Annotated in this window: 59 protein-coding genes, 1 tRNA gene and 2 pseudogenes (2 of these 62 only partly in view); 40 read left to right on the top strand and 22 right to left on the bottom strand. The window is 63.0% G+C overall.

What is annotated here, in order from left to right:
• From F8N82_RS13795 to F8N82_RS13785, 3 genes are all read right to left on the bottom strand, one after another.
• On the bottom strand, positions 1 to 870 hold the 5' portion of the coding sequence (locus F8N82_RS13795) for an OprD family porin (RefSeq protein WP_038995848.1). 384 nt of this gene lie to the left of the window's left edge; 870 of the gene's 1,254 nt are visible here — the first part of the coding sequence; the start codon lies at positions 868 to 870; its stop codon lies beyond the left edge, outside the window.
• Between the two features lie 132 nt (positions 871 to 1,002).
• Positions 1,003 to 1,533: a cytochrome b gene (locus F8N82_RS13790; RefSeq protein ID WP_038995847.1), complete on the bottom strand. Its 531-nt coding sequence runs from the start codon at positions 1,531 to 1,533 to the stop codon at positions 1,003 to 1,005.
• Positions 1,530 to 2,576: a catalase family peroxidase gene (locus F8N82_RS13785; protein WP_038995846.1), complete on the bottom strand. Its 1,047-nt coding sequence runs from the start codon at positions 2,574 to 2,576 to the stop codon at positions 1,530 to 1,532. Before F8N82_RS13785 ends, F8N82_RS13790 begins: the two co-directional genes overlap by 4 nt.
• Before the next feature lie 131 nt (positions 2,577 to 2,707).
• Between F8N82_RS13785 and F8N82_RS13780 the strand changes: the two genes are divergently transcribed.
• From F8N82_RS13780 to F8N82_RS13770, 3 genes are all read left to right on the top strand, one after another.
• A complete protein-coding gene (locus tag F8N82_RS13780) occupies positions 2,708 to 3,217 on the top strand; it encodes a sigma-70 family RNA polymerase sigma factor (protein ID WP_038995845.1) in 510 nt (169 codons plus the stop codon).
• Complete coding sequence (locus F8N82_RS13775; protein WP_038995844.1) at positions 3,214 to 3,963, top strand: anti-sigma factor family protein; 750 nt, start codon at positions 3,214 to 3,216, stop codon at positions 3,961 to 3,963. The genes F8N82_RS13780 and F8N82_RS13775 overlap by 4 nt, the downstream gene beginning before the upstream one ends.
• 99 nt (positions 3,964 to 4,062) lie before the next feature.
• Positions 4,063 to 4,374 (top strand): DUF2790 domain-containing protein, encoded by a 312-nt coding sequence (locus F8N82_RS13770; RefSeq protein WP_157771864.1) that lies wholly within the window; start codon positions 4,063 to 4,065, stop codon positions 4,372 to 4,374.
• Here F8N82_RS13770 and F8N82_RS13765 read toward each other — a convergent pair.
• A complete protein-coding gene (locus tag F8N82_RS13765; protein ID WP_038995842.1) occupies positions 4,319 to 5,233 on the bottom strand; it encodes a LysR substrate-binding domain-containing protein in 915 nt (304 codons plus the stop codon). The genes F8N82_RS13770 and F8N82_RS13765 overlap by 56 nt on opposite strands.
• A 114-nt stretch (positions 5,234 to 5,347) precedes the next feature.
• Between F8N82_RS13765 and F8N82_RS13760 the strand changes: the two genes are divergently transcribed.
• The 8 genes from F8N82_RS13760 (at position 5,348) to F8N82_RS13725 (ending at position 9,764) form a co-directional block, all read left to right on the top strand.
• The gene (locus tag F8N82_RS13760; protein WP_038995841.1) at positions 5,348 to 6,190 is read left to right on the top strand and encodes an SDR family NAD(P)-dependent oxidoreductase; all 843 of its coding nucleotides are present in this window, start codon (positions 5,348 to 5,350) and stop codon (positions 6,188 to 6,190) included.
• 73 nt (positions 6,191 to 6,263) lie between these two features.
• Entirely contained in the window at positions 6,264 to 6,773 is a 510-nt protein-coding gene (locus F8N82_RS13755) for a sigma-70 family RNA polymerase sigma factor (RefSeq protein ID WP_038995840.1), read from the top strand.
• Positions 6,770 to 7,717 (top strand): FecR domain-containing protein, encoded by a 948-nt coding sequence (locus F8N82_RS13750; protein ID WP_038995839.1) that lies wholly within the window; start codon positions 6,770 to 6,772, stop codon positions 7,715 to 7,717. The genes F8N82_RS13755 and F8N82_RS13750 overlap by 4 nt, the downstream gene beginning before the upstream one ends.
• 136 nt (positions 7,718 to 7,853) lie before the next feature.
• Positions 7,854 to 8,135: a hypothetical protein gene (locus F8N82_RS13745; protein ID WP_038995838.1), complete on the top strand. Its 282-nt coding sequence runs from the start codon at positions 7,854 to 7,856 to the stop codon at positions 8,133 to 8,135.
• Positions 8,122 to 8,394, top strand: a complete 273-nt coding sequence (locus F8N82_RS13740; protein ID WP_141231073.1) for a hypothetical protein — start codon at positions 8,122 to 8,124, stop codon at positions 8,392 to 8,394. Before F8N82_RS13745 ends, F8N82_RS13740 begins: the two co-directional genes overlap by 14 nt.
• A gap of 102 nt (positions 8,395 to 8,496) precedes the next feature.
• Positions 8,497 to 8,640, top strand: coding sequence for a DUF2790 domain-containing protein (locus tag F8N82_RS13735; RefSeq protein ID WP_224793790.1), 144 nt, complete (start codon positions 8,497 to 8,499; stop codon positions 8,638 to 8,640).
• Between the two features lie 24 nt (positions 8,641 to 8,664).
• Complete coding sequence (locus tag F8N82_RS13730) at positions 8,665 to 9,243, top strand: thioredoxin family protein (protein WP_080764763.1); 579 nt, start codon at positions 8,665 to 8,667, stop codon at positions 9,241 to 9,243.
• Between the two features lie 41 nt (positions 9,244 to 9,284).
• Positions 9,285 to 9,764: a hydrolase gene (locus F8N82_RS13725; protein ID WP_038995836.1), complete on the top strand. Its 480-nt coding sequence runs from the start codon at positions 9,285 to 9,287 to the stop codon at positions 9,762 to 9,764.
• Between the two features lie 45 nt (positions 9,765 to 9,809).
• On the opposite strand, the gene F8N82_RS13720 is transcribed toward F8N82_RS13725, so the two are convergent.
• The gene (locus F8N82_RS13720; protein WP_038995835.1) at positions 9,810 to 11,312 is read right to left on the bottom strand and encodes a PLP-dependent aminotransferase family protein; all 1,503 of its coding nucleotides are present in this window, start codon (positions 11,310 to 11,312) and stop codon (positions 9,810 to 9,812) included.
• 92 nt (positions 11,313 to 11,404) lie between these two features.
• Between F8N82_RS13720 and F8N82_RS13715 the strand changes: the two are divergent.
• A pseudogene (locus F8N82_RS13715) lies at positions 11,405 to 12,213 on the top strand (benzoate/H(+) symporter BenE family transporter).
• 8 nt (positions 12,214 to 12,221) lie between these two features.
• Here F8N82_RS13715 and F8N82_RS13710 read toward each other — a convergent pair.
• Positions 12,222 to 12,755, bottom strand: coding sequence for a hypothetical protein (locus F8N82_RS13710; protein ID WP_038995834.1), 534 nt, complete (start codon positions 12,753 to 12,755; stop codon positions 12,222 to 12,224).
• A gap of 100 nt (positions 12,756 to 12,855) precedes the next feature.
• Here F8N82_RS13710 and F8N82_RS13705 point away from each other — a divergent pair, with 100 nt between their 5' ends.
• Positions 12,856 to 13,326, top strand: a complete 471-nt coding sequence (locus tag F8N82_RS13705) for a hypothetical protein (RefSeq protein ID WP_038995832.1) — start codon at positions 12,856 to 12,858, stop codon at positions 13,324 to 13,326.
• Positions 13,327 to 13,376: 50 nt separating this feature from the next.
• Here F8N82_RS13705 and F8N82_RS13700 read toward each other — a convergent pair whose 3' ends face one another.
• Complete coding sequence (locus tag F8N82_RS13700) at positions 13,377 to 13,832, bottom strand: Lrp/AsnC family transcriptional regulator (protein WP_038995830.1); 456 nt, start codon at positions 13,830 to 13,832, stop codon at positions 13,377 to 13,379.
• A 98-nt stretch (positions 13,833 to 13,930) separates the two neighbouring features.
• Here F8N82_RS13700 and rarD point away from each other — a divergent pair, with 98 nt between their 5' ends.
• On the top strand, positions 13,931 to 14,860 hold the full coding sequence (gene rarD / locus F8N82_RS13695) for an EamA family transporter RarD (protein WP_038995829.1): 930 nt from the start codon (positions 13,931 to 13,933) through the stop codon (positions 14,858 to 14,860).
• Here the strand turns inward: rarD and F8N82_RS13690 are convergent.
• The gene (locus tag F8N82_RS13690) at positions 14,824 to 15,831 is read right to left on the bottom strand and encodes a GlxA family transcriptional regulator (RefSeq protein ID WP_038995828.1); all 1,008 of its coding nucleotides are present in this window, start codon (positions 15,829 to 15,831) and stop codon (positions 14,824 to 14,826) included. The genes rarD and F8N82_RS13690 overlap by 37 nt on opposite strands.
• Before the next feature lie 81 nt (positions 15,832 to 15,912).
• Positions 15,913 to 16,962: an MBL fold metallo-hydrolase gene (locus tag F8N82_RS13685; protein ID WP_038995827.1), complete on the bottom strand. Its 1,050-nt coding sequence runs from the start codon at positions 16,960 to 16,962 to the stop codon at positions 15,913 to 15,915.
• Between the two features lie 168 nt (positions 16,963 to 17,130).
• Here F8N82_RS13685 and F8N82_RS13680 point away from each other — a divergent pair, with 168 nt between their 5' ends.
• From F8N82_RS13680 to F8N82_RS13670, 3 genes are all read left to right on the top strand, one after another.
• Positions 17,131 to 17,343, top strand: a complete 213-nt coding sequence (locus F8N82_RS13680) for a PLD nuclease N-terminal domain-containing protein (protein WP_038995826.1) — start codon at positions 17,131 to 17,133, stop codon at positions 17,341 to 17,343.
• Between the two features lie 73 nt (positions 17,344 to 17,416).
• Positions 17,417 to 17,938, top strand: a complete 522-nt coding sequence (locus F8N82_RS13675) for a GNAT family N-acetyltransferase (RefSeq protein ID WP_038995825.1) — start codon at positions 17,417 to 17,419, stop codon at positions 17,936 to 17,938.
• Positions 17,935 to 18,483 (top strand): hypothetical protein, encoded by a 549-nt coding sequence (locus F8N82_RS13670; protein ID WP_038995824.1) that lies wholly within the window; start codon positions 17,935 to 17,937, stop codon positions 18,481 to 18,483. Before F8N82_RS13675 ends, F8N82_RS13670 begins: the two co-directional genes overlap by 4 nt.
• On the opposite strand, the gene F8N82_RS13665 is transcribed toward F8N82_RS13670, so the two are convergent.
• Positions 18,468 to 19,337: an alpha/beta hydrolase family protein gene (locus tag F8N82_RS13665; protein WP_080764762.1), complete on the bottom strand. Its 870-nt coding sequence runs from the start codon at positions 19,335 to 19,337 to the stop codon at positions 18,468 to 18,470. The genes F8N82_RS13670 and F8N82_RS13665 overlap by 16 nt on opposite strands.
• A 5-nt stretch (positions 19,338 to 19,342) precedes the next feature.
• Positions 19,343 to 20,140, bottom strand: a complete 798-nt coding sequence (locus tag F8N82_RS13660; RefSeq protein ID WP_038995823.1) for a crotonase/enoyl-CoA hydratase family protein — start codon at positions 20,138 to 20,140, stop codon at positions 19,343 to 19,345.
• A 147-nt stretch (positions 20,141 to 20,287) separates the two neighbouring features.
• Between F8N82_RS13660 and F8N82_RS13655 the strand changes: the two genes are divergently transcribed.
• From F8N82_RS13655 to gltS, 8 genes are all read left to right on the top strand, one after another.
• Positions 20,288 to 20,860, top strand: coding sequence for a TetR/AcrR family transcriptional regulator (locus tag F8N82_RS13655; protein ID WP_038995822.1), 573 nt, complete (start codon positions 20,288 to 20,290; stop codon positions 20,858 to 20,860).
• Between the two features lie 112 nt (positions 20,861 to 20,972).
• Positions 20,973 to 21,632 carry an HD domain-containing protein gene (locus F8N82_RS13650; protein WP_038999437.1) on the top strand — a complete coding sequence of 220 codons (660 nt, stop codon included), beginning with the start codon at positions 20,973 to 20,975 and terminating at the stop codon, positions 21,630 to 21,632.
• Between the two features lie 31 nt (positions 21,633 to 21,663).
• The gene (locus tag F8N82_RS13645; protein ID WP_224793791.1) at positions 21,664 to 22,122 is read left to right on the top strand and encodes a hypothetical protein; all 459 of its coding nucleotides are present in this window, start codon (positions 21,664 to 21,666) and stop codon (positions 22,120 to 22,122) included.
• 49 nt (positions 22,123 to 22,171) lie between these two features.
• Complete coding sequence (locus F8N82_RS13640) at positions 22,172 to 22,483, top strand: NIPSNAP family protein (protein ID WP_038995821.1); 312 nt, start codon at positions 22,172 to 22,174, stop codon at positions 22,481 to 22,483.
• Positions 22,483 to 23,391 (top strand): LysR family transcriptional regulator, encoded by a 909-nt coding sequence (locus F8N82_RS13635; protein WP_038995819.1) that lies wholly within the window; start codon positions 22,483 to 22,485, stop codon positions 23,389 to 23,391. The genes F8N82_RS13640 and F8N82_RS13635 overlap by 1 nt, the downstream gene beginning before the upstream one ends.
• 78 nt (positions 23,392 to 23,469) lie before the next feature.
• Positions 23,470 to 24,195, top strand: coding sequence for an IclR family transcriptional regulator (locus F8N82_RS13630; protein WP_038995818.1), 726 nt, complete (start codon positions 23,470 to 23,472; stop codon positions 24,193 to 24,195).
• Between the two features lie 18 nt (positions 24,196 to 24,213).
• Positions 24,214 to 25,152 carry a formimidoylglutamase gene (gene hutG, locus F8N82_RS13625; protein WP_038995817.1) on the top strand — a complete coding sequence of 313 codons (939 nt, stop codon included), beginning with the start codon at positions 24,214 to 24,216 and terminating at the stop codon, positions 25,150 to 25,152.
• Between the two features lie 43 nt (positions 25,153 to 25,195).
• Positions 25,196 to 26,404 carry a sodium/glutamate symporter gene (gene gltS / locus F8N82_RS13620; protein WP_038995816.1) on the top strand — a complete coding sequence of 403 codons (1,209 nt, stop codon included), beginning with the start codon at positions 25,196 to 25,198 and terminating at the stop codon, positions 26,402 to 26,404.
• Between the two features lie 33 nt (positions 26,405 to 26,437).
• Here gltS and F8N82_RS13615 read toward each other — a convergent pair whose 3' ends face one another.
• Together F8N82_RS13615 and F8N82_RS13610 are read right to left on the bottom strand one after the other, a co-directional pair.
• Positions 26,438 to 27,034: a LysE family translocator gene (locus tag F8N82_RS13615; RefSeq protein ID WP_038999435.1), complete on the bottom strand. Its 597-nt coding sequence runs from the start codon at positions 27,032 to 27,034 to the stop codon at positions 26,438 to 26,440.
• Between the two features lie 51 nt (positions 27,035 to 27,085).
• On the bottom strand, positions 27,086 to 27,922 hold the full coding sequence (locus tag F8N82_RS13610) for an AraC family transcriptional regulator (RefSeq protein ID WP_038995815.1): 837 nt from the start codon (positions 27,920 to 27,922) through the stop codon (positions 27,086 to 27,088).
• 315 nt (positions 27,923 to 28,237) lie between these two features.
• On the opposite strand from F8N82_RS13610, the gene nspC reads away from it, so the two are divergent.
• The 4 genes from nspC to F8N82_RS13590 all read left to right on the top strand — a co-directional run bounded on the left by nspC (position 28,238) and on the right by F8N82_RS13590 (position 31,685).
• Positions 28,238 to 29,335 carry a carboxynorspermidine decarboxylase gene (gene nspC / locus F8N82_RS13605; protein ID WP_038999434.1) on the top strand — a complete coding sequence of 366 codons (1,098 nt, stop codon included), beginning with the start codon at positions 28,238 to 28,240 and terminating at the stop codon, positions 29,333 to 29,335.
• 27 nt (positions 29,336 to 29,362) lie between these two features.
• Positions 29,363 to 30,598, top strand: a complete 1,236-nt coding sequence (locus F8N82_RS13600; RefSeq protein WP_038995814.1) for a saccharopine dehydrogenase family protein — start codon at positions 29,363 to 29,365, stop codon at positions 30,596 to 30,598.
• Between the two features lie 271 nt (positions 30,599 to 30,869).
• A tRNA-Gln gene (locus F8N82_RS13595) sits at positions 30,870 to 30,944 on the top strand.
• A gap of 108 nt (positions 30,945 to 31,052) precedes the next feature.
• On the top strand, positions 31,053 to 31,685 hold the full coding sequence (locus F8N82_RS13590) for a LysE family translocator (RefSeq protein ID WP_038995813.1): 633 nt from the start codon (positions 31,053 to 31,055) through the stop codon (positions 31,683 to 31,685).
• A 9-nt stretch (positions 31,686 to 31,694) separates the two neighbouring features.
• Here F8N82_RS13590 and F8N82_RS13585 read toward each other — a convergent pair whose 3' ends face one another.
• The 6 genes from F8N82_RS13585 to F8N82_RS13560 form a co-directional block, all read right to left on the bottom strand.
• Positions 31,695 to 32,126 (bottom strand): MAPEG family protein, encoded by a 432-nt coding sequence (locus tag F8N82_RS13585; RefSeq protein WP_038995811.1) that lies wholly within the window; start codon positions 32,124 to 32,126, stop codon positions 31,695 to 31,697.
• Between the two features lie 90 nt (positions 32,127 to 32,216).
• Positions 32,217 to 33,482, bottom strand: a complete 1,266-nt coding sequence (locus F8N82_RS13580) for a carbohydrate porin (protein WP_038995810.1) — start codon at positions 33,480 to 33,482, stop codon at positions 32,217 to 32,219.
• A 76-nt stretch (positions 33,483 to 33,558) separates the two neighbouring features.
• Entirely contained in the window at positions 33,559 to 35,976 is a 2,418-nt protein-coding gene (locus F8N82_RS13575; protein WP_150776941.1) for a glucose/quinate/shikimate family membrane-bound PQQ-dependent dehydrogenase, read from the bottom strand.
• 149 nt (positions 35,977 to 36,125) lie between these two features.
• On the bottom strand, positions 36,126 to 37,802 hold the full coding sequence (locus tag F8N82_RS13570; RefSeq protein ID WP_038995808.1) for an MFS transporter: 1,677 nt from the start codon (positions 37,800 to 37,802) through the stop codon (positions 36,126 to 36,128).
• A gap of 194 nt (positions 37,803 to 37,996) precedes the next feature.
• Complete coding sequence (locus tag F8N82_RS13565; RefSeq protein ID WP_038995807.1) at positions 37,997 to 38,284, bottom strand: barstar family protein; 288 nt, start codon at positions 38,282 to 38,284, stop codon at positions 37,997 to 37,999.
• On the bottom strand, positions 38,281 to 38,700 hold the full coding sequence (locus F8N82_RS13560) for a hypothetical protein (RefSeq protein WP_038995806.1): 420 nt from the start codon (positions 38,698 to 38,700) through the stop codon (positions 38,281 to 38,283). Before F8N82_RS13560 ends, F8N82_RS13565 begins: the two co-directional genes overlap by 4 nt.
• A gap of 322 nt (positions 38,701 to 39,022) precedes the next feature.
• On the opposite strand from F8N82_RS13560, the gene F8N82_RS13555 reads away from it, so the two are divergent.
• From F8N82_RS13555 to F8N82_RS13545, 3 genes are all read left to right on the top strand, one after another.
• Positions 39,023 to 39,838 carry a hypothetical protein gene (locus F8N82_RS13555; RefSeq protein WP_038995805.1) on the top strand — a complete coding sequence of 272 codons (816 nt, stop codon included), beginning with the start codon at positions 39,023 to 39,025 and terminating at the stop codon, positions 39,836 to 39,838.
• 363 nt (positions 39,839 to 40,201) lie between these two features.
• Positions 40,202 to 40,801, top strand: coding sequence for a DUF1842 domain-containing protein (locus F8N82_RS13550; protein ID WP_038995804.1), 600 nt, complete (start codon positions 40,202 to 40,204; stop codon positions 40,799 to 40,801).
• Between the two features lie 19 nt (positions 40,802 to 40,820).
• Positions 40,821 to 41,300 carry a DUF1842 domain-containing protein gene (locus tag F8N82_RS13545; protein WP_052251525.1) on the top strand — a complete coding sequence of 160 codons (480 nt, stop codon included), beginning with the start codon at positions 40,821 to 40,823 and terminating at the stop codon, positions 41,298 to 41,300.
• A 62-nt stretch (positions 41,301 to 41,362) separates the two neighbouring features.
• On the opposite strand, the pseudogene F8N82_RS13540 reads toward F8N82_RS13545, so the two are convergent.
• Positions 41,363 to 41,527: pseudogene (locus F8N82_RS13540) on the bottom strand (MFS transporter); the annotation flags it as partial.
• Between the two features lie 177 nt (positions 41,528 to 41,704).
• On the opposite strand from F8N82_RS13540, the gene F8N82_RS13535 reads away from it, so the two are divergent.
• The 5 genes from F8N82_RS13535 (at position 41,705) to F8N82_RS13515 (ending at position 49,058) form a co-directional block, all read left to right on the top strand.
• Complete coding sequence (locus F8N82_RS13535; RefSeq protein WP_038995803.1) at positions 41,705 to 43,909, top strand: OsmC domain/YcaO domain-containing protein; 2,205 nt, start codon at positions 41,705 to 41,707, stop codon at positions 43,907 to 43,909.
• A 164-nt stretch (positions 43,910 to 44,073) separates the two neighbouring features.
• Entirely contained in the window at positions 44,074 to 44,886 is an 813-nt protein-coding gene (locus F8N82_RS13530) for a class I SAM-dependent methyltransferase (protein WP_038995802.1), read from the top strand.
• Positions 44,887 to 45,045: 159 nt separating this feature from the next.
• Positions 45,046 to 45,549, top strand: coding sequence for a sigma-70 family RNA polymerase sigma factor (locus F8N82_RS13525; protein WP_038995801.1), 504 nt, complete (start codon positions 45,046 to 45,048; stop codon positions 45,547 to 45,549).
• Positions 45,546 to 46,514, top strand: coding sequence for a DUF4880 domain-containing protein (locus tag F8N82_RS13520; protein WP_038995800.1), 969 nt, complete (start codon positions 45,546 to 45,548; stop codon positions 46,512 to 46,514). Before F8N82_RS13525 ends, F8N82_RS13520 begins: the two co-directional genes overlap by 4 nt.
• Positions 46,515 to 46,622: 108 nt before the next feature.
• Positions 46,623 to 49,058 carry a TonB-dependent siderophore receptor gene (locus F8N82_RS13515; protein WP_052251524.1) on the top strand — a complete coding sequence of 812 codons (2,436 nt, stop codon included), beginning with the start codon at positions 46,623 to 46,625 and terminating at the stop codon, positions 49,056 to 49,058.
• Here F8N82_RS13515 and F8N82_RS13510 read toward each other — a convergent pair.
• Both F8N82_RS13510 and F8N82_RS13505 read right to left on the bottom strand, forming a co-directional pair.
• A complete protein-coding gene (locus F8N82_RS13510) occupies positions 49,046 to 49,573 on the bottom strand; it encodes a hypothetical protein (protein ID WP_224793792.1) in 528 nt (175 codons plus the stop codon). The genes F8N82_RS13515 and F8N82_RS13510 overlap by 13 nt on opposite strands.
• Positions 49,570 to 50,547: a YncE family protein gene (locus F8N82_RS13505; RefSeq protein ID WP_224793793.1), complete on the bottom strand. Its 978-nt coding sequence runs from the start codon at positions 50,545 to 50,547 to the stop codon at positions 49,570 to 49,572. Before F8N82_RS13505 ends, F8N82_RS13510 begins: the two co-directional genes overlap by 4 nt.
• Before the next feature lie 209 nt (positions 50,548 to 50,756).
• Between F8N82_RS13505 and F8N82_RS13500 the strand changes: the two genes are divergently transcribed.
• The 3 genes from F8N82_RS13500 to F8N82_RS13490 form a co-directional block, all read left to right on the top strand.
• Positions 50,757 to 51,101 (top strand): putative quinol monooxygenase, encoded by a 345-nt coding sequence (locus tag F8N82_RS13500; protein WP_052251523.1) that lies wholly within the window; start codon positions 50,757 to 50,759, stop codon positions 51,099 to 51,101.
• Between the two features lie 65 nt (positions 51,102 to 51,166).
• Positions 51,167 to 52,279 (top strand): response regulator, encoded by a 1,113-nt coding sequence (locus F8N82_RS13495; RefSeq protein ID WP_052251521.1) that lies wholly within the window; start codon positions 51,167 to 51,169, stop codon positions 52,277 to 52,279.
• A gap of 12 nt (positions 52,280 to 52,291) precedes the next feature.
• Positions 52,292 to 54,661, top strand: the 5' portion of a protein-coding gene (locus tag F8N82_RS13490; RefSeq protein ID WP_038999429.1) for a response regulator. It continues 2,025 nt past the right edge of the window; the window shows 2,370 of its 4,395 coding nt (coding positions 1-2,370); it begins with the start codon at positions 52,292 to 52,294; the stop codon falls past the right edge of the window.

The following is a 54,661-nucleotide window of genomic DNA, read 5'->3' as shown; positions in this document are numbered from 1 at the left end:
GAGGCCGAATTTGTGCGCGCCCACGCCCAGGGTCAGCATGCCGTTGAAGAAGCGGTTGTCGATCTTGCCGCCGTCGACCCGCGAGGCGGCGCGCAGGTCATGGCTGCCCTGTTCGCGGGTGTCGAAGTAACGCAGGTCGCTGCGCAGGTTGATGCCTTCGCCCAGGGGCAGGTCGTGGACCAGCCCGGTGTAGTGCTGGCGGTAGATGTCCTGCATCTGCGCGTAGTAATAGCTGACGGCCAGGCGCGGGTTGATCGCGTAAGTGCCGCCGGCCAGGTCCAGGTGATTGCTCTCGACCCCGGCGTAGCTCATCTCGTCGTTGCTCGAGGAGTCGCGCAGGTTCTGTTTTTCCAGGCGGCCGAGGTTCAGGGTCAGGCCGTCGATGTCCTGGGAGGTCAGCAGGCCGCCGCTGTAGGTCGAAGGCAGCAGGCGCACGTCGTTGATCGCCGCTACCGGCAGCATTGGTTGCAGGGTGCCGAGCTTGAGGGTGGTCTTGCTGACCCGCAGCTTGGCGGTCAGGCCCAGTTCGCTGTAGTCGTCCACCGGTTCCTGGCTGGCGCCGAAGGGCAGCAGGCCGGTGCCGCGCCGGTCGCGGCTGGAGTCAAGCTTGACGCCCAGCTCACCCAGGGCATCGAGGCCAAAGCCTACGGTGCCTTCGGTAAAGCCCGACTCCATTTTCAGGATAAAACCCTGGGCCCATTCCCGCGCCTGGCTCTGCGGCGCGCCGCTCTGGCGAAAGTCGCGACTGAAGTAGAAGTTGCGTGTCTCAAGGCTGGCCTTGCTGTCCTTGATGAACTCGGCCTGGGCGATGTAAGGGGCGAATGCGGCGCACAGGCCGGCACTCACCGTCAGCGAACGGGGCAGAAGCATTGGGGCTACCTTTCTTGTTGTTGTGTAGGGCGGGTGCCGGGTGTCTCTGCTTATATTGTTAACATATTATCTTTATTTTTGAATAGACCTCTTGAGACGGGAAATGGCCAATAACGAAAAATAATTAAGATATTAATTCTTTGGCAATGGCCCTGGCCACATACTGCGCAGCACCCCGTCACGGCGTACCAGCCCGTGCACCAGTGCCGCACCCAGGTGCACCAGCACGGTGGCAAACAGTACATAGGCCAGCCAGCCGTGGGCCTGGCGCAGCAGGGCATACAACTGCAGGTCGTGGGGCAGCAGCGCCGGCAGTTGCAGCGGCAGCGGATAGCCACCGGCGGACTGCATACCCCAGCCCAGCACCGGCATCGCCAGCATCAGCCCGTACAGCAACAGGTGCGAAGCTTTCGCCGCCCAGCGCTGCAGTGGCGGCAAGTCGTCGGGTAGCGGCGGGTGCGGCAGGCTCAGGCGCAGGCCAATACGCACGACCACCAGCAGCAACAGAGCCAGGCCAATGGCCTTGTGCAGGCTGATCAGCCAGGTATGGCGTGGCGACAGGTCGCTGACCATGCTCACGCCAACGAACAGCATGGCCAGGATCAGCACAGCCATCAGCCAGTGCAGCACGCGGACCAGGGGGTGGAAGGCAACAGGTTTCATGGGCGAGCTCCCAGCTGCGCGGCTTCACGGCTGCGGCGGTTGAAGGATTCCGAGTAGGCCGCCGAGCGGGCTGCGAGGATCGGGTCGGCGGATGGCTGGATGCCACTCGGCAGAATCAGCGGGTCAAAGTTCAGGTCGCGACAGGCGCCTTGTTCCGGGGCATCGACCTGGTCGATCACCAAGGTGCCGGCGTTCACCGTGGGCCGCTGGGCAGGCCAGGGCTGGCTGGGGTCATCGACGGCATCGCCGGCTTCGGCCAGGGTCAGTTGCAGGGTCCAGCGCAGCGGGCCCTGGCTCAGGCGCTGGCGCAGGTCGTGTTGCAGGTAGTCGTTGTCATCGACCTGCGCCGCCAGTGTGGCGAAAGGCGTTTGTGGCAGCAGGCTCCAGCGCACGTACCGGGCCTTGCCGCTGGCATCGATGAGGGCAAAGGCGTTGATGCTGTTGTAACTGGAGTTGGCGAAACTGTCCGAGGGTTTGTAGTCCTTGGCCCATTGGCGAAAGGCGGCGCTCTGCGGGTGGGCGGCGAAAAACGCCTGCAGCCGCGCCGGGTCCGGCTTGCCGGTGGCCGGGTCCGGAGTCATGGCCAGCACCTGTTGGTAGAAGGCTTCTGGCGTACCTACGGCCAGTACCGGCGGGGTGTTCATGCCGGTACGCCACAGTTGGCCATCGTCGCTGCTCAGTTGCAGGGCCAGGCTGCGGGTCGGCACGCTGGCATCCGGGCTGTGGGGGTTGGCGCCGCCGATGGCGAAGCGGCCGATCACCGGCACCCTGGCCTGGCTGAACACCCGCGCGGTGGACAGGTTGGCCGCTGCGCCGCTGCTCTGGAAGTAGCCACTGACGCACAGGCCCTTGGCATGATTCTTACGGTAGCCGGGGTAGTGGCCGGCCTGGGCTTCAAAAGTATCGATAAAGCGCTTAGGGGTCAGGCGCTCGGCGCCGATCCAGCCGCCGGCATAGGCAAAGCCAGCGGCCAGGGCCGCCAGCCCGAGGCCTATGGCAGCCAGGCGCAGGGCGCGGGGGCGACCGTGTAACGGAGTGCTCATGGCGGTGATCCGGGTCAGTGAATGAGCCGGTACGACGCGTGGCGCAGAAATTTATTCCAACGCCTGGGAATAATTCTTCGCCGCCAGCGTCTGCCTCGTACACTGATCGCCTACAGGCCAAGACTGCGGCAATGAACGAACTAGACGACGAGCAATTGCGCGAGATGCTTCAGCGCCTGCGCCGCTTCGCCCTGTGGCTGACCCGCGAGGCCAGCAGCGCCGACGACCTGGTCCAGGCCACGCTTGAGCGCGCATTGAGCCGCCGCGGGCAGCAGCGCGAAGAGGGCAGCTTGCGCGCCTGGCTGTTCTCGATCCTGTACCGGCAGTTTATCGATAGTAAACGCCGCGAACGCCGCCAGGCGCGCTGGCTGGCCTGGTTCGGCCGGGGCGAGGCGGCGGGCAGCAACACTGAAGACATCGTCGTTGCCCAGTCGGGCCTGGCGGCGTTTGCGCAACTGCCCACCGAGCAGCGCGCCTTGCTGTTGCTGGTCAGCGTTGAAGGCCTGAGCTACAAGGAGGCCGCCCTGGCCCTGGATGTGCCGATCGGCACGGTGATGTCACGCTTGTCGCGGGCCCGCGCGGCCATGCGCGAACTGGCCGAGGGCAATACGCCGCCCCCGGCGCTGCGGAGGTTGAAATGAGCTTGATTCCGTCGGATCACGAATTGCACGCCTACGTCGACGAGCGCCTGGACGGCGAGCGGCGCCGGGCGGTGGAGCTGTACCTGGCGGCCAACCCCGAGCAGGCTGCGCGGGTCGACGCCTGGCGCAACGATGCCCGCCAGTTGCGTGCGGCGCTGTCCGGCTTTGCCGGGCAGGCAGCCAACCCGCGCCTGGACCCGGCCAACGTGCGCCGTGAGCTGCGCCGTCGGCGCCAACGACGCTGGGCCAGTGCCGCGGTGCTGCTGGTCACCCTGGGCATCGGCGGCCTGGGCGGCTGGCAGGTGCGCGAGGCGAGCCTGCTGGCGAGCAATCCGCCGATGGCCGATGCCGTGCAGGCCCATCGGTTGTTTGCCGACGCCAAGGCCCTCGACCTCAGCGCCCAGGACCCGGCGCGTTTGCAGGCCTGGCTGGGCCAGCACTTTGCCCATGTCGGCAACCTGCCAGACCTTTCGGCCTACGGTTTCACCCCGGTGGGCGCGCGGCTGCTGAGCAACGAGCAGGGACCGGCAGCGCTGTTGCTGTTCGAGGACGCCCAGGGCCAGCGGATCAGCCTGTTCCTGCGCTCGCCGGGCGAGCACTATGCGCGCATGCCCAGCGGTGAGCGAACTGACGGCCAGCTGCAGGCCCGCTACTGGTCGCGAGGGGACTACAACTACGCCCTGGTCAGCGCCGCGTCCGACAGCCGGAGCGAGCAATTGCGTCAGGCCCTCGATATCACTTTGTAGCTGGAATGCTATTAGGGGCGTAAGCTCGAAACCGTTGTTCCTGTCGTCATTTCACTTCATTCGAGGTATCCGCCAATGAAGCGCATGCAAGGTTTGGTAATGGCAGCAGTGGTTCTGCTGGCCGGCCAAAGCGCGCAGGCTTCGGCACCAGAGGTAAAGGACGCGCGTCTGGTTGCCCATGAGCAGGCAGTGCAGGCCTATGCCGCAAGAACCGGCAAGACCGTCCCGACCATCCAGGACTTTACCTACGGCAAATCCGTGGATGTCGCCCGTCTGATCGAACAGACCCCCATGGCCCGCAGCTGCGAAGCGGCGCCGATGCTGATGACCTATGAAGATTCCAGCGGCCAGCTGGTTACCTTGCGTTATCGGCTCGAAGGCCAGTGTCCGCGCTTTCAGTCAACGCGATAAAGCGCCCTGGCAGCGGCGAGGGATCGTCGCTGCGCCACACCAGGTACAGGCCCAAGCGCGGGCTGGCTTCCCGCAAGCGGCAAAAGCGCACCCCCGGCTGGGCATTGGCCTGGGCGGCTGCGGCCGGCACCAGGGCGATACCGAAGCCGCAACCGACCAGGTTGATCAGCGTTTGCAGTTGCGCCGCCTGCTGGCTAATGCGCGGGTAAAAGCCAGCGCTTTGGCACAGGTCGAGCAGTTGCTGGTGATAGCCTGCGCCCAAGGCTTGTGGGGTGAAGACGAAATCTTCATCGGCAAAGTCCGCCAAGCTGACAGCCGTTTCGCTAGCGCGGCAATGGTCACTTGGCAGCGCCAGTAAAACCTCTTCTTCGAGCAACAAACGGCTGCTCAGGCGTTCGCTCATGAGTGGCAACTGCCGGACCACGGCGATATCCAACTGATCATCGAGCAACTGCTCGACCAACTGCGCCGACGACCCCTGCTGCAGGTCCAACTGCACTTTGGGCCAGTCGGCGCGAAACTGCTTGAGCGCGTTGAGCAGCAGCGGATAGCCCGCCAGCGCCAGGCTGCCGATACGCAGTTGGCCGGCGATGCCTTCAGCGACCTGGCGTGCCTGGACGATGCCTTGCTGCAAGGTTGCCAGGGTCGCCCGCGCCGTGTGCAGAAGCGTCGCCCCGGCGGGCGTTAGCGTCACACCGCGGGAATGACGGGTGAACAGGGCAAAGCCCAGGCGCTGCTCAAGCCTGGCGACGGCCTGGCTCAGCGGCGGTTGGGCCATGTGCAGGCGCTCGGCAGCGCGGTGAAAATGCAGCTCTTCGGCCACGGCGACGAACTGGCGCAGCAGGCGGGTTTCGATCACGGCGGGCATCCTTGATGCGCTTCGATATCGGCAGGATATCGGCGGCTCTGGCCAATAGTATTCAACTTTGCAGTGCCCACTGGCTAGGCTGAACGGCCCATCAGGAGACTGCTTGTGACCCCATTCAGAACTGTACTCATCACCGGTGGCGCCCGTGGCCTGGGCCTGGCCTATGCCCGCGCCCTGGCTCAAACCGGTGCGCAGGTGGTAATCAGCGACCTTGGCACCGACCGCGAGGGACGTGGCAGCGACGCTTCGATTGCCGAGGGCGCCGCCGAGCTGTTGCGCAATGAAGGCCATCAGGTAATCGGCCATAGCGCCGACCTTGGCGATGAACAGGCCTGCCAGCAGTTGCTTGCCAAGGCGCTCGACAGGTTCGGCGGCCTCGATGCGCTGATCCATAACGCCGGCTGGGTCGGTTACCAGAACATCGAAGACTGCAGCAGCGATTTCATTGAGCGCGCCCTGGCCATCAACGTGCACGCGCCGCTGTGGTTGAGCAAGCACGCCTGGTCGGCGCTCAAGGCGTCTGGCAGCGGGCGCATCGTGCTCACTACCTCGGACCGGGCCATGTACCTGCGTCACGCACAAACCGGCCTGGGTGCCTACGCCGCCGGCAAGATGGCGCAACTGGGGATCATGAACGCCCTGGCCGCCGAGGGCGCCGAGCACGGGATTGCCGTCAACGCGATTTCGCCGGTGGCGCGTACGCGCATGTGGGGCCAGCAGGGCGAGCCCGAAGACCTCAAGCCCGAGTGGGTTGTGCCCGGCGTGCTGTATCTGGCCTCGGCAGACTGCCAGGACAGCGGCTACATCCTGCGGGCCAGCAACGGTCAGTTCTGTGCCACGCGCTTCGAGGAGAATCCGCAGGTGGACTATCCGCGCGAGCTGCGCGGGGTGTCGGCCAGCACGGTGCGCGAGGTGCGCCAGCGTTGGCAGATGATAAAAGCCATGTAATAGCGCTTGGTTTGCGCCAGGGTATTAATTAGAATCAATCTCATTTGAGTCTAATCCATCCAGGTGCGTTGACATGAGCGAAGCGGCGGGCCCTACCGAGCAGACCCTGCATGGCCTCTACCGAGAGCATCGCAGTTGGCTGGAACGCTGGCTGTACCAGCGCCTGGGCAACCGCTGGGATGCCGCCGACCTCAGCCAGGATACTTTCCTGCGCGTGCTGGCCAGCCCCCAGGTGTTGAGCGAGTTACGCGAACCACGGGCCTATCTGCTGACCGTCGGCAAGCGCTTGCTGGTCAACTTCCACAAGCGCCGCAGCCTGGAGCGTGCCTACCTCGAGGCGCTGGCCAGCCTGCCCGAGGCCCTGGTGCCTTCGCCGGAGCAGCGCTGGTTGCTGCTGGAAACCTTGCAGGCCCTGGACGAACTGCTCGACGGTTTGCCGGCGGCGGTGCGTCGGGCGTTTCTCTGGTCGCAGCTCGAAGGCCTGAACTATGCACAGATCGCCGAGCGGTTGGCGGTCAGTGAACGTACGATCAAACGCTACATGGCCCAGGCTTATGAGCATTGCCTGCTGGTCGAACTATGAACCGCACCTTCAGCCGCGAAGCCCGGCAGTTGGCGCGCACCGCTGCGCACTGGCTGGCCTTGCTCGATTCCGGGCGGGCCAGCGCTGACGATCTGCAGCGTCTGCAGCACTGGCGCGCGGCCAATGCGCAGCACGAGCAGATCTGGCAGCGTGCCGAGGGCTTGCGCCAGCGTTTTCAGGACGTGCCGCCAACCCTGGCCATGGCCAGCCTCGACCGTCCCGAAGCCAACCGCCGAACCTTGCTCAAGCGGGGCCTGGCCTTGGCGCTGTTGTTGCCCGCTGGCTGGCTGCTTGGCCAGCAGGTGCCCCTGCAGGCCTTGCGTGCCGACCTGCGTACGGCGGTGGGGGAACGCCGTGGCGTGCGCCTGGCCGATGGCAGCCTGCTGCAATTGAACACGGCAACCGCCGTCAACCTTGACCTTGCTCACCAGAGCCTGACCCTGGTCGAAGGCGAAATCGCCCTGAGCGTCAGCCGTGCCCAGGCGCTGCACGTTGACCTTGGCATGGCCCGGGTGAGCGTCGGCCAGGCCCAGGTGTGCCTGCGGCGCGACGCCGAGCAGTGCCGCATCGCCGTGCTCCAGGGGGCAGTGCAAGTGCAACCGCGCCAGGGCCCGGCGCTGGCCTTGCAGGTCGGCGACCAGTTGACCATCGGTGCCGACGGCAGTGGCGCCATGGACCGTTTCGACCCCCGCCAGCCGGACTGGCGCGATGGCGTTCTGAGTGTCAACAACCAGCCGCTGGGGCAGTTTTTGCGTGAGCTGGCGCGTTATCGCCCGGGCTGGCTGCGCTGGCAGCCGGCGCTGGAATCGCTCAAGGTTACCGGTACGTTCCGCCTGGATGACACTGACCGGGTGCTGGCCCTGCTGGCGGCCAGCCTGCCCGTGGCGGTGCAGGCGCGCAGCCGCTACTGGGTAACCCTGGTGGCCCGGCCTGAAGCGGTGTAAGGCTTAGCCGTGAAGTTGCCCGGACGATGCTAGCAACTGAGCGACGAATGGCAGCTAGAACTGTCATTTTTGTCAGTAGTCCTATCGCGCCGAGATCGTGATGATGCCTACGTTGGGATGGCCAGGGGAGGCGCCAATGAATGAGGTTAATCGCGAACGTCTGAGCTTGTATCGGACCGGTGACCCTATTGCCTTGTATGGCTGCTTTCCGGCCGAGCTGGGGATCATGGAAACCCAGAGTGGCGAAGTCCGTAGTATCGACTGGAAGGCGGGCATAGTGAAGATTTACTGCGGCGCTGATGATGAGTGTCGAACCCTGGTGATTGCTGCCATTACGGCGGTGTCAGTACATCCCTCCGAGTGCTGTCAAACAACTGCGCACCAGTTGCGCGAGGAGCTATCCCGTGAGTTCGATTAAAACGAAAGTGCTGATGGGTGTGATGGTGATGGCATTGTTGCCAACCGGATCGTGGGCCAAGGACTTCGAGTGTTCGGCCTATGATCTGAGCATTAACGGAGGCAAAGGTGCGGATGCGAGGCAAACAAATAACGAAGAGTCATATGGCAGTAACGTTACGGAGGCTGAGAAGAACTATCGTGATTCCAGACCTGACTATAAGGACTCCACCAAGTTCAGTGTGAGTTGCGTTGAGCGTGAGGTAGAGCCGGAAGAGTAGTCACGTTCGATCTGTGTCGCAGGTTCGCACACGCAATAGCCTTATTTGTGTGCGAGCCTAAGTAAGGCCTCTACGTAGTTGATTGCTGACGGTCGCCGAAATGTGCACAAGGTCCTGGCCTTGCACGAGGACAGCAGCATTGGCTACGGCGTGGTCAACGCACAGATGGACTACCTTGATTCCCAAGGCAAGGAACACCGCCTGCAGTACCAGAAATTTGCCAGCGACTGCCATGAAGGCGGTTAAGCCATCGACCAGGGAGGTTCGTTCATGAACATCAATTTCAACACAAGTCGCCGTCGGGCCCTGGGCATCGCCGCACTGCTGGCGCTGCTGCTGGCAGCGGCGGGCCTGGGCAACCGCCTGTTCGCCGGCACGCCGACAAGCCTTGAGGCGCTGGGGCCGATGCCGGAACTGGCCGGTGCCGTGCAATGGCTCAATTCGCCGCCACTGGACCGCGCAGCGCTCAAGGGCAAGGTGGTGCTGGTGGACTTCTGGACCTATGAGTGCATCAACTGCCGGCGCAGCCTGCCGCACGTCAACACCTGGGCCAAGCGCTACGCCGACCAGGGCCTGGTGGTGATCGGCGTGCATACGCCGGAATACCCCGAGGAGCGAGTGGTCGACAATGTGCGCGAGCAAATGGCCAAGCTGGGTATCGATTACCCGGTGGCCATCGACAACGACTACGCGATCTGGAACGCCTTCGGCAACCAGTTTTGGCCGGCGCACTACATCGTCGATGGCAGCGGCCAGGTGCGTTATGTGCACTTTGGCGAAGGCGCCTACGACACCCAGGAGCAGGTGATCCAGCAACTGCTCAAGGAGCGTGACGGGCAGGCGGGGTGAAGGCTTGTTATCCTGCCAGTTGCACTTGCAGGGATGCCCCCATGGAATTACCGCCGTCGCATGTCATTCACCAGACCGAGCACTGGATCCTCAACCATCACCTGGCCTCGGCCTTGCCCGGCTACCTGATGCTCGGCGCCAGGTCTGGCGCCGGTTCGATGGCCGACTTGCCAGTTGCGGCGCTGGCCGAGCTGGGTGGTTTGCTCGCGACCATCCAGCGGGTGATGGAAACCACCCTTGAGCCGAAATGGCTGTACATCAGCCGCTACGGCCACATGCCTGGCTTGCCGCTGCATTTTCACTTCATTCCGGTGTACCCCTGGGTCGAAGCCTTGTTCTGGGAAGATGCGCGTTATCGACGGCTGCAGGATTTCGCCGGCCCTGGTTGCCCAGCAACCGCCACCGACGGCGCCGAACTGACGTTGTACATCTGGCGTGAATTTGCTGAAAACCCGACGCCGCCAGCGATTGAAGGGCCTTCGATCGGGCAGGTGATCGAGCGGTTGCGGTTGGCCTTTTAGCGAGCGCTTTGCGCTCGATCGCTGGCAAGTCCCCACAGGGGCGCGTTACGCTGGCTGTTTCAGGGCCTTGGCCAGTTGCCGGACTGCGGTGTCGATTTCACTGGCTGTCAGCGATGAATAGCCCAGCAACCAGCCCTGCTGCTTGTGCTGGCCGGCATACAGGCGGCTGAGCCCGGGCAGTTGCACGCCGGCGCGGGCGGCCAGCTGGATGGTGTGTTGTTCTGTGAAGCCTGGTTCGAGCAAGCAGGGGATCTGCAGGCCTCCCGGCGGGCGCATGGCGGTGACGATGTTTGCCAGATGCTTGCCAACAGCGTCGAGCAGGCAGGCCCGGCGCCCGGCGTAGAGTTTGCGCATGGCGCGGATGTGGGCGTTGTAGTGGCCGTCGTCCATGAAGCGCGCCAGGGTCAGTTGCAGGACCTGCGGGGTGTGCCCGTCGATGATGCTGCGCGCGGCGCTGAAGGGCGTCACCAACTCGGGCGGCAAGACCATGTAACCGATGCGCAGGCCGGGAAAGAGGGTCTTGCTGAAGGTGCCGATGTAAAGGGTGCGCTGCTGGCTGTCCAGGCCTTGCACGCAGGCGGTGGGCAGGCCGTCGTAGTGGAACTCGCTGTCGTAGTCGTCCTCGATGATCCACTTGCCGTTCTGCGCCGCCCAGTCGATCAGCTCCAGGCGCCGCGCAAGGCTCAGGGTCGCGCCGGTGGGGTACTGGTGCGACGGCGTGACGTAGACGCAATTGGCGCCGCTTTGGTCGGCACGCAGCAGGTCGGTGCGGATGCCGTGGGCGTCGACGTCGATCGGCACGATCCGCGCTTGCGCCGCTTCAAAGGCTTTTTTCGCGCCAAAGTAGCCGGGGTTCTCCAGCAGAATCGGCTTGCCGGCATCCACCAGCATCTGTGCGCACAGAAACAGCGCCTGGCGGGTGCTGCTGAGCACCAGCACCTGCTCGGGCGCCACCTTGGCGCCGCGCTCCAGGTTCAGGTAGGTGGCGATGGCCTTGCGCAGGGCCTCGTTGCCCTGTGGGTCGCCGTGCAGCAAGACGTTGCTGCGATGGTCCTTCACGGCCTGGCGCTGCAGGCGTTCCCAGACCTGTAGCGGAAATGAGCGGGTTTCCGGCAGGCCAGTGGCAAAGGCCTTGATTACCTGCTGGTCGCTGACGCCGCCGTTGTCGAACAGTGCCCGCCCGCGCTGGCTCAAGCCCTGGCCGGGCTCGGGGGCACTGCGTTTTTGTGCCCCGGCCTTGATGTGCCTTTGCCCGCTGCCGCGCAATTCAGTGCCAAGGTTGTCCGGCACATAGCTGCCCGAGCCCGCGCGGCGGACGATATAGCCGTCGCGCTGCAGCTGCACGTAGGCGTTCTCGACGGTGTCGCGGGCGACGCCCAGCGATGTCGCCAGGGCGCGGCTGGCCGGTAGCTTGACGCCACCGCCCAGCGCCCCTTCAAGGATCAGTGCGCGCAGGGCGCGCTGGATGCGCTGGTGCAGGTCCAGCGGCGCGAATTCGGCGTCGTGGACGCGCATCTTCAGGGTTTCAAGCTCGAACGTGGTTGCCATGTGGTCTGCCGAAAGTGAAGAAACTGGCCAGAACGGGCAGGCCAGTCTATTCGTACACTCGGTCGCTCGTCACTGCCTCTTCGCAAGGAACCCTGCCGCCATGTCTACTTCAGCACTACGCCCCGGCGACCTCATGCCCGCTCATCGCCGGTCTCATCTCGGTTATCGTCAATTACGGCGGGACCTTCATCCTGGTGTTCCAGGCGGCCAAGGTCGCTGGTTTGAGCCCGGCCCTCACGGCTTCCTGGGTGTGGTCGGTATCCATCGGCGTGGGGGTTACCGGGCTGTTGCTCAGTTGGCTCAGCCGCCAGCCGATCATCACCGCCTGGTCGACACCGGCCGCCGCCTTCCTGGTCGTGGCCCTGGCCAGTACATGCCCGGCATGCTGGTGCTGCGCAATGACGGCTTCAAGGCCAGTGCCAACCCTATTGTCACCGTTACCGGGCTGGGCTCGTTGTTGATGGCGCCGTTCGGCTCCCACGCCTTCAACATCGCCGCGATCACCGCGGCGATCTGCACCGGCAAGGAAGCCCACGAAGAACTTGCCAAGCGCTGGATCGCCGCAGTGGCGGCGGGCGTGTTCTACATTCTTGTCGGCGTCTTCGGGGTAACCCTGGCCGCGCTGTTCATGGCCTTCCCGGCCACCTTCATCAGCACCCTGGCGGGGCTTGCGCTGCTGGGCACCATTGGCGGCAGCCTGGCCACTGCCATGGCCGATGCGAAAACCCGCGAAGCATCGTTGATCACCTTTCTGGCTGCGGCCGCCAATATCAGTTTACTCGGTATCGGCGGGGCGTTCTGGGGGCTGGTGATCGGCCTGGGCGCTTATGCCGTGCTCAATGGCCGCTTGCCGCGCCGGGAGCGGGCAGGGGTGATCGGTGCCAGCAATGGCGAGGGGTAAGGCAGCGATCAGCGCTTGGCCGCCTTGGCGCGCTGATTCTCGTCGCTGCGCGCCCGTGCCGGGATGTTCTCCAGCGAAGTGGGCTTGTCGGCGATGTTGATCACCGTCCACTCCCAGAACGCGCTGGTCCAGTAGGTCAGTTCACCGTCTTCGAGCAGCAGGTCGTGGCGGCCACTGCTGTTCGGCGCTTCTTTGGCCTGACGCATCAACGGTACCAGTTGCATGGCGCGTTCGCCGTCGGTGGTCTCCAGCGACAGCGAAACCTGGCGCAGGCGACCATCCTTGTCGAAGGCCGCTTCAATCCGGCTGATCTGCACATCGCCCAGTTTGTAGGGCTCGACCCCCGGCAGCGGGTCGACGGCCTGGTAGTACTGGCGGGGCATTTCGTAGTGGACGCCATTGATCAACCAGACCCGCGTGTAGTGGCGCTTCATCACCTCCACCACCTGTGCGCGCGGCATGCCCAGGGTGAACTCGCCCAGGCTCAAGGCCGACCAGGCGCTGGTCGGGAACAGGGCACAGCAGAGCAACAATGTCAGCATCCTTGGCACGGTGGGGTCTCCTTGAAATGAGCGCAAAGGGTACTTTAGCCCTGGCATCCACGCTAGGATCAGCACTCCTGCACTGACAACGAGGTCACCTGTGAAATACGCCATTACCCTGCTATTGAGCCTGATGCCGCTGCTGGCTGGCGCCGCCGAAGTCGGCGAACGCCTGGCGCCCTTTACCTTGCTTGACCAGCACGACCAGCCCTACAGCCTCAACGAGCAGACCTGTGTGCTGCTGGTGGCGCGCAACATGGACGGTGCCAAGCTGGTCCAGGCCGCAGTGGGCGAACAGCCCAAGGGCTACCTGGAAGCGCGCGATGCGGTGTTCGTCGCTGATATTCAGCGCATGCCGGCGCTGATCAGCAAACTCTTCGCGATCCCGGCCATGCGTGACTACAGCTACCGGGTGGTGCTGGACCGCGACGGCAAGGTGGTGGCGCGCTATCCGGGGGCTGAAGAGAAGGTGCTGTGGATTCAGTTGGAGCAGGGGGTTGTGGCGGGGCAGAAGGAATATGCCAGTGCCGAGGCGTTGGCCACAGCGCTCAAGGCGTTGCCGCAGCAATAGTGGGTTTGAATGCAGCGCTCCCACATGGGCAGTGCAGGCAGGCGCAGATCTTACAGCGGCACCTGCAAGGTCGTTTTGACCCGCTCCAGCACCACGATGGTACGAAACCACTTCACGTTCGGATTGTCGTGAAACAGCCGCTGGGCGATGCCCTGGAACACGGTCATGTTCGCCACCGTCAGCACCAGCAAAAAGTCGGCGTCGCCGGTGACGTAATAGCACTGCTGAATCTCCGGCCCCGAGAACGCACGCTTCATCACTTCCAGGTCCGCCGACTGGGTGCGGTCGGCGTGCACCTCGACCATCAGGGTAATCACCTGGCCGACTGAGTCCGGGTTGATCACCGCGGCGTTGGCCTGGATCACCCCGGTCTTTTTCAAGCGCTGGATACGCCGTTGCACCGAGGCCGTAGACAAGTGCACCTGCTCGGCCAGCTCGCGCAGGGGCTGGCTGTTGTCGCGCTGCAAGGCGGCGAGCAGGGCAAGGTCGAATGCGTCCAGGTCCATGCAAAAATTTCTCATCTTGAGGGGTGAAAACGGGGGCACTTATCAGTGGCGGCGGAATAAATTATCACCCTCTGCTGGCCCTCATGAAGGTATTTGCAATGACCGCGCATAACTCCACGTTGGGCGTCGTGCTCAACGTCTTCGCCTCGGTGCTGTTCGCGGTGATGTACGCCTACACCAGCCTGCTCGCGCCGTTGGACGGCGCCGAAATCTATGGCTGGCGGATTCTGCTGACCGTGCCGTGCCTGTCCCTGATGGTGATCGTCAGCGGGCACTGGCCGCAGGTGCGGCGGATATTCCTGCGCCTGTTCGAAGAGCGCTGGTTCTGGGCGATACGCCTGGTCTCGGCAGTCTTGCTCGGCGCCCAGTTATGGCTGTTTATGTGGGCACCGATCAATGGCTACGGCCTGGACGTGTCGCTGGGCTATTTTTTGATGCCGCTGGTGATGGTGATGGTCGGCCGCCTGGCCTTCAAGGATGCGATCAGCCGCCTGCAACTGCTGGCCTGTGCGTTGGCGGCGCTGGGCATCATCAACCAGATCGCCATCGCCAAGGCAATCTCCTGGCCGGTGTTGGTGGTGTCCTTGGGCTACCCGCTGTACTTCTGGCTGCGCCGGGTCACCGACACCAACAACATGGGCGGGCTGTGGTTCGACATGAGCCTGAGCCTGCCGGTGAGCCTGTACTTTGTGCTCAAGGGCGGCGTGGTGCTCGGCCTTGTCGGGCTGGCCTCGAACCTGCCCTGGCTGGTACTCGGCCTGGGGGCGATCAGCGCCGCGGCCCTGGGCTTGCAGGCGCTGTCGGCACCGCGCCTGAACCTGACCCTGTTCGGCCTGCTGATCTATGTCGAGCCGGTGCTGTTGGTGGTGGCCGCAGTGCTGCTGGGCGACAGCATCGCCCCGGCGCAATGGCCGACCTATATTGCGATCTGGCTGGCGGTGCTGGTGCTGGTGGTGGAGGGCGGTTTGAGCCTCAATGGCAACCGCCGCGGTTACTCGCCCAGCCGCTGCTCGCGTGAAGGCGGGTAGCCGAAGTAGGCGCAGTAGCACTTGCTGAAGTGCGAGACCGAAACAAAGCCACAGGCAATCGCCACATCCATCAGCGGCAGGTCGGAATACTGCAGCAGGCGCCGGCTTTTGGTGATGCGCAGTTCCATGTAGTAGCGGCTTGGCGAGGTGCCCAGTTGCGCCTGGAACAGGCGGTCGATCTGCCGGCGCGAACGGCCGCTGTAAGCCGCCAACTGATCGAGGCTGAGGGTTTCTTCAAGGTTGCTTTCCATCAGCTCGACGATGGTGCGCAGCGGCGCGCTCATGGTTTTTTTCTGGCTGCTGTCGACCCGGCGAAAGCGCGCACTGGAAAACGCCAGGATCTCTTCGACACCCTCGGCCAGCGCTTCGCCATGCTGCAGCTTGAGCAGCGCCAGCATCATCTCTAGCGCGCCGTTGGGGCTGGCGGCGGTCAGGCGCTCGCGGTCGAGCACATAGCTTGCCGGGGTGATGGTGCACTGCGGGCTGCGCTCGGCCAGGCTTGCCCGTTGTTCGGGGTGGATGGTGCAGTTGTAGCCCTCCAGCACCCCGGCGCGGCCGAGAAACCAGGCGCCGTTCCACAGCCCGCCGAGGGCCAGTTGGTGGGCGGCAGCATCGCTCAGCAGCTTGTCCAGCTGCGGGTACTTGAGCGGGGTGCGCAGGCCGCCGCAAACAATCAGCATGTCGAGGTGGTCTAGCGCTGCGCGGTCCAGGTGCGCGGCATAAATCTCCAGGCCCAGGTCACTGGTGACCCGCTCGCTGCCCAGGGAAAACGGCGTGCTCAAGAACAGGTTGCTCTTGAGCAGGTTGGCCGTCACCAGTACATCCATGGCCACGGTAAAGCTGGCCATGGAGAAGTTCTCCAGCAGCAAAAAGCCCACCTGATACGCCGGGGTCGAGGCAGCCTCGGGGTGCTTGAGGTTGAGCATGTTGCTGGTGCTGGATTTCTTGCTGAACTGGCGTGGGGTGGGCAAGGTCGACTCCGCGAGGCTTGGCGTGGCGCCGCCGAGTGTGCGTTCACAGGATGCGAAACACAATACGGCAAACACCGCTCGCTACTCGGGCGGCGGAAGCGGCACCAGGGAGAAGGGCTCCGGTATCACCGGCGTGTAGTGAGACAGTTGATTCAGCAAGCCCTGGTAGTCCTGCAAGGGGATCGTACGTGCAGGCTTTCTCGGGTCGCTGGCAAAGAAGTTTTCCCAATGACCCAGCACCAGCGTACGGGGCCTGGTGACGCGCAGCAGCGCAGCGGGATAGTTGCGCACCTGGTCCCAGCTGGCAGCGCAGAGGATCTCCACGTCGATGCGTTTGCCATCGGCAATCAACGGAGGGAAGCCCAGGGGCGGACTGGCGGCGCTATCCTGGTAATGGATGCGATACACCGGTTTGCCATTTTCGTCGAGCAGGTCTATCAGCCACGCCAGGGTGACCTCGCCGAGGCGCCAACCGAACAGACCTTGGGGCAGTGTGTCGAGGTCGTCATCGTATTGTCCCTGAATGAAGTTGATACCAAAGGCGTGGCCGGCATGTTCGCTACGCAGCGCCATGGCGCGAATCATCCCGGGTGTTTTCCCTTGAGGCCGGGTGCCATCCCTGGCTGATTGGCCATTGGAGTAGAACCAGGTGCCACGCGCAGTGGGCAGGTAAGGATTGGCGATATCACCTTCGCCAAGTGCCCTGATTCGCTTGGCGTCAATGTTGCCAGCATGGAGGATGTGGCCAACGGTTTGCGAGCCATAGACTGTCGCCTTGGGTGTGTGAATGTGCATGACCCTGGGAACATCGAGCAAATGATCGTAGTGGGCATGACCGACCAGGAGCATTTTCACGTCGGTGGCCGGCGGCATGAAGGTGTCGATACGCTGCGGGTTGGCCTTTACCCGTAACGGCGGCAGGCCACCAATGCCCAAGCCGCCGGGGTTGGAAAACGACGGCGCAAGTAACACGCCTTCGCCTCGCCAGTGGATCAGCCAGCCACCGACGCCCAGGTACTGCAACTTGGGTTCGGGCAGTGACTGCAAGTTGCTCACGGCCAGATGCCGGGAACTCGGCACGTGGGTGCAGGCGGCGATCATCAGGGCCAGGGTGAGCAGCGGCCAGCGCATGTCATTACCTCTCAGGAGTGATGAGCGGCTACACCCACAGTTCAGTCGAGCACTTGGCACATTGCCATCGCTTTGTGGCGCGCCAGATGAACGGCGTTATGAGCACATTTGACTGAACCCTCAGGTGCTCTCTGCACCTAACCTTCTGAACCCCACAGGAGGCTACCCATGGAAAACGGTCATATCTGGATCACCCTTGCCGTATTGCTCACCCTGGTCGAACTCTGGGCCATCAAACGCATCATCGGCAGCAAGAGCCGGGCGGATCGCAAGATGTTGTGGATCGTGTTTATCGTCTTCGTGCCGGTGCTGGGCCTGATCGCCTGGGCCGTCGCCGGGCCGAAAGCCAGCGCGGGGGTGCCGATTTCGCGGGAGGGTTGACCCGGCGGCTGGCGACAGGGATTGTAGGGGCGACGGTGCATCGTTGCGCCTGCACGACCCAAGGAAGCACTTCATGCCGCTGTTTGAAACCCCACGCCTGCTGGTGCGCGAACTCTCGCGTCAAGACCTGCCCGCCCTGACCGCCATTCTCAGCGACCCTGAGGTGATGAAATTCTCGGTGCGCGGTGTCTGCGACGAACAGATGACTGCAGCCTTCATCGACGGGTGCCTGCAGTGCTATGCCGATCATGGCATGGGCCAATGGGCGCTGGTCGACAAGGCCAACGGCGAGCTGGTCGGTTTTTGCGGCGTCAGCCCGGAGCAGGTCGAAGGGGTAGAGCAGGCCAGCCTGGGCTATCGTCTGGCTACACGCTATTGGGGTCAGGGACTGGCCAGCGAAGCGGTGCGCGGCGTGCTTGAGCATGCGTTCAGCGAGCACCGGCTGCCGGCAGTGATTGCAATTATTGAAGCGGCCAACATCGCCTCCTTGCGTGTGGCGCAAAAAGCCGGTTTCAATGCCTTCGATACTGTGCAGTTTCACGAGCGGCCGGTGCGGGTGTATCGGCTGACGCATCCGCACTGGAAGGCACCATGACCAGCAGCAGACACCTCGACCCGTTGCGCCAGGTCATCCGCCAACAAGCGGTTGCACCCGCACCTGCGCCGTGGCAGTTGACCGGCCAGTTCACCGTCGCCGGCCTGCTGGAGGTAGGCTTCGACCGCGACAGCGAGCGGCTGCTGGTGGCGTCGAGTTCAGGTCGCAGTGTCATTGACTGTCGCAGTGGCGAGAAAATCGCCCGCGACCGCACCGACAACCTGGGCAGCGACCACTACCTGGAAACCCGCGGCATCGGCCCGCTCAACGAGCGGGTGATCCGCATGTCCGGCATTCAGGGCGGTGGCCTGCCGATCAGCACCAGCGATGGCTGGGTGGTGGAGAACATCACCCTGGCCTGGCCCGAGCAGCATCTGCTGCTGGTCGAGCCGGGTTCCTGGCTGCATGGCGCGCGCTACAACCGGCCCGCCAGGTTTCATACCCTGGCAATCGAGACCGAAGTGCGTGCGTTCGGGTTTTCCTACACCGGTTTGAGCCTGGTGATCGCCACCAGCGGTGAGTTGGTGGTTTATGGGCGAGGGTAATGGCCGAGCCAGGTCAGTATCTCGTCCCATAGCGGTTGTGCCTGAGCCTTGAAGTACCCCATGTGGCCGATGGCAACATTGCCCGGTTGCAGGTCACGGCGGGTCACTGGCGCATTGCCGTAGGCCTTGACGAAGGCATCCCGCGAGCGCGGTGGCGCCCAGGGGTCATCCAGCGAGGTGGCGAACACGCAAGGCATGCGCACCTGGGCGTACTGCTCGGCCAGATGAGCCATGCGCGGGTCGTCGAAGTAGTAGTGCGGGTAGGCGCACCAGCGCTTCCAGTCACGGTAGACCCCGCGCGGCAGGTCATCGCCCATGCCAAGAAGGCTCCAGGCCATGTAACCCTTCAGGGCTACCAGCGGCGGCAGGACCCAGCGCCACAGCAGGCGCACCTTCAGCGCCTGCGGCCAGGGCATCCAGCCGGCCCAGCCGGCGCCGCTGCCGAGGCTGTAGCAGGCGCTGATGCAGGCATGATTGGGCAGCAGGCCGATGGCATGGCCGCCGAAGGAATGGCCGACCCAGTACAAGGGTAATGGCTCGGCGCCGAGCAGGTCGACGGCTGCGGCCAAGTCCAGGTAAGCCCAGTCCAGGTAGGACATCTCAAAACCTTTGAGCGACGCCGGCCGCGACTCGCCGACGCCGCGGTAATCGATAGTCAGCACGTTGAAACCCTTGACTGCCGCATGCTCGGCAAAGCGCCGGTAGAAGCGTTGCTGCACGCCGGTGGCACCGGCCAGGATCAGGTTGCCACGGGCTTCACCCACAGCCGGGTAGCGGTAAGCCGACAACGGGTAACCGTCGCGGGCATGCAGGGTGAAGGCGTGCGGCGGGGCCGGGGAGATCATCTGGGTCATGGTGGTCAGCGCCCGGTGAACTGCGGGGCGCGCTTTTGCATCATCGCCATCACCCCTTCACGCACATCGGCGCTGCCCATCAGCTCCAGCAACGTTTCGTCGAGCCTGGCCAATGCCGCAGCATGGCCTTCATCTCGAGCCAGGAAGGCCGATTGCAGGGTGGCCTTGATCGCCAGTGGCGCAGCCTTGGTAATGCGTTCGGCACAGTCGATGGCGCGGGCCAGAGCTTGCCCTGGAGCCACTACCTCATTGACCAGGTTCATCGCCCGCGCTTGATCGGCGTCGAACTCATCGCCAGTGAGCATGTAGCGCATGGCGTTGGCCCAGCCTGCGGCCTGGGTGAAGCGCACGGTAGAGCCGCCTGACGGTGGAATGCCGCGTAGCACTTCCAGGTGAGCGAAGCGCGCATTGCTGGCAGCGATGGCGATATCGGCGTTAAGCAGCAATTCGATGCCCGCGGTCCAGCAAATGCCCTCGACCGCGACCACTACTGGCTTGCTCCGGCGAGGCAGGCGGGTGCCCCAGGGGTCGATGCTGCCTTCGGGGTAGTGCAAGCCACCGCCGACCAGCTTCGGTGCCAACTCCATAAGGTCGAGCCCGGCGGTAAAGTGCTCGCCATGGGCAAACAGCACCATGCAGCGCAGTTCATCGTTGCCCTCGTATTCACCAAGGGCCAGCGCCAGGTCCATCAGCAGCGCACTGTCCATGGCGTTGCGCTTGGCGGCGCGGTCCAGGCCCACCAGCCACAGGTGGCCACGCTGTTCGCGGCTGACTCGGCCGGGGCCGCTATTGGCTTCGCTCATCGACTTGCACTCCTGCAAAGAGGTTAAAAGAGTTACTTACCGTTCGTTCGGTTTGATGAAGCTAACCAAACGTTCGGTAACTATCAAGTGGAGCTGGCCAGGCTTATGGCATAGAATCAGCGCCATTGATCGACAGCAGGACTGGCCGTGCGACCGCTGAAAATTCCCCGAGACCAACTGCTGCAGCGCTGCGCCAACACCTTCAAGCGCTACGGCTATCACGGCACCACCATGGACATGCTTTCGGCGGCCTGCGGCCTGACCAAGGCGTCCTTCTATCATCACTACCCGAACAAAGAAGCGCTGCTGCGCGACGTGCTGGCCTGGACCCATGAAGGGCTTGCGAAGCACCTGTTCAGTATTGCCGACGACTTGAGCCTGAGCCCTGTTCAACGCCTGGAGGAAATGGGCCGCAAGGCAGGTCGGGTGTTTGAGGCCGATGCCATCGGCTGCCTGATGGCGGTAGTGGCCATCGATGCCAGTTATGGCAAGAATGAGCTCATGGTGCCGATTCGCGAGTTCTTTGCCGCCTGGGCCAAGGCGTTTGCCCGGCTCTATCAGGGCCTGCTGGATGATGAACAGGCGCAGGCCCAAGGGCGGCAACTGGTAGCGGATTACGAAGGGGCGATTCTACTGGCACGGATCCATGACGACATGAGCTACTTCAAGGCGGTGACCCAGCGGGCCCAGCGCGAATTGCAGGGAACTCACAAGGGTTGAAGGCGCCTGTGGTCCCTGTGGGAGCCGGCTTGCCGGCGATCGAGCGCGCAGCGGTCGCAATACGGGCATCGCTGGCGTATTTTCAATGACCCGTTCCAAGACGCCGCAGCTGATGCCTACCCAACCTTTCCATCCCTGCCAAGCCCTTGCTGACCTTCTGTTGCCGCACCTGCCGGCGGACAACGGCGATGGCTCTCACGACCTGACGCATATCCACCGGGTCTGGAGCAATGCCCGGCGGATTCAGGCCCGGGAGGGCGGCGATCTGTCCATCCTCCTGGCCGCCACGCTGCTGCACGATTGCGTCGCGGTCGAAAAGAACTCGCCGCTGCGCGCCAAGGCCTCGACCCTGTCTGCGGAAAAAGCTGCCCGGATACTCGCCGATCTTGGCTGGCCCGGCGAGCGCATCAGCGCTGTTGCTCATGCCGTCGCTACCCACAGTTTTTCAGCCGGCCTGACGCCGGAAACCCTCGAGGCAAAAATCCTTCAGGACAGTGACCGTCTGGACGCCATCGGTATGGTCGGCGTGGCTCGCTGCTTCTACGTCGGTGGGCGCATGGGCTCGGCCCTGTACGATTTCACCAACCCCAGCGCGGCAGGCCGCGACTACCAGGACCGCCAGTTCAGCCTCGAGCACTTTCATACCAAATTGCTGAAACTGGCCTCGGGCTTTCAAACCGGGGAGGGCGCACGCCTGGCGGCCGAGCGGCATCGGCGGCTTGAGCTGTTTGTGCAAGGTTTCATGGATGAGATTGGCGGCCCGCAGCCTTGATCAACACCACACTGACCGAAAGGACGCCCCAGTGAACCAACTTACGCTCACCACCCATCAATCCCGCCACCTGACCGGACCCTGGCCGACCTTTGCCATTGATGCCGAGCCACTGGAAGTCTGGTTGCCGCATCACGACCCGAACAGCGAGTATCACCTGGTTTCTGCGCAGTGGGGCCTGTACGACGACGATGCCCTGTTGGCCTGGGACCGGCTTTATTGCATTGCCCCTGGTTGGCATACGCTAGTGCCGCTACTGGTGTGCGCCGATGATCTGGACCTGAGCTGCACGGTGATTGTGGCCGAGCAGGTAGCGGATGAGCAGACCGTGCACTGGCGTCGCTTTGGCCTGCTGCGTGACCCCATCACTGAGCCAGAGCCTGCGGTTGACTGGTTCGCGATACCGGCTACGCGTTTCGACAGGGCTGCGTTCCTGGCCACTGTTGATCAATTTCGCAGTGAAACTGATGTGAAGATGGAGTGGGACTGATTTCAGTTCTGCCGTTTCCCTGGACAACAACCTGAGCGAGACCCCCCAAATGATCACCTGCTACCTGCGCTACGTCCTCGACCCCTACAAACTTGCCGAGTTCGAACACTACGGCAAACTCTGGATCCCGCTGGTTGAGCGCTTCGGCGGCCAGCACCATGGCTACTTCCTGCCTTCGGAAGGTGCCAACAATATCGCCATGGCGATGTTCACCTTTCCAAGCCTTGCCGCGTACGAACGCTACCGCCAGGACTCGATGAACGACCCCGAGTGCCTGGCCGCCTTCCAGTACGCCCAGGACACGCGTTGCATCCTCAGCTATGAGCGCTCGTTCTTGCGCCCGGTGTTCGGGCAGGACTGATGAGCACGCTTTTCGACCTGGAACTGTTCGTGCGGGTGGCCGACGAGGGCAGCCTGTCTGCCGCCGCGCGCAGCCTCGACATCACCCCGGCAGCCGCCAGCCTTGCACTCAAGCGCCTGGAGACGCGCCTGCAAGTACGATTGTTTGCCCGCTCCACTCGCCAGCAACGGCTGACCAACGAAGGCCGGCGTTACCTCGACAGTGTGCGCCTGGCCCTGGGTGCGCTGGCCGAAGGCGAGCAGGCCCTGCGCGAGCAGGCACTTGAGATGGGCGGCCTGCTGCAACTGGCGGCGCCCTCGGATTTTGGCCGCAGCGTGCTGCTGGCCTGGCTCGATGCGTTCAAGCGCGAATTCCCCCGGGTGCAGTTGCAGCTTTTGCTCAATGACCAGGCCAGTGACCTGTACCGCGAGCCTGTCGATGTCGCCCTGCGCTTTGGCGTGCCGGCCGATTCCGACATGGTCGCCTTGCCGATTCTGCTCGATCACCAGCGCGTGGCCTGCGCCAGCCCCGAGTACCTGGCGCGCCACGGCACGCCAGCGACGCCTCAGGAACTGGCTGGCCACCAGTGCGTGATCTATCAGCGCAACGGCCGGCCTTATGACCTGTGGCGCTTTGCGCGTGGCAGTGAAGTGAGTGAAGTGCGGGTCCACGGCGAGTACCGCTGCGATGACGGTGAAGTCGCCCGGCGCTGGGCCCTGGCCGGGCATGGCGTGGTCTACAAGGCCTGGCTGGACGTGGCCGCGGACGTCGCGGCCGGGCGTTTGCAGCGCGTGTTCGGCGACTGGCAGGGCGAGCACGCCCCGGTGTACCTGATGTGCCCGCACCGGGCGCAGGTGACCGAACGGGTCAAAGCGTTGCAGGCCTTTTTGCAAACACGCTGCCTGCAGTGGGCGGCCAAGGGGCTATAAGTAGGACATTTCCCACTCAATGGGAATCGAGTTTCACCTATTGAGAAAGACTGTGCACCATGGCGCCAAGGAGCACATATGACCTACACCACGCCCACCGATCGCCTGCTGCAGATCCTCGTCGCCCTCGGCCAGGCCAACGAGGCCGTGTCGGCCAAGGAGCTGAGCCTGCAACTGGACCAGCCCCTGAGCAGCACCTATCGGCACCTGAAGACCCTGCTGCGTTGGGGCCTGGCCGAGGACAACGGCCATGGCCGCTACCTGCCGGGCCCGGCCTGCCTGCAACTGGCGAAGAAGTTCGATCGCGAGGCGCTGCTGGTGTCGCTGGCCAAGCCCGAGCTCAAGCGCCTGGCCGAACTCAGCCAGGAAAGCGTGGCTCTGATGGTGCCGAGCAACGGCCAGGCCATTTGCATCGAACTGATCGACAGCCCGCAGCCGCTGCGCTGCTGTTACCAGAAGGGCCTGGCGCAACCGCTGCGGGTCGGCGCGTCGGCGCGGGTGTTGCTGGCGCACATGGAGCCGGCGCGCAGCCTGGCGATTCTTGAAGAGCAGGGCCTGGAAGCTGAAGCACTGGACAGCTACCGCCAGAGCTTCGTGCAGATCCGTGACCAGGGCTATGCCATCAGCCTCGGTGAAATCGACGACGGCATCTGGGGCGTCAGTGCCCCGGTGCTCGACAGCCGCAACCGCCTGCATGGCGCAATCAGCCTGATGGCTCCGGCCATTCGTGCCCGGCAGAACAGCGAGCGCCTGACCCGCTGGACCTGCGACGTGGCCCTGCGCATCGGTGCGCGGCTGGACTGAATCTACTGGAGTACCCGCATGAACAGCACTACCGCACTGCCGCTCTGGCAGGGTCGCGTCGACGCCGCAGAAGGTACGGCGGCCCTGCGCTGGCACCAATGGGTCCAGCCCTGGGCTGACCACCAAGCGGCTGGCAACGCCCTGGTTGGCCTGGCCTGTGACGAAGGGGTGATCCGCAACCAGGGCCGCAGCGGCGCCCGTCAGGGGCCGCCGGCCCTGCGCAAGGCCTTGGCCAATCTGGCCTGGCGTGGCCAGCGCCCGGTCTATGACAGCGGCGACTTCGTCTGCCTCGGTACTGACCTGGAAGGTGCCCAGCAGGCCTATGCCAAGCGGGTGACACAACTGCTTGCGCAAGGGCATTTGCCGCTGGGCCTGGGCGGCGGCCACGAAATTGCCTATGCCAGTTTTCTCGGCTTGGCCGGCCATTTACGCCAGCAAGAGGCGCAGCCGCGCATCGGCATTCTCAATTTCGATGCCCACTTCGACCTGCGCCACAGCGCCCAGAGCAGCTCCGGCACGCCGTTCCGGCAGATTGCCGAGTACTGCCAGCAGGCCGGCATGGCTTTTGAGTATTGCTGCCTGGGCGTCAGCGAGCTGAACAACACCCAAGCCCTGTTCGACCAGGCCCAGCGCCTGAACGTGCGCTACCGCCTCGACCGGCAGATGCAGCCGTGGAACATCGCCGCGCTCGAAGCTTGTGTCGATGAATTTCTCAGCGGCATCGACCACCTGTACCTGACCCTCTGCCTGGACGTCCTGCCGGCCAGCCAGGCGCCCGGCGTCAGTGCGCCCTCGGCCCATGGCGTCGAACTGATGGTGGTCGAGCACCTGGCGCGGCGCGCCAAGGCCAGCGGCAAGTTGCGCATGGCCGACATCGCCGAACTCAATCCCGGTCTTGACCAGGACCAACGCACTGCGCGCATTGCTGCGCGGCTGCTGGCCAGCCTGGTCGACTGAAATCCACAACCCCTATCCAACTATAAAAAGAAGAGTGTTAACCATGCTGACCCTGCAACTCGATGCTCTGACCACCGTCGCCCTGGCGCTCCTGCTGCTGGCGATGGGTGCGCAACTGAAGAAGCACAGCTACTGGCTACGCCAGCTCTGTGTCCCGGCGCCGGTCATCGGCGGCTTTGGCTTTGCCCTGGTGGTGTGGCTGCTGCGTGACCAGCAGTGGCTGGACATCAAGCTCGACACCGCCATGCAAACGCCGCTGATGGTGGCGTTCTTCACCACCGTCGGCCTTGGCGGCAGCCTTGGCCTGCTGCGTCAGGGCGGCAAGATCCTGTTCATCTACCTGGGTGCCTGCTGGGGCCTGGCGCTGTTGCAGAACCTGGTCGGCGTGGGCATGGCCAAGGCCCTGGGCATCGACCCGCTGCTGGGGATCATGGCTGGCGCCGTGTCGCTGGAAGGCGGCTTTGGTGCAGCCGCAGCCTTCGGCCCGATCGCCGAGAGCCTCGGCACGGTTGGCGCCACCACCGCCGCATTGGCCTCGGCAACCTTCGGCATGGTTGCCGGTGGCCTGCTCGGCAGCCCGGTGGCGCGTTACCTGATCGAACGCAAGAAACTGGTGGTGCAGGCAGACCAGGTCGATGCCCTGCAAGCCCTGGAAAAAGCCAATGAAACCCCCGTTGTCAGCATTGATACGCCGGTGCTGCTGCGCTTGCTGACCTGCATGCTGGTGATCATGGTGCTCGGCTTCTGGATCGGTGATGCGCTGAAGGCGCACCTGGGCATCGTCCTGCCGGTGTACGTCGGCGCCATGTTCGTCGCCATCCTGGCGCGCAACTTCAACGACCGCGCACGCCTGATCGAGATCCCCGACAACGCCGTCAGCACCCTGGGCGACATCAGCCTGGGGATGTTCCTGACCATGGCGATGATGAGCCTCAAGTTCTGGGAACTGGAGCAACTGGGCTTGCCGCTGCTGGTGATCCTGGTGGTGCAGGTGTTGATCATGGTGCTGTTGTGCATCTTCGTGCTGTTCCGCCTGTTCGGCGGCAACTACGATGCGGCGGTGCTGTGCGCCGGTTACATGGGCCATGGCCTGGGTGCTACCCCTAACGCGGTGGCCAACATGGGCGCGATCTGCGACCACTACAAAGTGTTCTCCTACAAGGCCTTCATCATCGTGCCGCTGTGTGGTGCGGTGCTGATCGACATCGTTGCGTTGCCGTTGATTACCTGGTTCATCAACGCCTTCAGTTAAAGGGGCGAGGCGGGGCGCAAGGCCCCGCCTGGTCTACCCCAGTACCGTTAGCCAGGCCGAGGCAACCAGCAGCACCGCTAACAGCTGATTGAAGCGCCGCACCTTCTGCGGTGAGCGCAGCAACCGTGCACTGCCGACACCCAGCAGCGCCCAGGTGGTCATGCAGGGCAGGGCGATCAGCAAGAACAGCAGCGACAGTTTCAGCATGTGCTGCAGCGGGTTGGCATCACTGCTGCTGAACAGGCCCATCACCGCGACGGCCATCAACCACACCTTGGGGTTTACCGCCTGCAGCAGCGCGGCGTCGAGCGGGCCCAGGTCACGTGGTTGCGCTGTATGGGTCAGTGGCGTTGCGCCGGCGTGAAGCAACTGCCAGCCCAACCAGGTCAACCACGCCACCCCGAGCCAGGTCATCGCCTGCTGCACCCGCGGGTAGGCCAACAACACTTCGCCCAGCCCCACACCGACCAACAGCAGCACCAGCGTGGCCGCCAGGCAAGCGCCGAGCACCAGCGGCAGGGTGGCACGCAGGCCGAAGCGCGCGCCATGGCCGAGGATCAGGATATTGGTTGGTCCGGGCGTGATGCTGGCAACAAAGGCGAACAGGGCGAAGGGCAGCAGGTTGGGCAACATGATCGGACTCCAGTGCAAGGGAGCCCCATGTTCAGTGTTGGCGTGGTGTCAGTCTGGAAGCTTTGCGCAGCGGCGGCGGTAATCGGCCGGCGTCAGCCGGTAAGCACGGCGGAACCAGCGGCCCATATGACTCTGGTCGGCAAAACCGAGGGCGGCGGCGACCACCGCCGGGCTGTCGCCGCGCGCCAGCCAGCGGCGCGCCTTGGCCAGGCGCAACTGGATCAGGTAGGCATGGGGCGCCAGGCCAAAGGCGCTCTTGAACGCCCGGTTGAGGCGAAAGCGATCAACCTGGCAGGCCTGGGCCAGCTCGACCAGGCCAATGTCCTGGGTGAAGTGCGCGTGCAAGTACTCGCGAGCGATCCGCGCCACCTGGGGCAGGCGTGGGTCGGGGTCGATGCGTTTGCGCCACAGGGTATGGCGGGTCATGCAGCCGAGCAGCTCGTCCATTGCTGTCTGCCGGAGCATTTTCAGATCACCGCCATGCATCGCCTGGAAGGCCCGGGCAATGGCCCCGGACAGCTGCGGGTCGGCGCTCAGGGTGTCGGCAAAACTGGGCTGGCTACCCGCTGGCGCGTGCTCGAACAGTGCTTGCAGCTCGCGCTCCAGCCACTGCGGATCGAGGTAGAGCATCGAATAAGTGAAGCCGTCCTCGGTCGGTGCATGACCGTCGTGGATTTCCCCCGGTTCCAGCATGAACACCTTGCCCGGGGTGCTGAAGTGCTGCAGCTGGCGGCAATGAAACTGCTGCACGCCTTGTTCGGTGACACCGATCAGGTAACTGTCGTGCCAGTGCGGGTCATAGGCGTGGCCCTTGAAATGCGCGCGCACCGACTCGATACCGGTGTCGGCGTCCTGGGCGAGATCGATCCAGTTGTGGCTGGGCACGGCGGGCTCCGGGCAGTTCGGCGTGGGCATGCACGACCATAACGCGTTTGCGCGGCGGGGTTTAGAACAATTGTGCGCGGCTCACATCGGCAACGAGCGGTTCTCGATCACCCGTTTCATCACCAGGGATTGCCATTGGGCTGATCGTCGAGCAGGTCGTTGGTCACAATTTATTTCGATAAGTAGGAAATTGCCCCGGTCCGGTGGCAAAGTGACCACTGACTGAGGGAAAAGCGCTTTTCGCTCTTTCGACTTGGGGCAAGGGAAGGCACAATGCGTGTCCTTTTTTTGGCCGGCCTTGCCGGGGGCCTCGAAATGATCAAAACGCCGTACTACCTCATCGACAAAACCAAGCTGCTGCGCAACATGGAGAAGATCGCCTACGTGCGCGAGAACTCCGGGGCCAAGGCCCTGCTGGCACTCAAGTGCTTCGCCACCTGGTCGGTGTTCGACCTGATGCAGCAGTACATGGACGGCACCACGTCGTCGTCGCTGTACGAGCTCAAGCTCGGCCGCCAGAAGTTCGCCGGCGAAGCCCACGCCTACAGCGTGGCCTGGGCCGACGACGAAATCGAAGAGATGCTCGACAACTGCGACAAGATCATCTTCAACTCCATCGGCCAGTTGCAGCGTTTTGCCGAACAGTCTGAAGGCAAGGTCCGTGGCCTGCGCGTCAACCCACAGGTGAGCAGCTCCGACTACCTGCTGGCCGACCCGGCGCGCCCGTTCAGCCGCCTGGGCGAGTGGGACCCGGTGAAAGTCGAAGAGGTCATCGAGAAGATCTCCGGCTTCATGTTCCACAACAACTGCGAGAACGGCGACTTCGGCCTGTTCGACCAGATGCTGTGCACCATCGAAGAGCGCTTCGGCCACCTGCTGCACAAGGTTGAGTGGGTCAGCCTCGGAGGCGGCATTCACTTCACCGGTGAAGGCTATGCACTGGACGCATTCTGCGCGCGCCTCAAAGCCTTCTCTGAAAAATACGGTGTACAGGTCTACCTGGAGCCGGGCGAAGCGGCGATCACCCAGAGCGCCTCGCTGGAAGTGACCGTGCTCGACACCCTCTACAACGGCAAGCACCTGGCCGTGGTCGACAGCTCGATCGAAGCGCACATGCTCGACCTGCTGATCTACCGCCTGAACGCCAAGCTGGCGCCAAGCGAGGGCGAACACACCTATATGGTATGCGGCAAATCCTGCCTTGCCGGTGACATTTTCGGCGAATACCAATTCGATCGTCCGCTGGCCATCGGCGATCGGCTGTCGTTTGTTGACGCAGCGGGTTACACCATGGTCAAGAAAAACTGGTTCAACGGCCTGAAAATGCCGTCCATCGTAGTGAAACAACTCGACGGTAGTGTCGAGCTGGTTCGTGAGTTTGGGTTCGAAGACTACTTGTCCAGCCTGTCGTAAGCTGGCAGTAAAGGAGAGAAAGAGAAATTGAAGAAGAACGTTCTTATCATTGGTGCAGGAGGTGTCGCCAAGGTGGTGGCCCACAAGTGCGCGCAGCACAACGACGAACTCGGTCGTATTGCTATCGCGTCGCGCAACATCTCCAAATGCCAGGCCATCATCGACAGCGTCAAGGCCAAGGGTAGCCTCAAGCAGCCCGCAGAGATCAAGGCCTTCTCGTTGAATGCGCTGGACGTCGAAGCGACCAAAGCGCTGATCCGCGAAACCGAATCGCAAATCGTCATCAACGTCGGTTCCGCTTTCCTCAACATGTCGGTGCTGCGTGCCTGCATCGATACTGGCGTGGCCTACCTGGACACCGCCATTCACGAAGAACCGGGCAAGATCTGCGAGACGCCGCCCTGGTATGGCAACTACGAGTGGAAACACCTCGAAGAGTGCCAACAAAAGAACGTTACCGCCATTCTTGGTGTGGGCTTCGACCCGGGCGTGGTCAACGCCTATGCGGCCCTGGCCAAGCAAGAGTATTTCGACAGCATTGATTCGATCGATATTCTCGACGTCAATGCTGGGTCCCATGGCAAGTACTTTGCCACCAACTTCGACCCGGAAATCAACTTCCGCGAGTTCACCGGGCAGGTGTGGAGCTGGCAGAACAGCCAGTGGACCAGCAACACCATGTTCGAAGTCAAGCGCACCGACGACCTGCCGGTAGTCGGCTCGCAGAACCTGTACCTGACCGGCCACGACGAAGTGCACTCGCTGTCGAAGAACCTCGACGTGCCGAACGTGCGTTTCTGGATGAGCTTTGGCGAGCACTACATCAACGTCTTCACCGTGCTGAAAAACCTTGGCCTGCTCAGCGAGCAACCGGTCAAGACTGCCGAAGGCCTGGAAGTGGTGCCGCTCAAAGTGGTCAAGGCCGTGCTGCCCGATCCTGCCTCGCTGGCACCGGGTTACACCGGCAAGACCTGCATCGGCGACCTGGTCAAAGGCACCAAGGACGGCCAGCCGCGCGAAGTGTTCATCTACAACGTAGCGGACCACGAAGAGGCTTACGCCGAAACCGACAGCCAGGGCATTTCCTACACTGCAGGCGTGCCGCCTGTGGCCGCGGCGCTGCTGGTTGCCCGTGGCGAGTGGGACGTGCAGCGCATGGTCAACGTCGAGGAGCTGCCAGCCGAGCCGTTCCTCAAGGCGCTGGACGTGATGGGCCTGCCGACTCGGATCAAAGACGAGAACGGCGACCGTCCGTGGAACTGAGTTCCACGCTGCGGTAAAACACCGGGTGCGCCGTGTCGGGCGTACCCGGAGAACGGTCGAGGCGCCGATCTGGCGCCTCGATTCAGAGTAAGTGGCTGTTTTAACAACAATTTGTTTGTTTGGGGGCTTCCCAAGTGGACCTAAGTTTGTTAAATTGCCGCCCATTCTTGCAACGGTCCTCACGGGGCTGGCAATGAAGGTACGCAACTTCCCAGGTTGCACCACGTTGCATCATCGCAAGCGAGTGCCAGGCACTCATCGCTACAGCTACAGGGGCGTCGCCAAGCGGTAAGGCAGCAGGTTTTGATCCTGCCATGCGTTGGTTCGAATCCAGCCGCCCCTGCCATTTTCTCGTTATACCTTCCTCATTCTAATGCACTCTTGCAGAGCGATTGCCACGCCAGTGCAATTCCTGTCATTGTTGCAACTTGTTTCTCCGGCAAGGACTGCCTCCATGGCACTGCACCTCTGGCTTACCTTTTCCCTGGCATACCTGCTGACCTCCCTGACTCCCGGCCCCAATGTATTGCTGACCGTGCGCAACGCCTTGCGCCATGGCCCGGCGGGTATGGGCGTGACCCTGTTCGGCAACCTGCTGGCGCAACTGCTGGTCATCGCTGCGGTGGCCTGGGGCGCGGGGGCGATGTTGCTGGCGCTGCCGACGGCGTTCCTGGCCTTGAAGGTGGTTGGCGCGGGGTACCTGATCTACCTCGGTGCGCGGCAGCTGTTCGCTCGTAAAGCGCCAGCGGTGGCCGCAGCACAGGCTCCCGTGCAGCTGACTCAATCGAAATGGCGGATCGGCAGCGAGGCGTTCCTGGTTTCGGCCAGCAACCCGAAAACCTTGATCTTCTTCTGCGCCTTCCTGCCGCAGTTCCTCGACCATGGCCGGCCGATCGCCGAGCAGTTCGCAGTCATGTACCTGACCAGCGCCGCGATTGTCTGCGGTGTGCACTCGTTCTACAGCTTCAGCGCCATGCGCTTTAGCAAGCACGTGAAAGCCTCGCGCCTGGTGGCGGCACTCAAGCGCGCCAGCGGTGCGCTATTCATCGGCCTCGGGGTGCGGTTATTGAGCGTACGGGCAGTGTGACGCGCCCGATCACCAATGCCGCAGGGCGCCCATGCTGACCATGGCCGCCAGCCCCAGCAGGCAGATAATGCCCACGGCGTAGGCGATGGTGCGCCACGGTTGCCAGCGCGCCAGAAAGGTCAGCGTATGCAGCAGGCGTGCGACAGTGAATAGCACCATCAGCCCGGCCGTGAACATGAATGGCGGATTGAACACCAGGCACAGCGCGCCCAGCACAAAAAACAGCGGGATGTTCTCCAGGTCATTGGCCCAGGCCTGGGCGGCGCGTCTGACCTGGGGCAACTCCTCGGGGCTCGCCTGGCGGCCGACCAGTGCGGCATCCTCGGCGTGCTTGAAGGTCAGTCGGCTGATGCGATAGAAGCCCTGGTAGCAGGAGATCGCCAGCATCTTCACAAACAGCACGACCACACAGAGGGCGTAGATGGAGATCAACGTATGCATCTTCATTCCTTTGAAAACGGGGAGCGCGATCATCGCCTGAATCGCCCAGGCGCGTACAGATCAACCGGCGCTCACCGTTATCCGCAAGGCTTAGAAGGTTGCCTTGACCTGCAGGCCTAGCACCAGGGCGTTGTCGATGCTGTCGCCGGAAAACGCCCCCGGCTCGATGATGTATTGCACATCCGGGCGCAAGGTCAGCCAAGGGGTGGCCTGGTAGCCGTAGCTCAGTTCAATCAACTGCTCGGCGCTGTCCAGGTTGGGGTAGGCGACGCCTGCGGCCACGGCGGCGTCTTGCTGCACATCACGGCTGCGCGGGTTCGGCACGGCGCGGCCATAGCCCAGGGCAAGCGTGTCACGCGGGCGACCTTCGAACGGTTTGTACAACACGACACCGGCGCCATACCACTTGCTGAACGGCGAGGCGGCGGCGCTGGCGGCCGAGTACTGGCCGAAGGCATGCAGGCTGCGGCCCTCGGTGCTCTGCGAGGCCCACACGGCCTGGTCCACCAGCAGGTAATGGCCGCCGCGACCGGACACCTCTTTGTCGTTGCCGATGCGTTTCACATCGGAGCTGTCGTAGTAGTAACCGAGCTTGTACTCACCCGGCAGTTCGCCCGACAGCTTGTACACCAGTTCGACCGGTACCACGGTGCCGGTGGTGTGCTTGGGGCCCAGGTGCCAGGCGCGGCTGGAGTTGCCGTTGCTTTCGGGGTCGACGTTGAACGCCGCCACGCGCAGTTGCCAGGCGGACGACAAGTCGTATTTGACCCGCACACCCAGGTGCGCGTTGGGGTAGTTGGTCCAGCCGCTGCCGCCGGACATGTTCAGCGGATGGCCGCAGAAGCCGGCGTTCATGAAATTGCAGAGGATGCCGCTGTCCAGCCCGCCGAGGTCGTTGCCCATGGCCATGTAGCCGAGCTTGACGTTCAGCGCCGGGGTGAACAGGCTGCGCTCGTAGCTGAGCTCGGTCAGGCGGGTGTAGAGGCCGCCGTAGTTTTCCTGGATCGGCAGGCGGTTGCCCACCAGGTCTTCGGAGGCGCTGTTGCCACGGCGGTCGTTGACCGTCAGTTGGACCTTGCCGCCGTTGTCCAGGCCGTACAGCTTGCCCAGATCAAACTGCACGCCAAGCTTGATGTTCTGCGAATAGCGCGCCGAACGGTGCTGGCCGCCATCGGCGTTGTAGGCGGTTTCGCCACTGTAATCGCCAGTGAACTTGATGCCTTGCTCGTCCAGCTGATGGCGCAGGCCGCCCCAGTCGCCGGTCAGGGTGTTGCGGGTCATCAGGTCGTCGGCCAGGGCCGCAGTGCTGGCCAGGGCCAGGAGCAGGGCAGGGGTGATGCGAATAGCGCAGGGCATTGCGGGGTATTCCTGGGAGGTCGGTAAAAGCCTCATCGCGGGTCAAGTCGAGACGTCGCGATGAGGGCAATACGATTTACGGCAGCGCGTACGCCATTACATAGTCGCCACGATCAGTCGACTGACGCGCACCACCGGCGGTGATGACCACGTACTGCTTGCCGGTTTTCGGCGACACGTAGGTCATCGGACCGCCCTGGCTACCGACTGGCAGGCGGGCTTTCCACACTTCTTCACCGTTGGCGCTGTTGAAGGCGCGCAGGTAGAAGTCCTGGGTGCCGGCAATGAACACCAGGCCGCCCTGGGTCGACAGGGTGCCGCCGAGGGTCGGCAGGCCAACCTTGATCGGCAGGTGCATGCGGATACCCAGGGGGCCGGTGTCTTCGACGGTGCCCACCGGCACTTGCCAGGCGACCTTCTGGGTCTTCATGTCGATGGCGGTGAGGGTACCGAACGGCGGCGCCTGGCACGGAATACCGGCCACCGACAGGAAGCGGTTCTTGTTCACTGCATACGGCGTGCCCTTGAGCGGCACTGCGCCCATGCCGGTGTTCAGCGCTTCGCCACCGGAGGCGGCCTGGCCCTTGTTCTGTGACGGGATCATCTGAATCCACAGGCCCAGGCGCATATCGTTGACGAAGATAAAGCCATGCACCGGGTCGGTGGAGATGCTGCCCCAGTTCATGCCGCCCAGCGAGCCCGGGAAGCTCAGCGACAGGTCGGTGCCGGGTGCGGTGTACAGGCCGTCGTAGCGCATCTTCTTGAAGTCGATGCGGCACAGCAGCTGGTCATACGGAGTTGCGCCCCACATGTCCGACTCGGTCAGTTGCTGGGCACCGATCTGCGGCATGCCCACCGATTTTGGCTGGGTCGGCGAGTACGGTTCGTTGGGGATGTTGCCAGGCTTGACCGGGGTTTCCACCACTTCGGTCAGCGGCTTGCCGCTGGCGCGATCGAGTACGTAGATCTGCCCGGCCTTGGTACCGATGACCACGGCAGGCACCGACTGGCCATCGGCCTTGGTGAAGTCGATCAGGCTCGGCTGCATCGGCAGGTCGAAGTCCCAGAGATCGTTGTGCACGGTCTGGTAGACCCACTTCTCTTCGCCGCTGGTTGCGTCCAGGGCCAGCACCGAAGCGCCGTATTTGTGGTTCAGCTCGGTACGCTCGACGCCATAGATGTCGGTGGACGAGCTGCCCATCGGCAGGAACAGGGTGTTCATCGCCGGATCGTACGACATCGGCGCCCAGCTGTTGGGGGTGCTGCGCACGTAGGTGCTGTCGCCAGTCGGGGCATTGCGGTCTTGCGGGTTACCCGGGTCGAAGGCCCAGCGCATCTGCCCGTTGATCACGTCAAAGCCACGGATCACGCCGCCAGGCATGTCGGTCTGGACGTTGTCGGCGACGCGGCCACCGACCACCACCGTGGTGCCGGCCATCAACGGTGCCGAGGAAAGCTGGTAGAAGGAGTCCGGGACATTGCCCAGGCCGGCCTTGAGGTCGACCTGGCCATTGTTGCCAAAGCCCTGGCAGAGCTCACCGGTATCGGCGTCGACCGCGATCAGGCGGGCGTCGATGGTGTTGGTCAGCAGGCGGCGCTGGCAGTTGGCACCAGCCGGTACGCTGGCGACGATGATCGACGAGCTGTTCGGCTGGGTCGGCTGGGCGATAGGGGCGCTGGCATCGAAATAAGCCATGCCGCGGCAACGCTGCCAGACCGCCGACTTGGCGTTGATTGCGTTCTTCCACAGCTCTTTGCCGGTGTCGGCATCGAGGGCGATCAGGTTGTTGTGCGGGGTGCAGATGAACACCTTGTTGCCAACCTGCAGCGGCGTCAGTTGGTCTTCGGCACCGTTGCCGTCGCTGATGGCCACGTCACCGGTGTGGTAGGTCCAGGCGACTTTCAGCTTGTCGACGTTGCTGCGGTTGATCTGGTCCAGGGCGGCGAAGCGGCTGCCGCCTTCGGTGTTGCCGTAGTGCGCCCAGTCTTTTTGCGCCTTGGCCGGGTCGACCGCGGTCAGGCCCGGGCCGTCACCGGTGGGGGCGACGCTTGGGTGGGCGACGAACATATTGCCGGCCGCCACCGCCAGGGCGATTGCCAGCACGGCCGCCAGGCCATAGGCACCACGGCCAGGCGTGGCGCCGGCGGCACGCTTGAGCAGCGGATAGACCAGCACCACCGCCAAGCCCATCGCGCCGAACATGAACAGGCGCGAGAACAGCGGCCAGAACACCAGGCCGACATCGGCCACAGCCCAGATCGTGGTAGCGACCAGGAACGCGGCGAACAACCAGGCGCCGGCCAGCTTGCGACGGGCGATCAGCAGGCCGGAGAGGGCCATCAGCACACCGCCGAGCAGGAAGTACCAGGAACCACCCAGGCTGACCAGCTTCACGCCACCGGCGGCGAGCGCAAGGCCGAGCAGGGCGATGATCACGCCCAGGCCAACCAGGATGAAAGTTGAGGCGCCAGTGGCGCGCGGTGAGTGCGTCATATCGAAAAAAACTCGAAGGAGGGAGTGGCCGAATTTTATACCCTTAGCAAGCTAATTAACAAGTTGGTACATAATTGTGCAGGGCTTGCGCTGTGGCTTGAATCAGCGCAAACGCCCTCTCCCTCTGGGGGAGAGGGCGGGTATCAGACTTAAGTATCAGTGATGTCGCGGTCCTTGGTTTCCGGCAGGAAGAAGGTGCCGAGGATCGCCGTCATCACCGCGATGACGATTGGGTACCACAGCCCGTAGTAGATATCGCCGGTGGCGGCGACCATGGCAAAGGCCACGGTCGGCAGGAAGCCGCCGAACCAGCCGTTGCCGATGTGGTAGGGCAGCGACATCGAGGTGTAGCGGATGCGCGTGGGGAACAGCTCCACCAGCCAGGCGGCGATCGGGCCGTAGACCATGGTCACGTAGATCACCAGGATGGTCAGCAACAGCAAGACCATCGGGTAGTTGGTTTTGGCCGGGTCGGCTTTTTCCGGGTAGCCGGCGTCCTTGAGGGCCGTGCCCATGGTGGCGATGAAGGCATCGTTCTGTGCCTTGAAGTCAGCGGCCGGCATGCCGGTGCCTTCAAAGCTCTGGATTACCTTGTCGCCGATATGGATCTGCGCCACGCTACCAGGCTCTGCCTTGACGTTGGTGTAGGGGATGGCTTTTTTCGCCAGGACGCTCTTGGCCAGGTCGCAGGAGCTGGTGAATTTGGCCTTGCCCACCGGGTCGAACTGGAACGAGCACTGCTCGGGGTCGGCCACCACCGTCACCGGGTTCTTTTCCTGGGCGATGAAGACGTCGGGGTTACCGTATTCGGTCAGCGCCTTGAAGATCGGGAAGTAGGTCAACGCGGCGATGATGCAGCCGGCCATGATGATGCCCTTGCGGCCGATGCGGTCCGACAGGCTGCCGAACAGGATGAAGAACGGTGTGCCGATCAGCAGCGAGCCGGCAATCAGCAGGTTGGCGGTTTGCGGGTCGATCTTGAGCATCTGCAGCAGGAAGAACAGCGCATAGAACTGCCCGGTGTACCACACCACGGCCTGGCCGGCGGTGCCGCCGAGCAGGGCCATGATGACGATCTTGAGGTTGTCCCAGCGGGCGAACGATTCGGTCAGCGGTGCCTTCGATGCCTTGCCCTCGGCTTTCATCTTCTGGAACACCGGCGACTCGCTCAGTTGCAGGCGGATGTACACCGAGACGATCAGCAGCAGGATCGACAGCAGGAAGGGAATCCGCCAGCCCCAGGCCTCGAACGCCTCGGTGCCGAGGAGAGTGCGGCAAGCAAGGATCACCAGCAGCGACAGAAACAGCCCCAAGGTCGCGGTGGTCTGAATCCATGAGGTGAAGTACCCGCGCTTGCCCTTGGGCGCATGCTCGGCCACATAGGTCGCCGCACCGCCGTACTCACCGCCCAGGGCCAGGCCTTGCAGCAGGCGCAGGGTAATCAGGATGATCGGCGCGGCCACGCCAATGGTGGCGTAATCGGGCAGCAAGCCGACCACGGCGGTGGAGATACCCATGATCACGATGGTGATCAAAAAGGTGTACTTGCGTCCGATCATGTCCCCCAGCCGGCCGAACACAATCGCGCCGAACGGCCGCACGGCAAAGCCTGCGGCGAAGGCGAGGAGGGCGAAGATGAAGGAAGTGGTCTCGTTGACCCCGGCGAAAAAGTGCTTGGCGATGATGGCGGCGAGCGAGCCGTAGAGGTAGAAATCGTACCATTCGAAGACCGTGCCCAGGGACGAGGCGAAAATGACCTTGCGCTCCTCCCTGGTGATCCCGCGTTTGGGCGCGCTGCCTGTGGTTGTATTGTCGATTGCCGCCATGAGCCTTCTCCGTCGTGCACGTGTAGGCCGGAGTTCCCACTATCCTTGCCGCACCCAGGCCTTGGGGTGATGTCATCGGATTGCGAACAACTTGAACACAGACTGACTGCCTCGCATCGCTGCAAGGTTTCTTGAAGCATAATCAGGTTTGTCCGGATATCCACTCGCGAGCAGGCGCGGATGCGATGGCCCGCTCACTCGAACAGCACATCAGCCGCCATTTGTGGATACTCAGCCTGCAGATTGGCCAGGCATTTTTGCATCAGCTCGGCGTCCCTGGGCAAGCGCTTGGAAAAAGCATCCCAGCCACTGAGCTTCAACTGTCGAGGCATTTGCACAAGCCCGCTAATCGCATCCCAGAAGGCATCCCAGTTACAGCCATACCAATCGGGAAAACCGAGGGCATCCCTTAGCAGATAGTGCAGCTCCCTGGCGCTTGTCACTGTGCTCAGATCAATCCCTACCACCTGCAAGCGACTCAATTGAAATGCCCCAGATAGGTGAGTGTGGCGGTGCTTTGTGGCTGCCGCGGGTTGGAGTTGCAGGTGTCTGGCGAGCGCCGATCCCCATAGATCGCGTTGTCGCCGACGATGATGAAGTGGCTGAAAGCGCCCTGAGACCGGGACCACAACAGCGCTTTCTGCGCCTCGTTGGCCACCAGGCTCTGCACATACTCCAGCGATTCATCCAACTCGACAAAGTCTGAATCCATGAAGAACTCAAGCTCCTGGGCAAGCCGCCAGGTCGGATTGCGATCTTCCCACGCGGCAAATTCGGCAGAACTTGCGTCGGCGGGCGGCTCGGGTTGCCATTGCTCGAAAGCGAACTGCCGGGCGTGCGTTTCGCTCTCGAAGGTCGCGGCGAAGAGGTGGAAGGGATAGTAGGTTGGATCGTCCATAATCTGCCTTGCTGAGTGTCTTGAAAGGGCTGCAGGTTACCAGTGAACGATCGTTGATTTTTGCCAAGTTCGTAGATGACGAGAGGTCCGGGACCTTTCAGTGGCGACCGGTCTAAAGGAATGGTCCAGGGTACACAGATCCACTGCAGGAGCGGGCTTGACCCGTGATGAGGCCGGTACAGTCAGCACCTGCCTGCGCTGGAATATCCTGACAGGATCCGTCATTGGACAGCATTGCAATGCATGGCTAGCGTTATGCCATATCGAGGTTCCGATTCGCTGAAAACGGCTGCCGCTTCTGGCGGGGCACCGTGGAGAAACCATGTCGAACAGCCACACAGCACTGAAACAGCCTTGGGTGGTTATTGTAGGTGCTTTGCTTGGCACACTGACGTTGCTGTTTTTCATGGGGCTGGTGTTGTTGTCGGTGTTTGGTCGAGAAGTGCCCTGTGATAGCCGTTATCTGGTAATTACGGTCATTGCATTTGGCGCAGCGCTGTCGATCGGGTTCCTCGGCGGATCGGCGGCCGCTAAAGGCGGCATACCTATCCTGTTTGCCCGTGAGCATCCCCTGGTTGTCAGTGTTTCAGGGGGTATTGGTGCGCTAGTGATCCTTTTGGCGCTCGGCAACCATCTGTTTTCCAAAGAGTGCGAGGCGCAGCCTATCGCCTGTACGGACTCTTACCAGAGCTTCTTTGCCCCGCAATTGCGCTTCGGGTTCTGTTTCCCACGTGAAGGCTGGGAGCTGGATAAAGGGCCGATCGATGTCAAGGCAGCGGATATCTATGTAAGAAACTCTGCCAACAAAGACCTTGGTGTGCACTTCCATGTATCGCTCATTCCTCCAAGCTACGCAGGCAAACCCGACGTCTACACACAAAAAGTGGCCAATACCTGGCGTCAGCTAGACCCCGATCTCACATTCGCCAAGACGTCTTTGGCCGGAAGGGAGGCTTATCAATTTTCCCTGATGGTCAAAGACCACAAAGGTATCCCGCGGCCCACCGAGGTTGTACACCTCTACTTAACATCCGATCGGCTTCTTGAAATCATCTCGACACGTTTTATGGAAACAGCCGAACTGGATGCCAGCGCGCTATCCCGAATTCGCTCAAGCGTGGTGATTGAAAAGTTCTGACGCCTGACCAGCGTCCGGAGCACTGTTGGCGTTATCCAGGGGCCCGGCCAACCACCCGTCGGACATAATGCACTTTTGCCACCACCCTCTGGCCAGCCCGGGTTTCCCTGCTTAACTGATCAGGGCTGCCAGGCAGGCAGCTATGCGCCCAGGGAGGGTTTCACACCCGTTGCACCTCGGTAAACCTTGCCTATCCGGGCATGGCCGTGCCGGACCGCAGCGTCTTCGCCGCAGGCAATCTGCGCGTGACGCCAGCACGGAGGCTGCAACGCCGTTCTCCTACATCCAACTGCGCGCCAAGGAAGTCGCCCGCCAGAAACAGCCACGCGCTTGTTTCCACTCATTGATTGCAATGGAGGCACCATGACTGACTCACTACAAGCACCCGTGATAGGACTCTTCCCGCTGTCCTACGTCATCGGCACTGACGCCCCCGGCGCCCAGCGCCTGGTTCTCGACCTGCTGGTTCATCCTTCTGATCGCACCCTGCGCGGCACCGCTCAGCTCACCCAGGCCACCAACCCGCCGCTGGACCTGCAACTGGACGTCTGGGGGACCTACAGCTATCAGCTGTCCCTGCCACCGAGCCCGAGCAATATCCTCATCACCCTGCAAGGTAACCACGGTGGCCCGACTGCCAACTCGCCGATCATCTTCAGCCTGCATCTGGCGGTGGGATCGGACTGGCAAAAAGGCCAGGCCGGTTACCGCTACCTGAACAGCCAGGGGCAATGGATCGTGGTCGAGGCGCCAGCGCACCGGGAAGACACCCGCATCAAGGCTTTCGGTAACCTCGATATCCAGGCGCAGTTGCATGCTGCCACCCTGGAGGCGGCCATTGCCACCGGCGATGTCGCCCACCTCAAGGCCCTGGCTGCCGGTGACGCAGGCGCCGCCTTGAGCACCGCCATCGATTCGACCAAGAGCGCTTCCGGCAAAGCCGGCAAATCCAGCCGCGCCTGACCAGACAAGGAGTCGTACCATGCCCGCAATTGGACTGTTCCATACTCGCCTCAACGTGCGCACCGGCCTGCTCGGTGCGCCTGTCCTGACCCTCGACCTGCTGGTCAACACCGTGCACAAGAGGATCACCGGCGTGGCCAGCATCTTCGCTGCCACCTACCCGCCGCTGAACTTTCACGCCGATGTCTGGGGGGACTACTCCGACCTCAAGCTTGGCCTCAAGGGTGAGGGTCATATCGTCCTCAACCTCACCGGCAGCCCGAGCGGCCCGTTCAGTACCCTGGAGCAGACCTTCCATCTGCACGGGATCCTCAGCGCCAACTGGGCCAGCGGTACCGCCAGCTATCGCTACCTGCGCCTGGACGGCGGAGGGTGGCAGGTGGTGCCCCATGCCAACGTGCGCCAGGCACCGACCGAGACTCACCAGAGCCAGAAGGACGTCAGTGAACGTAGCCGCAGCCGCTTGCAGGCAGCCATTGGTCAGCTGGAAAGCGCGTAAAAGCGCGTGACAACAGGGCAGCCCGGGAGATCGGGCTGTCTTCTCCCGGATAGTCTGCAGGCTGGCGTGACACTGGTGCCAAGTACCATGGCATGGGTGACGAGGTTATGTTCGATCAGGGTTTGCAACCCGGCCACCAGGTTACGGCTGTTGAGGTGAGTGAAGGCAATCAGGGTGATCGACAAGAACAGAAAACCCAGGCCCAGCCCGCGCAATGCGATCACCGCCTTCGAGCACCGTGGCGCGCCAGCCAGTCCTCGAATCCAGCAGGGCGACGACTTTGAACGATTCGCCCAGGGGCTACGCCTGGCAGGTTTGCCCGAGTAATTGCGCCCGGCACAAGACTTCCCGGCGAAAACCCGGATAATGGCGGCCAAATCGTTTTGCTCGTATGGTATTCCCGCATGGAAATCAAGGTTAACTTTCTCGACAACCTTCGACTTGAAGCCAAGTTCGATGACTTCACGGTGGTGGCCGATCAACCGATCCGCTACAAGGGCGATGGCTCGGCACCGGGGCCGTTCGATTACTTTCTGGCTTCGTCGGCCCTGTGCGCGGCGTACTTCGTAAAGCTGTACTGCCAGACCCGCGACATTCCCACCGATAACATCCGCCTGTCGCAAAACAACATTGTCGACCCGCAGAACCGCTACAAGCAGATCTTCAAGATCCAGGTCGAGCTGCCAGCCGATATCTCCGAGAAGGACCGCCAGGGCATCCTGCGCTCCATCGACCGCTGCACGGTGAAAAAGGTCGTGCAGACCGGCCCCGATTTCGTCATCGAGGAGGTAGAAAACCTCGACGCCAACGCCCAGGCGCTGCTGATGCTCGACCCAGCCTCGGACACCAGTACCTTTATTGCCGGCAAGGACCTGCCGCTGGAGCAGACCATCGCCAACATGTCGGGGATTCTCGCCGGCCTTGGCATGAAGATCGAGATCGCCTCGTGGCGCAATATCGTGCCCAATGTCTGGTCGCTGCACATTCGCGATGCGCAGTCGCCGATGTGCTTTACCAATGGCAAGGGTGCAACCAAAGAAGGCGCACTGGCCTCGGCGCTGGGCGAGTTCATCGAGCGGCTGAACTGCAACTTCTTCTACAACGACCAGTTCTGGGGCGAAGACATTGCCAACGCCGACTTCGTCCATTACCCGGACGAGCGCTGGTTCAAGCCTGGCCGTAAAGATGCGCTGCCGGCGGAGATTCTCGACGAGTACTGCCGCGAGATCTACAACCCCGATGGCGAGCTGCTCGGCTCGCACCTGTACGACACCAACTCGGGCAATATCGAGCGCGGTATCTGCTCGCTGCCGTTCGTGCGCCAGTCCGACAGCGAGGTGGTGTACTTCCCCTCCAACCTGATCGAAAACCTGTACCTGAGCAACGGCATGAGCGCCGGCAACACCCTGGCCGAAGCCCAGGTGCAATGCCTGTCGGAGATCTTCGAGCGCGCGGTCAAGCGTGAAATCCTCGAAGGCGAACTGGCATTGCCGGACGTGCCGCAAGAGGTACTGGCCAAGTACCCGGGTATTCTTGCCGGCATCCAGGGTCTGGAAGAGCAGGGCTTCCCGGTGCTGGTCAAGGATGCGTCGTTGGGCGGTGCCTTCCCGGTGATGTGCGTGACCTTGATGAACCCGCGCACTGGCGGCGTGTTCGCCTCGTTCGGCGCGCACCCAAGCTTTGAAGTGGCGCTGGAGCGCAGCCTGACCGAGCTGCTTCAGGGCCGCAGTTTCGAAGGCCTGAACGACCTGCCGCAGCCGACCTTCGAAAGCCACGCGGTGACCGAGCCGAACAACTTTGTCGAGCACTTCATCGACTCCAGCGGTGTGGTGTCGTGGCGCTTCTTCAGTGCCAAGGCCGACTTCGAATTCGTCGAGTGGGACTTCTCGGCCGAAGGTGAAAACGCCAACGCCGAAGAAGCCGCAGCGCTGTTCGGCATTCTCGAAGACATGGGCAAAGAAGTGTACATGGCGGTGTACGAGCACCTGGGCGCGACCGCTTGCCGCATCCTGGTACCGGATTACTCGGAAATCTACCCGGTGGACGACCTGATCTGGGACAACACCAACAAGGCGTTGTTCTTCCGTGAGGACATCCTCAACCTGCACCGCCTGGATGACGAACAGCTGCAGTCTCTGGTCGAGCGTCTGGAAGAAAGCGAGCTGGATGACTACACCGACATCACCACCCTGATCGGCATCGAGTTTGACGACAACACCGCCTGGGGCCAGCTGACCATCCTTGAACTGAAGCTGCTGATCCACCTGGCCCTGCAGCAATTCGAACCGGCCAAGGAGCTGGTCGAAACCTTCCTGCAGTTCAACGACAACACCGTCGAGCGCGGCTTGTTCTATCAGGCGGTGAACGTGGTGCTGGAAGTGGCGATGGACGACGAGCTGGAACTGGCCGATTACGAGGTCAACTTCCGCCGTATGTTCGGCAACCCGCGCATGGACGCGGTACTCGGCTCGGTGGATGGCAGCGTACGCTTCTATGGCCTGACGCCGACCAGCATGAAGCTTGAAGGCCTGGATCGTCACCAGCGCCTGGTCGACAGCTACAAGAAGCTGCACACGGCGCGGGCCAAGGTGGCCAACCTGTCGCGCTGAAACACGCTGACAAAAAGAGCACCTTCGGGTGCTTTTTTTTGTTTATGCGCCCCGGTTATAGCCATGTAGCCAACGGGTCTTGCTGTTGAAACACTGGCCCTTGCCGGATGAGGAGGTTGGCGTTTAGCTGATTGTTCGTGTGAACAACCTCATCAGGTGCAGCCATGAGCACACCCCTGGATTTGAATGCGTTGAAGGCACGCCAGCAGGCGGCGTGGGCCAGCGGCGACTACGCGGTGATTGGTACCACTTTGCAGCTGGTCGGCGAGCGTCTGGCCGAAGCCTGCGACTTGCGCTGGGACGAAAAGGTCCTGGATGTCGCCGCCGGCAACGGCAATGTCACCCTGGCTGCGGCCCGTCGCGGCTGCCAGGTGACCTCCACCGATTATGTGCCCGAACTGCTCAAGCGCGGCGAGGAGCGCGCCCGGGCCGAACGTCTGAATATCGTGTTTCAGGTCGCCGATGTTGAAGCCTTGCCGTTCCAGGAGGGCGCGTTCGACGCCGTGGTCTCGACCTTCGGCGTGATGTTCGCCCCCGACCAGGCGCAAGCGGCGAAGGAGCTTGGCCGGGTGTGTCGCTCGGGCGGGCGGATCGGCCTGGCCAACTGGACCCCGCAAGGTTTTATCGGGCAGATGTTCAAGACCCTCGGCCGCCATGTGCCGCCACCTGCCGGTGCGCAACCGCCGTCGCGCTGGGGTGATGAAGAGCAGTTGCATAGCCTGTTCGGCGACGACATCGGTTCGATCAAGGTCAGCCGCGAGCACTTCAATTTTCGCTATCGTTCGGCGGCGCATTTCATCGAGGTGTTCAGGACCTGGTACGGGCCGGTGCACAAGGCGTTTGCGTCGCTGGACAGCGACAAGGCCAGCGCGCTGGAACGCGATCTGACCCAGCTGTTGAACGACAACAACGTGGCGGGAGGTGCGTCGCTGGTGGTGCCGAGCGAGTACCTGGAGGTGGTCATCAGCCGCCGCTGAAATCATCGCGGGTCAAGCCCGCTCCTGCAGGCCCTGCGCCGAACCTGTGGGAGCGGGCCTTGCCCCGCGAAACGGTCGGCCAAAGCAAAACCTGTAGTAGTAAATGAATGAGAAGTATTACCATGCACGGCTTTCCGTAGCTGCCAGGAGATCCCGTCCATGCCCCCGTCCAGCCACCCCGATGTCGGCGCGCTGTATCTGCAGCATCACAGCTGGGTCGTGGCCATGCTGCGGCGCAAGCTGGGCAATCGCGAGCAGGCGCTGGACCTGGCCCAGGACACCTTCGTCAAACTCCTGCGCAGCGAAATGCCGCCACTGCTGCGTGAACCCCGGGCCTACCTGGGCACCATCGCCAGCCGCCTGTGCCTGCAGCACTTTCGCCGCCAGGCGCTGGAGCGCGCCTATCTGCAAAGCCTGGCTCAGCTTGAGCCACAGCATCAGCCTTCGGAAGAAACCCGGGTGCTGGTGCTCGAGGCGCTGGATGCGGTGGGCCAGGTGCTCGATGGCCTGGCCAGCCGGGTGCGTGAGGTGTTCTTGCTGTCTCAGCTTGATGGCCTGACCTACCCGCAGATCGCCGAGCGCCTGGGCTTGAGCGTCAATGTCGTGCAGAAGGCCATGCTCAAGGCCTATCGACATTGCTATATCGCAGTGCACGGCGAATGACGCCGTTGCCCGCACCCGAGCCGCGCCTTGACCCGCACATTCTTGAACAGGCCATGCTGTGGATGGTACGCCTGCAATCGGGCGTGAGCAGCGAGGCCGAGCAACTCGCCTGCCAGCGCTGGCGCCAGGAAAGCGCGGCCCATGAACTGGCCTGGCAGCGGCTCAACGGTATCAGCCAAGGCCTGCGTGAAAGTACCCGTGGCTTGTCGGCGGCGGGGGCGCGCAGCTTGCTTGAGGCACGTTCGCTGCCTTCGCGAAGGGCAGTGCTCAAGAGCCTGGCAGCCGGTGGTGTACTGATCGCCGGTGGCTACGGGGTACAGCAGCGCAGCGTGCTGCCGGGCTTGTTCAGCGACTACGCCACGGCCACCGGTGAGCGCCGCAACTGGAGCCTCACCTCGGGGCTGGCACTGCAACTGGATACCCGCAGCGCCCTGGACAGTGACCTGGTGGACGGCGTCCGGCTGCTGACCTTGAACCGGGGGCGGGTGCTGCTGCAAGTAGAGCAGGGCGCCAGTGTCAGCCTGCGCACGGCAGATGCCCGGGTGCGGCCAGCGATGTTGTCGCGCCTGGTGGTCAGTCAGCAATCCACCGGGACCCTGGTGCAGATGCTCAAGGGCGCTGCGCAGGTCGAGCATGGGCAAGGTGCAGGCATTACTCTGCAAGCCGGTTGGCAACAGCTCTACAGCAGCTCCCGGGCCGAGCCACTGGAGCCACTGGCCGCGGGCGCGGGGGCCTGGACTCAGGGCCTGGTGGTGGCGCAGCGCATGCCGCTGGCCGAGTTGCTGGCTGAACTCGACCGCTACCGCCCCGGCGTGCTGCGTTGCGATCCGCAGATTGCCGGGCTACAGGTCAGCGGCTCGTTCTCCCTCGATCAACCCGATGCCAGCCTTGAGTTGATCAGCCAGGTGTTGCCCGTTCGCGTGCAGCGGGTGCTGGGCTATTGGGCCAGTGTCGTACCGGCCTGAAATAATTTTCATTGGCGTTGGCAGGTTTTGTCGCTTCACGCATCAAGACAAGGGAAAGCGCTGTACAGCCAGCGCCATGCCCACCTCTGCTTTCCAAGGATTGCCTCGATGCGTTGTCGTCTTACCCCCCTTGCCACTGCCGTACGCACCCTGATGTTGGGTTTTACCCTGGTCACCTTCAACCAAACCGTAATAGCTGCCCAGGCGAGCGCGGAGCAGGCCGGTGTGCGCAGTTATGACATTGCCCCGGGGAGCCTGGACAGTGTGCTCGGCCAGTTTGGCCAGCAGGCCGGGGTGATGGTCGCGGTCGACTCGCAGTTGTCCAACGGCCTGCACAGCCCCGGGCTGCGCGGCCAGTTCGCGGTCGACCAGGCGCTGGCGCAACTGATTGCTGGCACCGGCCTGCAACCGGTGGGCATGGGGCAGGGGCGCTACCGCTTGATCCCTCGTGTCAGCGACGCCGGTGCCCTTGAACTGGGGGCGACCAGTGTCAGCGCGGCAGGCCTGGGCACCACTACCGAAGGCACCGGCTCCTACACTACCGGCTCGACCAGTACGGCCACCAAGATGAACCTGTCGATCCGCGAAACGCCGCAATCGATCAGCGTCGTTACTCGTCAGCGCATGGACGACCAGCAACTGCGCAATATGTCCGATGTGCTCAACCAGACCCCTGGCGTGACCATGTCCCAGGACGGCGGCGAGCGCTTCAACATCTATTCGCGCGGCAGCGCCATCAACACCTATCAGTTCGATGGCGTCACCACCTACCAGGAAAACCAGACCCGCACCATGCCCAGCACCCTGCTGGACATGGCCATCTATGACCGGGTGGAGGTAGTGCGCGGGGCGACGGGCCTGATGACCGGGGCCGGCGACCCCAGCGGCGTGGTCAACGTAATCCGCAAACGCCCGACCCGTGAGTTTCAAGCTTACGTGCAGGGCGGCATCGGCTCGTGGGATTTCAAGCGCCTGGAAGCGGACGTCTCCGGGCCGCTGACGCCGACCGGTAACCTGCGCGGGCGCATGGTCGCGGCCAAGCAGCTCAACGATACGTTCATGGACGGGTACCAGCAGGACCGCGACATTCTTTACGGGGCGCTCGAAGCCGACCTCAGCGACACCACCCTGGTGCGCCTGAGCATCGATCACCAGCGCTACCGACCCACTGGCGGCCAGGGTGTGCCGATCATGTTCACCAACGGTCAGGCGACGGATTTCTCCCGCGATACCAGTTCCGGCGCGCGCTGGGCCTCGGACCGCTTCGATACCAACAACTACAGCCTGGCGCTCGAACAGCAACTGGCCAACGACTGGCAACTGAAGATCGCAGGCACCTTCATGGATGTCGATCGCGACACCCGCAGCGGCTCCTACCAGAGCTCGACCGGCATGTCGTACATCACCCCTGAAGGTAATGCCACCATCAGCCAGGGCTGGTCCGAGGCCACCCAGCACCAGAAGGCCATCGAGGCCACCTTGCAGGGGCCGTTCGAGCTGTTCGGGCACACCCACGAGCTGATTGTCGGCGCCAACTACCTTGACTACGTCAATCACCACTACGCGACCACCGGGCGCACGGCCATCGTTGACTTCGACCACTGGAACAACGAACTGCCCAAGCCGGACAAAAACGGTTTCACCCCGGCGCTGGACTACGACGTCGACACTCGCCAGAGCGGCTACTTCGTCGCCGGGCGTTTCAACCTCAGTGACAGCCTGCACCTGATCCTCGGTGCCCGCGCCAGCAACTACCGCTATCACTACTATTCCAAGAGCCTGGCTTCCGGTTACGTCATGGACTACAGCATGACCGAACGCGGTGAGGTCACGCCTTACGCCGGGGTGGTCTATGACCTGACGCCCGAGCAGTCGATCTACGTCAGTTACACCGACATCTTCAAGCCGCAGTCGAGCCAGGACCGCAGCGGCAAGGTGCTGGAGCCGGTGGTCGGCAAAAACTATGAGTTGGGCTGGAAGGGCGAATTCTACGATGGCCGGCTCAACGCCAACGTCGCCGGCTACGTGATCAAGCGCGACAACGTCGCCGAGCTGGATGCCGGCTACACCGTGCCGGGCACTGACCAGGATGCCTACCGCGCGGTGAGCGGCGCCAAGACCAAGGGTATTGACCTGGAACTGGCCGGCGAGCTCACTCCGGGTTGGGAGCTGCAAGCCGGCTTCAGCCACTCGCGCACCGAGGATGCCGAAGGCCAGCGCCTGACCGCGCAGTTGCCGCTGGACACCTTCCGGCTGTGGACCACCTACCAGCTACCCGGTCAATGGCAGCGCCTGACTCTCGGCGGCGGCGCCAGCTGGAACTCCAGCAACTCGCTGTACTTCAGCCGCTACAACAGCCGCGTCGGCCAGGATGATTACGCCGTGCTCAATCTGATGGCGCGCTATCGGCTGACCGATCACCTCTGCACCACCCTGAACCTCAACAACCTGCTCGACGAGAAGTACTACGCCGGGTTTTCCGGGAGCTACGGGCACTACGGGCCGCCGCGTAATGTGATGATGAATGTGCGTTACGACTTCTGAGGGGTGTAGTCGCAATGGATCTGCATGCTCTCTGTTTCATTGCGATGGATGTCAAAGCCGCATTGTTTTAATGCGGCTTTGACCTTTTCGATAACAACCAGGTATTGCGCTGCGCGTGCGCGCTGGCGAGTCAGCGAAGTAAAGACGCCAAAGGGCAGGAAACGCAGCCTTTTTCCCTGCAACACAATGGAGACATCGACGTGTGAGCCGTCCACGTCGTGGCCATTGGCGCCAAATATCTCGCCGACTTCATCTTTTCGTCCGGGGTAGCAGGCGCAAAACACCTTGATGCCCAGCCAGCGTGAGAGCGTTCTGAAGAAACCCAGATGGCTGCTTTTGTTTTCATACCCGCGCACCAGCAACAGCTCAATGGTGGGTGGCAACGTTGACTGGGCCTCAATCAACTTATGGAGCGTTTCTTGATCGATGGCTACTTCAGAGGACGGCCAGCGCGGGGATACCTTTATCCCGTGGCTGACTCCTTTGGGCAGGACAAGCATGTTGTGCATTTTCATAGGTGGCCATCAGAGGGTAGGGCGCAGGTCATATCAAGCACATCGACGACCGCACCGCTGAAAAAGTCTACGACCTCAAGGCGGTGGGTCAGCAACTGATCACCAAACCAGTCGGCGGCGAGCCGGCCGGGTGGGCCTTTCTGGCGTACCACCGTGGTCTCGGTATGGCCGCTGTCAGCCGCAAGGATGATGTCTTCACCCCAGTTTGAACGCTGCGTCGCCGAGATCGGCAGGCACAGGTGAGTAGCGGATTCATTGAACAGGATCGTCCCGGCACCTACCTGGCCGTACTCGCCGATGTCCCTGGACCACAACGTCGCGCCATTGCGATCGCAGCACAGCAGCCGGTTGTTTTCGCCGGTAACAAACAGGTATTGACCGTCCCGGGAAAAACGCAGGCTTCTGGCCTTGGCGTCCAGCGCCAGGGTGATCTTGTTGATCTCGCCACTGGCGCAATCAACCGTCAGCACACTATTGCCAGCACGTTCATCGGGTGCCCAGAGTTTGCCTTGCACGGGGTCGATCCAGCCGAACCGGGCATCGACATTGCGGGCGATCGGCTCGCTGCATTCACCGTGGTCCAGATCGATGACTAACGGGCGCTTTTTACCGTTGCCGACCCCGACCAGCGCGTACCGGCCGCTGGGGTCCAGATGCGACCAGTACGACAGGAACCTGTCGGTTTGATGCAGCGTCGCGCGATCTTCAACAACGCTCAGGCGCGAGCGACTGGCGCCGCGCACCACCTGCCAGTCGGTGCCTTGCAGGGCCATGCGCCGACCATCGCGGGAGATGTCGCACACCTTGTCATCGGCCTGGGGGCCGACGGGGTGGGTCAATGCCCCGGTGTCCGGGTCGTACTGGGTCAGGCAGGCGGGGCGAATGCTGTCGCTTTTATCGAAGAACACCAGGCGGCGGGGTACATCAATGTACATTGCAACTCCGGAAAGTCTGCGAACAAAGTGCGCAAGCATAAGGCTGCGCCGGCAGCCTGGAAAGCAGCTGTTGCCTGAACTGCGAGCGCTGCGCGCTCGATTTGCCTACACCGATACTGTGTGGCTTGCCAGCGATGAGGCCAGTAAAGCCAAGAGTTTTCATGCCTCAAACGGGCTTCAACGACACCAACATTCCTGGCTTTCAACCAGCAGTTCACCCATGGATCAGCGACAGCGGAGCATTGATAATGACCGGACATGCAAAACCCCTGGTATCGATCGCGGTACTCAAGGCCGCCAGCGGCCAACAGCAGGCGTTGAAAGAGGCGCTGCTGGCGCTGATCGAGCCGACCCGCGCTGAGCCGGGCAACCTTGACTATGTGTTGTTCGAACGCCGCGATGCGCCAGGCACGTTCTATACGCGCGAAGCCTTCAAAAACCAGGCCGCGCTCGATGCGCACTTCGCCACGCCGTACTTCCAGCACTTTGCTGCGGCCAGCGAAGCACTGCTCGCCGCGCCCCTGGCGTTGATCTTCCTGGAACAGGTTTCTACCTGGCCAGGGCGCGCGGCAACTCTGTTGAACTCCAGCTAAGCTTGCCTGCGCCAGGGGGAACATGGCCCCTGGGATGCCAATGCCTGGCAATGGAGCGCCCCGTCATGCCTACCGAACAGCGTCATTACCGTTTGCCCACCCTGCTGGTGGTCGATGACACCGCCGATAATCTGATGCTGATGACGGAGTTGCTCAAGGACCGCTACCGGGTCAAGGTCGCCAACAGTGGTGAGAAAGCCATACGGCTACTGCAGGGCGACCCGTTGCCGGACCTGATTCTGCTCGATGTGATGATGCCCGGCCTGTCCGGACATCAAGTGGCCGAGCAGCTCAAGCGCGAGCCGCGCACGCGGGACATTCCGATCATCTTCCTGACGGCCATGGCCGGCACCGAGGATGAGATCCATGGCCTGGAACTGGGGGCGGTCGACTACATCACCAAGCCCATCCGGCCGGCGCTGGTACTGGCGCGGGTAGAGACCCAGCTCAAGCTCAAAGCTGCGGCGGACTTTTTGCGCGATCACAACGAGTACCTCGAGCAGGAAGTGCAGCGCCGGACCCGCGAGGTGATGGCGATCCAGGATGTGACCATCCATGCCATGGCATCGCTGGCTGAAACCCGGGACAACGAAACCGGCAATCACATTCGCCGCACCCAGCACTACGTCAAGGTGCTGGCCGAGCAACTGCGCGAGCATCCGCGTTTCCGTCACTTTCTCAGCGACGAGACCATTGAGCTGCTGTTCAAGTCGGCGCCGCTGCATGACATTGGCAAGATCGGCATTCCCGACAGCGTGCTGCTCAAACCAGGGCGCCTGACCGAGGACGAGTTCGCGATCATGAAGACCCATACCACGCTGGGGCGCGACGCTATCCAGCATGCCGAGGACCAGCTTGGCATGCCCGTCGGGTTCCTCAGCCTGGCCAAGGAGATTGCCTACAGTCACCAGGAAAAGTGGGATGGCAGCGGATATCCGCAAGGGCTGGCGGCTGAGGCCATCCCCATCAGCGCCCGCTTGATGGCGGTGGCCGATGTCTACGACGCACTGATCAGCCGCCGGGTGTACAAAGCCGGAATGCCCCACGAGCAGGCCGTCGAGATTATTCGCCAGGGGCGCGGCACGCACTTCGACCCGGACATCTGCGATGCCTTCGTGGCCTGTACCGAGCAGTTCCAGGCCATTGCCGAGTGCTTTGCCGATAGCCATCAGGACTAACAGGATCAGGCCATGCACGGATTACGCACTCTGCTTGAGCGCCTTGCGCTGCTGCACAAACTGCTCCTGGGCTTTGCGGCGTTGCTGCTGTTGGTGCTGGTACTGGGCGCGCAGAGCCTGCGCACCCAACAGTCGTTGAAACGGGACATGCAGAACCTGTACTCGCAGGAGCTGGTAGGCATGGAGCACCTTTATGAAGCCCGGGTGCAATTGCCGCATATGGTTCAAGCGCTGCAACGTGCGGTGGGTACCAACAGCGCAGTGCTGCGCATCGAATCGCTGCAGCGCTTGCGCGATACCCAGGAGCGTCTGCAACAGGCCCTGGCCCGCGCCAAGGTGACCCTGCGGCGCCCGGAGAACCTGGCCCGCCTCGCCGAATTCGAGGTGCTGTTGCAGCAGTTGCTGCAGGACAGCGAGCAGGCCTTCCTGATGATTGACCAAGGTCGCCAGGGGCAAGCGATGCTGCTGCTCAACAGTAGCGAATTCCAGCAGCTTGACCAGCAGGCCGACGCCCTGTTGAGCGCCATCGCCCAGATCAAGAGTGCCTCGATCAGCGACACGGCCAAGGAGATTGCCGCGTTTGCCGAGCGCAGCACCTTGCTGACCTACATCCTGTTGTTCGGCGGGCTGTCGCTGGCCTTGCTGCTGTCCTGGCTGGCCAGCCAGTCGATTCGCAATCCACTCAACCGGGTACGGGTGGCCGTGGACCAACTGGCGGCCGGGCAGCTCGATCAGCCCATCCCGCACACCGACCTGAACAACGAAACCGGCGACCTGGCCCGGGCGATCGCCACGCTGCAGACCGAGTCGCAACAGCTGGAGCGTCAGCGCTGGATCAAGGCCCGCACCGCGCAGTTGCAGGTCGATCTGCAACAGGTGGAGACGCCGGCTGAACTGGCTCAGGTGTTTCTCCAGCACCTGGCCAGTGTCCAGGGCATCTGCCAGGGCGTGCTGTACAGCGCGCACGAAGACCTGGCCACGCTGCAATTGATGGGCCGCTACGCCACCGACTCCGAGCGCCCACCCGAAGTTCAGGTGCAATTGGGCGACGGCCTGGTCGGGCAGTGCGCCGTGGATCGCCAGGCGCGCCAGCTTCAGGCGTTGCCCGCCGATTACTGGCGGTTGCGCTCGCCGCTCGGCGAGACCCCGGCGACCTGCCTGCTGGTGCAACCGATCGAGCACGGCGAGCGGCTGCTGGGCGTGCTGGAGCTGGCCGGGCTGCAACCGTTGAGCGAGCGCCAGACGCTGCTGCTGCACGAAGCGATTCCTTGCGTGGCGACGGCCATGGCAATCCTCGAACGCAACCAGGCAGTCAAGAGGCTGTTGGCCGAAACCCGGCGCCAGGCCAACGAAGTGGCAGAGCAGGCCTTGCAACTGGAAGCCCAGGCGCTGGCCCTGGAAACCCAGCAGACGGCGTTGCGCGCCACCGAGGCGTGGTACCGCGGAATCATTGAGGCGGCGCCAGACGGCATGCTGGTGGTCGACGCCGAGGGGCAGATCCTGCGGACCAACCGCCAGCTCGACCAGCTGTTCGGCTACAGCGCCGATGAGCTGCTCGGGCAGAACATCGATTGCCTGGTACCGCCGGCCAGCCGTGGGCACCACCTGGCGCTGCGCCAGGGCTTCATGGCCCACGGTGGCACGCGGCAGATGGGGGGCAACCTGGACGACCTGCAAGGCGTACGCAAGGACGGCAGCCTGTTCTCGGCCGAGATCAGCCTGTCGCAGTTGCCGAGCCTGGAGGGCGGCACAACCTGCGTGTGCGCCTCGGTGCGCGACGTCAGTGAGCGTCGGCAGTTGCAAGCGGCGCTCAAGGCCAGCGAGGGGCAGTTGCGCGCGGTGCTCGACAGCAGCCCGGTGGCCATGCTGATCAAAGACCGCGAAGGTCATCCGACCTACTGTAACCCGCAGTTCGAGCGGTTGTTCGGCAGCCCCCTCGCCGAGCTTGAAGGGATGGACCTGTCGCGCTTCTGGGTCGATCCCGCAGCCCAGCAGCGCTTTCTTGCCGCGACCTCGCAAGGCCCGGTGCTGAACTTCGAAGCCAACCTGCAGCGCGCGGGCAATGAACGCTTCGATGTCCTGGTGTCGACGGTCATCCTGGGCGAGCGGGGTATGGGCGCCAACTGGTACTTCGACATCACCGAGCGCAAGACCGCCGAGGCCGAGGTGCAGCGCGCCCGCGAGGCGGCAGAAGAGGCGACCCGGGCCAAGAGCGACTTCCTCGCGACCATGAGCCACGAGATTCGTACGCCGATGAACGCGATCATCGGCATGAGCCACCTGGCCTTGCGCACTGAACTCGACCACCGCCAGCGCAACTACATCGAAAAGGTCCATCGCTCGGCAGAAAGCCTGCTGGGCATCATCAACGACATTCTCGAT

The organism is Pseudomonas fluorescens (assembly GCF_902497775.2).
Taxonomy (GTDB): Bacteria; Pseudomonadota; Gammaproteobacteria; order Pseudomonadales; family Pseudomonadaceae; genus Aquipseudomonas; species Aquipseudomonas putida_F.
The sequence above is the reverse complement of the archived record's forward strand: the minus strand, read 5'-3'. Positions and strand labels throughout refer to the sequence as shown.

Bases quoted from the DNA above. Each gene is read 5' to 3' on its own strand.
- F8N82_RS13775 (WP_038995844.1), top strand. From the start codon at position 3,214: ATGAGCTTGATTCCGTCGGATCACGAATTGCACGCCTACGTCGACGAG.
- F8N82_RS13545 (WP_052251525.1), top strand. From the start codon at position 40,821: ATGCCCGCAATTGGACTGTTCCATACTCGCCTCAACGTGCGCACCGGC.
- F8N82_RS13630 (WP_038995818.1), top strand. From the start codon at position 23,470: ATGACCTACACCACGCCCACCGATCGCCTGCTGCAGATCCTCGTCGCC.
- F8N82_RS13720 (WP_038995835.1), bottom strand. From the start codon at position 11,312: ATGGCAACCACGTTCGAGCTTGAAACCCTGAAGATGCGCGTCCACGAC.
- F8N82_RS13590 (WP_038995813.1), top strand. From the start codon at position 31,053: ATGGCACTGCACCTCTGGCTTACCTTTTCCCTGGCATACCTGCTGACC.
- F8N82_RS13515 (WP_052251524.1), top strand. From the start codon at position 46,623: ATGCGTTGTCGTCTTACCCCCCTTGCCACTGCCGTACGCACCCTGATG.
- F8N82_RS13575 (WP_150776941.1), bottom strand. From the start codon at position 35,976: ATGACGCACTCACCGCGCGCCACTGGCGCCTCAACTTTCATCCTGGTT.
- F8N82_RS13530 (WP_038995802.1), top strand. From the start codon at position 44,074: ATGAGCACACCCCTGGATTTGAATGCGTTGAAGGCACGCCAGCAGGCG.
- F8N82_RS13550 (WP_038995804.1), top strand. From the start codon at position 40,202: ATGACTGACTCACTACAAGCACCCGTGATAGGACTCTTCCCGCTGTCC.
- F8N82_RS13650 (WP_038999437.1), top strand. From the start codon at position 20,973: ATGCCTACCCAACCTTTCCATCCCTGCCAAGCCCTTGCTGACCTTCTG.
- F8N82_RS13725 (WP_038995836.1), top strand. From the start codon at position 9,285: ATGGAATTACCGCCGTCGCATGTCATTCACCAGACCGAGCACTGGATC.
- F8N82_RS13755 (WP_038995840.1), top strand. From the start codon at position 6,264: ATGAGCGAAGCGGCGGGCCCTACCGAGCAGACCCTGCATGGCCTCTAC.
- F8N82_RS13660 (WP_038995823.1), bottom strand. From the start codon at position 20,140: ATGAGCGAAGCCAATAGCGGCCCCGGCCGAGTCAGCCGCGAACAGCGT.
- F8N82_RS13520 (WP_038995800.1), top strand. From the start codon at position 45,546: ATGACGCCGTTGCCCGCACCCGAGCCGCGCCTTGACCCGCACATTCTT.
- F8N82_RS13495 (WP_052251521.1), top strand. From the start codon at position 51,167: ATGCCTACCGAACAGCGTCATTACCGTTTGCCCACCCTGCTGGTGGTC.
- F8N82_RS13535 (WP_038995803.1), top strand. From the start codon at position 41,705: ATGGAAATCAAGGTTAACTTTCTCGACAACCTTCGACTTGAAGCCAAG.
- F8N82_RS13680 (WP_038995826.1), top strand. From the start codon at position 17,131: ATGGAAAACGGTCATATCTGGATCACCCTTGCCGTATTGCTCACCCTG.
- gltS (WP_038995816.1), top strand. From the start codon at position 25,196: ATGCTGACCCTGCAACTCGATGCTCTGACCACCGTCGCCCTGGCGCTC.
- F8N82_RS13635 (WP_038995819.1), top strand. From the start codon at position 22,483: ATGAGCACGCTTTTCGACCTGGAACTGTTCGTGCGGGTGGCCGACGAG.
- F8N82_RS13745 (WP_038995838.1), top strand. From the start codon at position 7,854: ATGAATGAGGTTAATCGCGAACGTCTGAGCTTGTATCGGACCGGTGAC.
- F8N82_RS13640 (WP_038995821.1), top strand. From the start codon at position 22,172: ATGATCACCTGCTACCTGCGCTACGTCCTCGACCCCTACAAACTTGCC.
- F8N82_RS13785 (WP_038995846.1), bottom strand. From the start codon at position 2,576: ATGAGCACTCCGTTACACGGTCGCCCCCGCGCCCTGCGCCTGGCTGCC.
- F8N82_RS13670 (WP_038995824.1), top strand. From the start codon at position 17,935: ATGACCAGCAGCAGACACCTCGACCCGTTGCGCCAGGTCATCCGCCAA.
- F8N82_RS13700 (WP_038995830.1), bottom strand. From the start codon at position 13,832: ATGGACCTGGACGCATTCGACCTTGCCCTGCTCGCCGCCTTGCAGCGC.
- F8N82_RS13730 (WP_080764763.1), top strand. From the start codon at position 8,665: ATGAACATCAATTTCAACACAAGTCGCCGTCGGGCCCTGGGCATCGCC.
- F8N82_RS13710 (WP_038995834.1), bottom strand. From the start codon at position 12,755: ATGCTGACATTGTTGCTCTGCTGTGCCCTGTTCCCGACCAGCGCCTGG.
- F8N82_RS13585 (WP_038995811.1), bottom strand. From the start codon at position 32,126: ATGCATACGTTGATCTCCATCTACGCCCTCTGTGTGGTCGTGCTGTTT.
- F8N82_RS13580 (WP_038995810.1), bottom strand. From the start codon at position 33,482: ATGCCCTGCGCTATTCGCATCACCCCTGCCCTGCTCCTGGCCCTGGCC.
- F8N82_RS13685 (WP_038995827.1), bottom strand. From the start codon at position 16,962: ATGCGCTGGCCGCTGCTCACCCTGGCCCTGATGATCGCCGCCTGCACC.
- F8N82_RS13500 (WP_052251523.1), top strand. From the start codon at position 50,757: ATGACCGGACATGCAAAACCCCTGGTATCGATCGCGGTACTCAAGGCC.
- F8N82_RS13675 (WP_038995825.1), top strand. From the start codon at position 17,417: ATGCCGCTGTTTGAAACCCCACGCCTGCTGGTGCGCGAACTCTCGCGT.
- nspC (WP_038999434.1), top strand. From the start codon at position 28,238: ATGATCAAAACGCCGTACTACCTCATCGACAAAACCAAGCTGCTGCGC.
- F8N82_RS13790 (WP_038995847.1), bottom strand. From the start codon at position 1,533: ATGAAACCTGTTGCCTTCCACCCCCTGGTCCGCGTGCTGCACTGGCTG.
- F8N82_RS13510 (WP_224793792.1), bottom strand. From the start codon at position 49,573: ATGAAAATGCACAACATGCTTGTCCTGCCCAAAGGAGTCAGCCACGGG.
- F8N82_RS13780 (WP_038995845.1), top strand. From the start codon at position 2,708: ATGAACGAACTAGACGACGAGCAATTGCGCGAGATGCTTCAGCGCCTG.
- F8N82_RS13560 (WP_038995806.1), bottom strand. From the start codon at position 38,700: ATGGACGATCCAACCTACTATCCCTTCCACCTCTTCGCCGCGACCTTC.
- F8N82_RS13505 (WP_224793793.1), bottom strand. From the start codon at position 50,547: ATGCTTGCGCACTTTGTTCGCAGACTTTCCGGAGTTGCAATGTACATT.
- F8N82_RS13770 (WP_157771864.1), top strand. From the start codon at position 4,063: ATGGCAGCAGTGGTTCTGCTGGCCGGCCAAAGCGCGCAGGCTTCGGCA.
- F8N82_RS13570 (WP_038995808.1), bottom strand. From the start codon at position 37,802: ATGGCGGCAATCGACAATACAACCACAGGCAGCGCGCCCAAACGCGGG.
- hutG (WP_038995817.1), top strand. From the start codon at position 24,214: ATGAACAGCACTACCGCACTGCCGCTCTGGCAGGGTCGCGTCGACGCC.
- F8N82_RS13555 (WP_038995805.1), top strand. From the start codon at position 39,023: ATGTCGAACAGCCACACAGCACTGAAACAGCCTTGGGTGGTTATTGTA.
- rarD (WP_038995829.1), top strand. From the start codon at position 13,931: ATGACCGCGCATAACTCCACGTTGGGCGTCGTGCTCAACGTCTTCGCC.
- F8N82_RS13750 (WP_038995839.1), top strand. From the start codon at position 6,770: ATGAACCGCACCTTCAGCCGCGAAGCCCGGCAGTTGGCGCGCACCGCT.
- F8N82_RS13525 (WP_038995801.1), top strand. From the start codon at position 45,046: ATGCCCCCGTCCAGCCACCCCGATGTCGGCGCGCTGTATCTGCAGCAT.
- F8N82_RS13665 (WP_080764762.1), bottom strand. From the start codon at position 19,337: ATGACCCAGATGATCTCCCCGGCCCCGCCGCACGCCTTCACCCTGCAT.